The sequence below is a fragment of the Gracilimonas sp. genome (assembly GCF_035704785.1).
Lineage (GTDB): Bacteria > Bacteroidota > Rhodothermia > Balneolales > Balneolaceae > Gracilimonas.
The window spans coordinates 1-51,654 of the sequence record NZ_DASSWP010000065.1 but is presented as its reverse complement, the minus strand read 5'-3'; the positions used below and the strand labels follow the sequence as shown (position 1 = coordinate 51,654).

The following is a 51,654-nucleotide window of genomic DNA, read 5'->3' as shown; positions in this document are numbered from 1 at the left end:
TCGATGATCCCGCTACACCCGATACCAATGAATTTGATCATGAAGGATGGTGGGGCTTTAAAGGACTTCCTGTTTTTAGAGAAGAAGAAGGGACACTGATCAAGCCAATACGCGAACACATCTTTGCGGTAACAAGAAGGTGGATGGATCCAAATGGAGACGGTGATCCTTCGGACGGTATTGACGGCTGGCGACTTGATGTAGCTGAAGAAGTGGGTAAGGAATTCTGGAAGGAGTGGCATGGTCTGGTGAAAAACATTAATCCAGAGGCTATTACAGTAGCGGAGATCTGGACAGAAAAGGCAAAAGAATTTATTTCAGGCGATATGTTTACTTCAGTTATGAACTATCGATTTGCCTATGCCGCTAAAGATTTTCTGATCGATGATAAAATTGATACTGAGGAATTTGTGAGCAGGTTAGAACAGATCGAAGAAGACTATCCTGAAGGAGCCGGACATGTGCTTCAAAACCTGATGGACAGCCATGATACGGCACGACTGGCTTCATTTACGGTAAACCCCGGAATCGAATATGAAGGTGAGAGTCATCCAGTGGATGGATTTAAAGTACGAAAGCCAAATGAGCAGGAACGACAAATTCAAAAGCTGGTAGCTTTGTTCCAGTTTACCTGGAAGGGTGCGCCGATGATCTACTACGGAACTGAAACCGGAATGTGGGGTGCGGATGATCCCGATGATCGTAAACCTATGGTATGGAAAGATCTGGAGTATGAGCCCGAAACACATCATCCATTTGGTGAAGAGCGGCCTGTAGACGATAATAATTTCGATACTGATCTTTTTGAATTCTATCAAAAACTGGCGTATCTCAGAAATTCGGAACCGGCTTTGAAGCTAGGTACGGCAAAGTTTCTGGATCACAACGAAAACCAAAAACTGGTTCTTTTTCAACGAGATTACATGGGGGAAAAGATATGGGTATTGCTGAACCGATCTGCGGAAGAGCAAATAATAGATCTAACGGAGTGGAGCCGAAATGAGTCTGTTCAGAACATGCTTACCGGAGAAACCATGGACTCAGCTGAGATCAAAATTGATCCCATATCCGGCCTTATTTTGAAGTAGAATCTTATCTATCTTTAACCAAAAAATATGCGCTTAGAGCAAAAGCAATTTGTTCCATTTATGATAGCCGTTGCGGTGATCACCATGATCGTGATCGTTCTGTCTTCCTTCAATTTCACCAACAAACAACATCAGCGGTTTGTAGAGAATGTAGCTGAGTCCGATTCTCTGACCATCATGAAAATGCGTGTGATAGGTAAAGAAGATTCTGTCCGTATTACTGATCTAAAAGGGCAGCCATCCATCTTGGTATTTTGGGCCAGCTGGTCAGACAAATCGCTTTCTATGCTTAATGAGATACAGCTTTTGCAAAGCGAAATTGATTCCTTAGTTGTGATTGCAGCGATGGTAAAAGATGCGGAAGAATCGTTAGCAGAGGGAAGGGATTATCCGGAATTTATATATACAGATGGAGCACATTTTTTCAACTATCTGAAGGTGCCCGGTTTCCCAAGCTATATCTTATTTGATGAGGAATCGAATGTATTGACTTCAAATATCGGATATGAAAAAGGAGTGGGCTACGATTCATTAAAAGTCTATCTGCATGAATAGCACCATGAAAATGATCCTGAACGGGGGTATCATGAAAGAAAGCGAGGCCATGATCTCTCCACATAACCGTGGAATGATGTATGGTGATGGCTGCTTCGAGACTTTGAGAAGCTATTCAGGGAGTTTTTTAGGATGGGATACCCACTTCGAAAGACTAAAGGCAGGATTGGAATACCTTGAGATCAAACCCGATCTTAATTCTGATGAACTTAAGCAGCATATCCTGAAACTAATTGATGTTAATGGGTTGTCGGTAGAAGATGCCATGATTCGCATTCAGTGCTGGCGAAAAGGGGACAGGGGGTATAAAACAAATTCCTCCCAAATGGAATGGATGATACAGACTTCAGCAGTCACACCTGACAATACACCAATGAAACTAACCCTGGCTGAAATCCGCTGTATTCCTTCTGAAGCGCTCGATCGTAAGTATAAGCTCAGTAACGGGCTGAACTACATCAAAGCCGCTCAAGAGGCCAAAGCAGCCCTGTGCGATGATGCCTTGATGCTCACGGTTCATGACAAGATTAGTGAAACCACTTCTGCCAATATTTTTTGGGTGAAAGAAAATGAAGTTTACACCCCGAATGTTGATTGCGATTTATTACCGGGCGTTACTAGAGGAATAGTTATGGAAGTGATTAGATCATTTGGCCTCGAACTTCAAACTGGAGAATTTGACCTCAATGAGGTCCGTGAAGCTGAGGCTGTATTTATTACCAATTCACTGGTAGAGATCAAAGAAATTTTATCGCTGGATGACATTATCTTTGAAATAGAACACCCCCTGGTGATAAAGATCAAAGAAAGCTTTGAACAATATAAAGTGCAGGAATTGAAGACATGAGCAGGTTTAATTCCATTGAGGATGTATGGCTGTTTTTAGATTCCATCCCAATGTTTCAAAAGGTCGGAAGTTCGGCTGCTAATTTTAGCTTGAATAATATTCGTGCTTTTTGTGAAGCTTTAGGAAATCCTCAAGATGTATATCCTTCTATTCATGTTGCAGGAACCAATGGAAAAGGAACAACCTGCTATTTACTGGAAAAGATCTACTCTGATGCGGGCTATAAAACCGGGTTGTTTACATCACCCCATTTGCTAAAGTACAATGAAAGAGTAAGGGTAGATCAAAAGGAAATACCGGATCAGGATATACTTCGGTTTTTTAAAAGGGCTGAAAAATTGTTCGATGCAATTAAGCTCAGCTATTTTGAGATCAGTACCGCACTCGCTTTTTGGTTTTTTGCAGACCGGGAGGTAGATATTGCTGTAATTGAAACGGGTTTAGGGGGCAGGCTGGACTCAACGAATATCATAAATCCGGAGGTGTCAGTGATCACCAGTATAGGTCTTGATCATCAAAATATTCTTGGAAATACTATTGAAGAGATCGCTGAGGAAAAAGCAGGTATTATAAAATCGAACAGACCTGTAATTATTGGAAATATAACCGGTAAACCAAAAGATGTAATTGAGCAAAAAGCTAATACGGAACACAGCAAGCTATATTCTTCCGTTCATTTGAATCCGGACTGGAAAAATGGAATTATCACGCTCAAAGATGGGGCGATTGAAGTGAAAACTTTATTTAAAGAAGCAGTAAATAAGTGGAATGTTGCATGCTCATGGTTAGTATCAGATGTTTTAAATGAACAATTTCCTACAAAAGAATCACAGCGAATAAATTCGATCGCAAAGTTTAAAGGGGCTCCCGGAAGATTCGAAAAATTACACCCTGAATATGAGTGGTATTTTAGTGGTTCTCATAATACCCAGGCATTGGAATCATCGTTACAAGCTATACAGGCTATTAAATCCATCTCAGATACCGTATTGGTCTTTTCTGCCATGAAGGAAAAATTGAATGAGGATATGCTAGATTGTTTGACCGGTTTCAAAAAAGCATATTTCGTTGAACAAGAAGGGGAAAGAGCTGCTAAATTCAGTGATGTGAAACATAAGCTGGACGTTGAATTGATGGATGAACCTCAAAAAGAAAATATTTTGAATGAATTGAAGACAGAGTTAGTAATTTTTATGGGAAGTTTTTACTTTTATCCTATAGTTAAGCGGTGGACAGCAAACGTATCATAAAAGCACCGCACATTTATCCTTACCTGATTGAATATCCAGTATCGTTACCAAAACAGGGTAACATGATGTTCACCCCAAAATTCAGTAAGAATCATATATTCATAACAGCCACATTTTATGTCAGATAATGAAACCGCCGGAATCTCGGCCGGGGAGTTGGAATCCTTAGAGGGAAAGAAGCTTCACGAATTACAGACCATTGCTAAATCTATTGGAATCAAACGCGTTACCGGAGTACGTAAAGTTCAGTTAGTTGAACAAATACGCGAAAGAGTTGAATCAGGAAAAAGCTCTGATAACTCTGATGATAAAGAAGACAATCAGAGAAATGATTCGACCCAGAAAGATTCTGAGCTAAAGAATTATGGCGGGCAAGATCATATCGTTTCCTATAAAAAGAAGGACGAGGAAAAGGATAATTCGAAGAAGAAGCATCAGCACAAACACAATAATAATAATCGCCGTAAGGGGCATGAGCATAATAAGCTGCCTGAGTCTGATGCAAATAGTCTGGAAGAGCGTATAAAGGAATTAGAGCCTGATCTGGGGCCTTATTTATTCAATGAGGGAACCCTCGAAATTTTACCTGATGGATATGGATTTTTACGCTCCGTAAATTATAATTACAAAGCCAGTCCGGATGATATTTATGTATCGCCTTCTCAGATAAAGAGATTCAGATTAAAGCAGGGAGATTGTGTTATAGGGGTGATCCGCCCTCCAAAAGTCGGAGAGCGTTATTTTGCGTTGCTCAGAATTGAAGGAGTAAACGGCCGTATCCCACATGATATGGATAACCGGCAGGGATTTGATGATCTATTGCCCGTGCACCCTGATGAACGTTACCGATTGGAGTTTGATCCTAAGGAACATTCAACCCGGTTGATCGACCTTTTTGCACCTATTGGGAAAGGTCAGCGTGGTTTGATCGTAGCCCAGCCCAAAACCGGTAAAACTACGATCCTGAGAAACATTGCAAACGCAGTTGCTGCAAATCATCCTAAAACAAAGATATTGATCGTACTGATCGATGAGCGCCCGGAAGAGGTTACAGAGATGGAACGCTCCGTTAAAAATGCGGAAGTAGTTGCCTCTACCTTCGATGAAAAACCGGAGAACCATATTGGCCTTGCTGAGATCGTTTTTGAAAAGGCCAAGCGTTTGGTTGAAAGTGGTCATGATGTATTGATGCTTATGGATTCCATAACCAGACTTGCACGCGCCTATAATGTCGTGGCTTCTAACAAAGGAAGAACCATGTCCGGAGGGGTCGATTCCGAAGCCCTTAAAGCACCTCGACAACTATTCAGTTCAGCCCGAAATATCGAGAATGGCGGATCCCTAACCATTTTGGCTACTGCTCTGATCGATACCGGCTCGCGTATGGATGACGTGATCTTTGAGGAATTTAAGGGTACAGGTAATATGGAAATTTATCTGGATCGTCGAATCTCAGAACGCAGGGTATATCCGGCTATTGATATCTTCAGAAGCGGAACCCGCCGTGAAGAACTGTTGGTTTCTGAAGCCGAGCGTGAAAAAGTAGTACTGCTGCGCCGCTATCTTACGAATATGAGTCCTTTTGAAGCCATGGACTTCCTGCTCGAAAAAATTAAAGGCACAAAAAACAACGAAGAGTTTCTCATCTCGATGAATAAATAAGGACGGGTTTCTTCCTTCCTTCTTTCTTTAGTTGAATTACACTTTACCCCGTATTACATTCTCTGAATTGTAGATATGCAGAGATAAATATTTTAGGTATGGGGAAAGATATTTTTAAGAATGAAGAAGCCCGTAACAGACAGGAAGAGTGGTATCAGCGTTTTTTAGTTAAGGCTGACTGCAAGGTTCACTTCGAAACTATTCCTACTTCTTTTGGAGAGTCTCAGATATTAATTACGGGAGATATTTCTAAACCCCCTCTGATATGTCTTCACGCTATGTTGACAGGTTCAGCACACTTGCTTTCCGAACTAAAGTATCTTACTAAGTCCTATCATTTAATACTTCCTGATATTCCCGGACATTCAGTTCGCGGCATTCCAAACCGACTTTCTTATCAAGACAACTCATATATACATTGGTTTTCCGAAATTATAGAAGAATTAGAAGTCAATGAAATTGACCTGTTTGGGATAAGTTTAGGAGGATTTATAGCGCATCGTTTTACGGCTGAGTATCCTAAAAAAGTCAAAAAATTAGCGTTGGTAGTTCCGGCAGGTATTGTTCAAGGATCGGTTTTCAAAGGACTAGCAAAAATGGCTATTCCAATGATCAAATACAGGATGAACCCAACTGAAGAGCATTTGAAAGCATTGACTGACTTTTTATTAACGAACTGGGATGAGGACTGGGGATATTTTCTTGGAGATTCCATGAAAGATTATTTTACACCAAAAAGCATTCCTCCCGTCTCATCGGATGAAACGCTTAAAAAACTGACAATGCCATGTCTTGTTATGGGGGCAGATCAGGATATTTCTTTTCCGGGTAAACCATTAATTGAAAGGGTAAAGGCTCATCTCCCTTTGGTGGAAACCGAGCTATTAAAAGATACCCGCCACTGCCCGCCAACTACGGATGAATTTAGAAAATGGTTATCCAACCAGATACAAATGTTCTTCGGCTGACCAATTAACTGATACGACAGCCAAGCAGTATTTTTTCTCCTCGTGACGAAGGTCCACCTTCGTCATGCAGTCCCGGAAGCTCCAGCTTCCAGTTCCGGTGGTAGTATGATCAGGGAATCTTCCTACCAAACAGCATATCCATAAAATCCTGTCTCACTTCCGGACTCGCATCCCGATAGGTCCCGAAATCGATATGTTGATCAGGTCGGGTTGTATCAATCTCAATTCCCCACAGAGGAGAAAGGGTAGTGGGCAGCATGGAATAGCGGGCGTCTCCGATCACGTTTTCATGATCAGGGTGTTTGATGAGGAAGTCATCCGATAACTTCGAAAACCGTTCAATGTCGTCATATAAAATGGTGCCTTTGAAGTTGTTGAATTCATCCCGCCAATCGAGAAGAGGGGCAGTTTCACCCTTATAAATGATCGGCTCCGAAAACGGGAATAAACGAATTCCATAAGTATATAAGGTATCCAGACTTTCATAGCGAACGCTCCAAACCAGCTGATTGGCAATGGTCGGTTTGACGATCAGTTTGGTGATGGTATGACCTCTTGATGAAGCGATCTCTTCGGCGATCCGAGTCGATTTTTGTTGCTGAAAAAATCCAAAGCTAAGGTACAAAATCATCCATGCGATGGCGAGCCAAGCATAATTCCTCTTTCTTTTGAAGAAAGCGATACCGGTCAGAATGATGATCCCCAGCGAAAAAACCGGGTCAAAAACCGAGATGATATCCAGTGAGAAACGCTGATCGGTAAAGGGCCAGAAAAGCTGCACACCGTAACTGGTGAAATAGTCCATAATTCCTGCCGTAGCGTAACCGGCCAGGCTGTAAAAGTAGGTTTCCTTTAAGGTCAGATACTTTTTTACCAACCACCAGATAACAAGGGTGGCGACCAATGCACCAAATGGGATAAAGAATATGGAGTGCGTGAACTGCCGGTGCATCTCCAGGTTAAGCAGCGGATCGGAAGCATCGGATATGAACACATCGAGGTCGGCGAGCATGGCTGAGGCCAGTCCTGTAAGAACCGCCGCCCGAAAGGTTCTTTTATTCGCAAACGACTGCGAGGCGGTAGCACCAATAAGACCGTGGGTGACGGGGTCCATTTATTATTTTAGCTCAACGGATTTAATGAATTATTCAGTAAGTTTTGATCCTTGGGATGATCGACTGAATTTTTTCATCGCTTCTTTTCTCTGTTTCTGATACCAATCCAATAACTCTTCGCGAGACAATTCTTTGGTTTTCTCATAGTTTTTATCACGAATAGTTCGAATTGTCTTTACTATATCTAACTCTTTATTCTTCATAATTGGTCACCTCACGTGGTGAGTAAATATCAATGGATTTCAGCCCGTTTTCAATATTAACGGCATTGAACAGGCGAATCTTATCATAATGAACAATATGGCGAAAATTCCAGCTAACCAAAACATCCACAGTGGCCAACGAGGCTAAAGCTATATGCAAGGCGTCATCGCGAAATTTTGGAGTTAAAATCTTACTGTTTAAGTACTCCTCTGACAACTCCAGGGCATCTTCAGTAATTTCCAAAATCTCAGGTTCATAATCCATGAGCATCGTTAATGTGTCTTGAACCCGTTGTGGTGCTTTATTTATTTGCGCTGGGCCGTTAGGTTTGTCCTCGTCACGGTGCTCTGCTCCGTGATGCCTTGTTGAGGCTCAGCCTCAACCTGCAAGGAACCTAATACAAAATAATTTGTAAGGAATATCTCCCAAATGGCTCTAACTGAATAAAAGCCAAGAATTATGGGCATCGAGAAGCTAATGGAGGCGGCACAGTTAGTGGAAAAATCGTCGGCCTGTTTTTGGACTTATCTTTGGTTGTTATGTCAAAAAATTGTTTACAGAAAAGACTTCACAAAACAATTTGCAACTAATACTCTCTTTTGAAGTTTTCACACAGGCTGAGAGCGGCGGAACGAGGGTTAGCATCACTCACTCTTGTTGCTTAAATGCTAGGACGGTAACATCATGAAGCACGGGAATATATCCACCTGAAAAACCCACCCACCAACAAACCCCCAAACAAAGAAAGTAAGCCCAGCATCACGTACATAACAACACGATTAGCCAGTTCTAGTTTTTTAAATCCAATCGGATCAAAGATCACAAACAGGGATAAGATCAGCAGTGTAGGGATTCCCACAGTTACAGCGTTGAATATAAAAGGGTGCCTCTCCGGAAAGGACTTCAAAAGATTGTTCATTTAGCTATTCATTTTTAGTCTATTCTTTGCTTAAAATATAATGCTCCGCCAAATCACCTGTTACACGATTCCCGTCAACATGCCATTAGTTATAGGATAACTTTTAAATAGAAACCTGCAGGGAAAGTATAAAATTCCTTCCCGGTGCTGAAACTCCTGAACTGTAGGGACGATAACGCTGATCCGTGATATTCTCGAGTCCGGCACTTATCGTATATGATTCCCGGAAGGTATATAAAGCTTTAAAATTCAACGTGTACCAGGAAGGGGCGTAGGTATTTCCATTCTCAGCCAGCGCGTAGATCTCTGTTTTATCTTGTTCACTTACAGAAAGCTCGGAATGGGATTTTTCTCCCTGATAATACGAGTTCAACTCTAAGTTCAACTGCTCTTTCTGATACGTCAATCTAGTTACCCCAAACCAGGGAGCGGCATGTCGTGAAGGACTTGTTGAACCGTCATTCAGTTCTTCTTCTCCCTTTTGGAAATTGAAGTCTGAACTGAGTTTTACATCCTGATTCAGATTAAACTCCATACCCGCCTGAATTCCATAGACGTCGGCTGTAGCAGCGTTTTGTAAAGCTTGCACACGACTTTGAACTCCATCATACATCAAGCTATCCGCTCCGTTCAAGGTGAAGTTCCTTCGCACAATAGCGTTTTCCAGAATGGTATAATAGCCCGTTACATCCATTTTCAATCTATCTCCGAAGGTATGAGCTACGCCAAGATCGGCGTTGTAGGCATACTCAGGGCTTAGATCCGGATTTGGTACAACCACCGTGCCGGGCGAAGAATCAAAGATCTTTCCTATGTCATCCACATTCGGAGCCCTGAAAGCAGTAGAAAGGTTGGCGTTTATGACCCAGCTTTCTGAAGGGCGATACACTGTTCCCAAGCTGCCGGTCAGCGAGCCGTTAGAGATATTGGCTTCCTCAAATGGGAAAGGGTAGAAGTCGGTATTAAAATCTGCTGAAATAAGGATATGATTATATCTGATACCACCCTGAAGAGTGATTTTATCCGACAGCTCGAATTCACCATTGATATAGGCTGCTAATGACTGCCAGGTTGCATCAGGGTACCTTGAGGGACCCGGTTGTGTTGTTCTTGTGATGATCTCCTCACTGACTCCACTTGAGTTAACCTCATTAAGTACGTATTCAAACCCATAATAAAAGGTGTTACTCTCGCTGACGATCTTCAGGAAATCGACATTAGCTGAATATGCATCAACCTTTTCTATTCTTCTTTCTCTGTTGGGACTATTGAAGTCACGGCTGATTCTGCTCTCTTCAAAAAACTGATGGGCCAGGCTGATGCTCAGGTTATCAAATAATCCGGTTTCCCCGATGTAATCAGTTTTTAAATGATTCATGATCCATTTTTGTGGGCCGTATTTCCATTCCCCATAGCGCGGAAGATCATCAATAGTTCTGTTATGTCTGTCATATCGGCCATAAGGAGAAGTTTCGGAGTAGTGTAATCCGTAGTTAAGATTCCAGTTGGTATTTGGCTTGAACCGAATTTTTTGCATGGCATTGATCTGCGAATAAGCAGTAGGTTTCTGAAGCAACGGATCATTTTGTAAGATTACCTCATCGGAATTTGCCTGGGGTTGAACGTAAAAAGACTTTACGTAGTCCTCCGGACCATTCTCACCCTGACGCAGATGCCCATAATCATAAGAGCTGAGACTACTGACAAAAGCCCATTTTTCCGCACCAACGTTAAGATCAAAATGTCCGGTTTGTTCATTATTGGCAGAGGAATATCGAATGGCGGCATTTCCGTTGAATTGAACATTATCATCGTCAGAAAACTCCGGTGTTAACGTTTGGAAACTCATCACCCCGCCAATGGCATCACTTCCGTAAATAACGGATCCCGGACCGAAGAGAATCTCGGTGCTTTCAGTAGCATATGGGTCAAGGGAAATGACGTTTTGAATATTTCCCCCTCTGAAAATGGCGGTATTCATCCTAACTCCATCTATTGTATATAAAAGCCGATTTGTAGCAAAACCTCGGATCATGGGACTTCCACCACCTTGTTGACTTTTCTGAATGAAAACCTTGCCTGAAATATTCAACAGATCTGCAGCGGTTTGTGGGTTTTGAAGCCGAACTGCTTCGGTACTCACGGTTGAGATCTTTGAGGGTACGTTTTCTGAATTTTGGTTCCACCTTGTAGCTGATATAACCATATCGTTCATGTCGAAGGCAATGGGCTCCAGTAAGATCTCAAAAGCCAGTTTTTCAAGTTCGGAATAACTCTTAGTGATCGCTTTGTATCCAAGAATGCGTATTTCAATTGCTTCAGAATCTTTAAAACGGCTAATACCTGCCTCTCCATTCTCATCAGTAGTAGTATAAACAGAAGGGCTTGAGCTGCTAACAGTTACAACAGGGATAGGTTCTTTTGTAACTGCATCTTTAACCACTAGTATCTGTGACAGAGCAAGTGAAGGAATTATTGCCAATAAAAGAAGCAGCAGGTATTTTTTCATTACTGTCGGAAGCGTATTTAGCGGATGAAAATTTTGGTTGGCGATGATATTAAAATTGCAGAATGTTATTCATCAGTGAATGAAAAATATATAGGCAATATATGCAATGGTAAGCATAAGTTACTGTATTTCTCTCAGTATGAACTTCTTGTCTTTATCCTGTTCCAGTTTTCCTGCTTTAGCATGAATAGAATGATAGAAAAGGAGTAAAGCTTTCTCTTTTAAAGCCTGTCGCAATATCAAGGTCTTTGCTTTTTTTGATTGAACGGGATCAATATCTAACTGCCTCATAGCATAATGGTTGAGATGATGTTCAGAGGGAATTAGATCACCTAAAAAATAAGCGGTGTCTCCGCTGTCCTGAATTTTGACTATTTGGTGGCCGGGTGTATGTCCACCGGTACGAATCAGCTCAATACCGGGCAGTAACTCAAAAGACGTATCAGTAAGCATCACAAGTTTATCGTCTCCGGCCAGTTTGTACATTTCGTCGAGATTATATCCTGCACCGGGAGTTTTGATATTTTCATTCATTTGCTCAAGTGCAAAATACCATTCCTTTTTTTGCACAAAATAGTTGGCGTATGGCATAGTAGGTTGTGTGGAAGCAGTATGATCCACAAAAGTAGAACCGGCTGAATGATCAAAATGCAGGTGGCTGAGCACTACGTGGGTGATATCAGCAGGATTAAGGCCAAAAATATCAAGGTTTGTAAGCAAATTTGAGGTATCTGTATAGCGGCTTTTGTGATCCAGTCCCCAGCCCAAGCCCGTATCAAGTAACACATTGTGTTTCCCATCACGAATTAAGATCGGGTTGATCCCAATTGGAGTTGAAGAGGATTTGATACTAGTTTCCTGCTTTGGGGCGGTAATTTCAGAGCTACTGGTTTTTTGGATTACACCATCTTCAAAGATCTCAAAAATTCCCTCGCTAAGTTGTTCAATCTCAAATCGACCTACATTCATATACTCTTATTTAATGGTGATTTCTGTGGGTAAGATCATCCAGTTTTGGCCGGCAGGTTGTTCCATTAGCATGCGGATGGTTTTGACTTCTTCGGTTTGTTCAAATGGAATCCAGCTATACATGTAGGCCTGAATTTTCGCCTGTGAACCGGCCATCAATGCTTCAAAAAGACCCTTTTGTTTGGGGTAATTTTCGATACGGTATTCTTCGATCCCCGCCATTTCTGCTGCCATGGCAACGGCGTCTTCGAGAGAGCCAAGTTCATCTACAAGACCAACTTCCCTGGCATCAGCACCTGTCCATACGCGTCCCTGAGCAATATCATTTACTTCATTCCTGCTCATGCCACGGTTATCAGAAACCCGTCCTATAAAAGCCTCATATCCATTTTCTATATTTTGTTGAATAATGCGTTCTTCTGCAGGTGTAAATGGATCGGTAAGATCAAACAGATCTGCATATTCATGGGACTTTATTACGTCAAAATCGAGACCGATTTTTTCTTCGGTAAGCTCTTGTACATTGAAAAGCAGGTTGAAAATACCGATGGATCCGGTAATGGTATTTGGCCCTGCCATAACGCTATCTGCTCCCATGGCTATATAATATCCTCCTGATGCTGCTACAGCTCCCATATAGGCAATCACCGGTTTTTCATTGGAAGCCTCGCGAATGGAATTCCAGATCAAGTCAGAGGTGCTGGCAGAACCACCCGGACTGTTTATATGCACTACAATGGCTTTTATAGTTGATCGGTCTAGAGCTTCATCCAACTGCTTTTGAATACTCGAGGCGGTGATCAACCCGGAATTACCAAACGGAGATTGACTCCCCAATTCCGGCATTATGGGGCCACTCGCATAAATCACAGCTACCCGATCCTGAGAAGAGGGCATATTCACACCGGCTAAGGATGAGGGAATCTCACCATAATTTTGAAAACTGATGGTTTCAAGTTTATTATCTTCTTCAATACCCAGTTTTGTTTTTAGAATTCGCTCCACATCACTTTCGAAAGCAAGAACGTCAATTAATCCGTTTTCATGAGCGAACTGAAGTCGGTTTACTGGATCGGAATTAAGCATATCATTTACTTCATCCATTGATTTCCCGGATTTTTCAGCAACGGCGGTTATGAAGGTTTCAGTGGCCAAAGCCATGATTTCCTCCATTTGCTCACGGCTTTCAGGTGAAGCGGAAGTTTGCAAAAATGGCTCCACGGCAGACTTATATTTTCCTACCCGAAAGATTTCCGGTTCTACGCCAATTTTGTCCAGCATATCGGAATAGAATGTCATTTGGGATACAAATCCATTAAACTCAAAATTAGTATTTGGTGGACTGAAGACACTGTCGGCAAGCGAAGCGAGATAATAAGACTGTTCATTCATTCCAATATCGTCGGTACTGAAATACAAAAATTTTCCGCTCTCTTTATACTTTTCCAGATATTGATAAGCAGATTGCAGGTTTGCCCAAGATTCGCTAAGTATATTAGCTTTTACCCAGACTCCTTTGATACGTTCATCAGCTGCTGCTTTTTCCAGATTCTCCTTTAATGTAACTAACGATAATTTATTCCCTGCAAGTGGGTTGAAATAGGTCTCAACAGGACTTGAAACGACATAAGCAGGGATAGTCCCGGTCATTTCTATAGTGAGCACACTATTCTCTTGTACTTCGGGAAGAGGTTCGGATGAGCTGGCTGAGATCACAATAAAGAATGTGATGATTAATAAAACAAAAGTGGTAAAAATGCCTAAGCAGGAGGCTAGAAACGATTTAAAAAAAGTCATGATTGATAATTATTTACGGTACTTTCTTGGTGAACTTGGAATGAATCCAAAGTGGGATTCTGTTTGCAGAACTTAGTAAAAGTTCATCATCATTCCACTTGAAATCAGAAAGAAGAATATGCCAAATTTTGATGCTATTGTGATCGGTTCGGGCCATAACGGGTTAGTTACCGCTTGCTACCTTGCCAAAAATGACTATAAGGTTTTGGTACTTGAGAGGGATTCTACCATTGGCGGCGCTGTGCGAACCGAGACCATGTTCAAGTCCGAAGAGAATCCTAATGGATTTCGGATGGATGTGGGTTCTTCCGTTCACATCATGATCCATCAAACCGGGATCATCGAAGAGCTTGAGTTGAAGAAATACGGACTGGAGTATATCGATATGGACCCGATCATGTCGTATCCCGTGCATACAGGAAAAGGAGTGATCCATTTCTGGAAAGATGTGGAGCGTACGCTGGAATCTATTTCAAAGGTGGCTCCCGAAGACGTCAAGAATTATCAGGAGTTCATCGATTTTTGGGGTAAGATCAACAAGAGCGTGCTGAAGGCATTTATGACCAAACCCTCAGCCGGGAATATTTTTGCTGAGATGACCAAGGCTCAGATCAGGGATGGCTCTATGTTTAAAAAAGGAGAGCAGCAATCGGGGCTTCAAAAAATACTTTCCAGTTATGGGAAAGTGGTAGATGATGCCTTTGAGAGCCCATACATGAAAGCGGCCATCTTATGGTTTGCGGCACAATCCGGCCCATTACCGGATCATTCGGCTACGGGAGATTTTGCCGGCTGGCAGTCGATGCTGCACGAGAGTGGAGCCAAACATCCCAAAGGGGGAAGCGGTATGCTCACTCAGGCCATGAAAAACATGATAGAGGCGTATGGCGGTAAGGTCCTTGCAGATCATCCCATTAAAAAAATACTGATTGAGAATGGGAAAGCCTTTGGGGTTCAGACTGAAAATGGAGAAGAATTCCGGGCTAAAACCATCGTCTCAAATGCGCATGTTCAAACCACGATGATGAAGATGGTAGGGCGTGATCATCTGGATGATTCCATGTTCAGTAAGGTCGAAAACATTAATGTAGGAAATGGATTTGGGATGGTGATCCGCTGTGCGGTTGAAGAACTACCAGAGTATACAGCGGCTCCGGATGATCCTGATATTCATAATGGAATTCAGCTACTGGCACCCTCTGTTCAGTACATGAATAATGCGATCGGTGATTACACAAAGAAACTTCCGCCTGAAAAGCCGGCTGTATTATGTATGACCTTTTCTAAGATAGACCCTCAGGTTGCTAAGGATGGGAAGCATACCTTATTTGCATGGGCGCAGTGGCATCCATATGAATTGGCCAATGGATTGAAGTGGGATGATATCCGGGAGCGTGAGGCGCAAAAAATCTATGATGTAGTCACGGATTATGCCCCGAATATGAAGGACAAACTCATTGACTGGTATATTCAGTCACCATTGGATATTGAGCGCAAACACGGCCTTTTAAAAGGAAATGTGATGCATGTGGAAATGAGTTTTGATCAAATGTTCATGTTTCGGCCTATTCCTGAGATGAGCCAATACGAAACTCCAATTAAAAATTTATATTTGGCCAGTGCTTCTTGCCATCCGGGTGGAGGAGTGTTCGGTGCTGCGGGTTATAATGCAGCTCAGGTCATCCTGAAAAAAAATAGAAAAAGAATCTTTTCATTTAGCTGAGGTAAACGTTGAGTTCGACTCTGTATGTTCATCTTTCAAAAATAGGCAGTAATCTCGAGGCTGTTAATGACAGAATAGGGAAGAAGGTGCAGCGAATGGCTGTGGTAAAGGATGAGGCTTATGGCCACGGAGCATTATCGGTTGCTGATTATTTGAAAGACAGAGTAGAGTGGTTTTGCACAGCGAGTTTAGATGAAGCTATTAGGCTGCGGGAACACGGGGTCAAAAATCCAATTCTTGTTTTTGAAATTCCTCCTATTGGTAAAGAGTCTTTATATAAAAAGCATAACATAACAGCTAGTATTTCAGACCTGTCTGTATTTGAACGACTTGAAATCGGAACAAAAGCCCATATTCATTTTGATACGGGAATGTTCCGCCTGGGTATGTTACCGGAGGATGTTTCTGAAGTAATTCAGAAGGTGAATATTACAGAGTTAGATTACACTGGAATATATACTCACTTTGCGAATTCTGATGTAAAGGATCATCCAAGAGTTACCAAACAGCTTGATATTTTTAACGATATAAGAGCTCAGTTTTCCACTGAATTAATGACCCATACAGCCAATAGCGGAGCTATTTTCTATTATCATGATAAGGGAGTCTTGTTTGATGCAGTTCGTCCGGGTGTTTGCTTATATGGGTATGCCCCGGGGGAAGTTGAGATTCCTGATCTGGAACCGGCTATAGAATGGAAATCTAATCTGGTTCAGGTGAAGAAGCTAAAGAAAGGTGATCTGGTGGGATATGGAAGTAGGTGGGAAGCACCGGAAGCCGGATACTTAGGTGTTATACCTGTGGGATACGGTGATGGGGTTTTCAGAAACTTGAGTAATGCTTTTCAGGTGAAAATTGGTAATGAATTATATCCGCAGGTGGGCACCATAAGCATGGATTATTTAACGGTTTATTTGGGAAGAGAAGAAATACCACAAGGAAAAGAGGTAACTATTCTGAAAAACGGAATGTTGTCTGCAAAGGAATGGGCAAAAAAAATGGGGACGATACCGTACGAAATAACCACGGCAATCTCCCCAAAAGTAAAAAGGATGTATCTTTAATTACTGAGAATAGCTGCTAATTCTACATCGAAACGTAAAGTATCATTTCGGAGACTGGAATTAGGTGAGTCTCCATAACCAAGGTCCGGTGGTATTATCAACACTCTTTTCTCACCCTCTTTCATTCCAATTAAGCCTTCTCTAAAACCTTCAATGAGGTTATCTAAGGAATTGAAAGTAGTCGGTGACTGATTTCCATTTCGATAAGAACTGTCAAAGATCTCTCCGGTATCAACTTTTCTCCCTGTATAGTATACCCGAACCGCATCTCTTATTTCGACCTCAAATGCTCCACTGCCTTCTTCCACTATGTAATATACCAAACCGGACTCTGATTCAACCATGGTTGTATTTTCGATATCAAAAGGTTCCGGTGCATCGGAGTAATCGACTTCAAAAGGATTACTTTCATCACAAGATGAAATTGAAACGGTGAGAAGGAAAAGAATAAAAACAGAAAATATATTTTTTAATAGTGTCATTATTTGATTCAAAAACTCTAAATTTTTTGTATTGACTAACGGATAAACTCATTTATCCGGCTTATTATTGTAGATAAAAGATACAGGTTAAAGAGGTTAAAACCATAACCTGAACTAAATTTCATCAAACCTTATTTTTCGCTTTCAGATACACCAGTGATAGCTTCATCAAGCTCTTTTTTCCGTTTCCGGTTTGCGTATCTGCTTATCCAAATTGACAACTCATATAATACCGTTAACGGCAGTGCGATAAGAATCTGGGAGATAGGGTCGGGAGGAGTGAGCAGAGCTGCTACCACTAAGCATAAAACCAATGCGTGTCTTCTATACTTCTTAAGCAATTCCGGAGTAAGCAGGCCTATCTTCGACAATGAATAGCTGACCACCGGAATTTGAAAGATGATTCCACATGCTACCACCCACATAGCAACGGAGCTGAAATATTCATTGATGTCAAAATCATTGCGAATAATATCTGAGATCTGGAACTGGGCAAAGAACTGAAGCGCAAAGGGAACCAATATCAGATATCCAAAAGTTACACCCAGCAAAAAGAAAAAAGTGATAAAAAAGGAAGTGAAATAGGACTTTTTCTTTTCCTTTCTTTCCAGTGCAGGTTCAATAAATGACCACATTTGATAGATAAAGAAAGGAGAGCCGATCAAAAAGCCCATCACAAAAAGGGTGCCCCAATAGGTGAAAAATTGCCCGGGCAAACGCCGGCTCTGGAGCTCAAAATTTACGGCATCAACCTGTAACAGATCATACATAAAGAAGTCAGACCGGGTTGGGCCTAATATGACATCCTCCACAAAGAAATCGGCAAAGAAGAAGGCGATTATCATGCCCACCAAGACTCCGACAAGTCCTTTAATGATTCTCCACCTCAATTCTTCAAGGTGTTCGAGGAAAGACATAGTATCTGTTCTATCGGCCGGTTTCTTAGCCTCTGGTGGTTTGCCTTCCATGATTTGGCGTTGTTCCAATGCTGATTCTCCGGATTAGGCTGTTACAAAATCATACAGAGGAAAACGATCACACAGATCACGAACTTCCTGCTCTACTTTCTTGTGATTTTCCTGATCCTCAGGCTTTTGAAGCACTCTGTCGATAAGAACTGCAATTTGCTCAAATTCAGCTTCTTTAAGTCCACGGGTAGTCATGGCAGGAGAACCTATCCGTATTCCGGAAGTCACAAAAGGACTTTCGGTATCAAAAGGCACCATGTTCTTATTTACTGTGATAGCTGCTTTCTCTAAAGCATCCTCAGCAATCTTACCATTCAGTCCTTTATTTCGAAGATCGATAAGGATGAGATGATTGTCGGTACCGTTGCTCACCAGGTTATAACCCAATTCAATGAATTTATCTGCCATAGCCTTGGCATTTTTCTGTGTCTGGGTTTGATAGGTTTTAAAATCGTCTTCCAAAGCTTCCTTAAAAGATACAGCCTTAGCCGCTATTACGTGCATCAACGGGCCACCCTGTGTTCCCGGAAAGACAGCTGAATCGAAAACTTCACCCCAGTTTTTTGTTCTACCTGATTTTGCTGCAGTCACTCCAATGGTATTTTCCCCATCTTTACCAACCAGGATCATTCCGCCTCGAGGGCCACGCAACGTTTTGTGGGTAGTGGTGGTAACTACGTGGGCATGGGGAAGGGGGTCTTTCAAATTCTTGGTGGCGATGAGCCCGGCAGTATGAGCCATATCCATCCAAAGCAGCGCCCCAACTTCATCAGCAATACTGCGAAACGCTTCATAGTCGTAGTCGCGCGGATAGGCGGAGGCTCCAATGGATATCATCGTAGGCTTAACTTTTTTCGCGCGCTCACGGATCTTATTCATATCCAGGCGGCCGTTATCTTTTTCAACACCATAAAACTCAGCATTATAATTGATCCCAGAAAAATTCACCGGAGAACCGTGTGTGAGATGACCGCCATGAGAAAGATCGAAACCCAAAAGAGTATCTCCAGGTTTCATGCAAGCGAGATAAACAGCAGCATTAGCTGTAGCTCCGGAATGAGGCTGCACATTCACCCAATCTGCCCCGAATAGTTTTTTAGCACGGTCACGGGCATGGTCTTCCACTACATCAACAAATTCACAACCGCCGTAATAACGCTTTCCGGGATATCCCTCAGCATATTTATTAGTGAGGACACTTCCCATAGCTGAGATCACCGCTTTGGATGCAAAATTTTCAGAAGCGATCAGTTCCAGGTTATAATTTTGGCGATCGGTTTCTTTTTCAAGCAGTTCAAAAATTTCAGAGTCTTGTTCCTGAAGCGATTTCATCGGCAACTTTTATTTTTGTTGTGTTAATGATTCAATTTTGTTGATCCGGCGTTCATGGCGTCCGCCTTCAAATTCTGTGGTCAACCAAATATCAAGAATTTCTTTGATCTGAGATTCATCCAATTCTCTTCCCGGAAGGCATAAAATATTCGCATTGTTATGGAGACGGGTCATTTCAGCGGAATGCTTTGAGTAAACAAGTCCTGCCCGTACTTTTGGATATTTATTGGCGGTCATGCAAACGCCTTGCCCGCTTCCGCAAATAAGTATTCCAAGTTCATATTCTCCATCATTTATCCTTTTTGCAACTTCAACGGCAAAATCAGCATAATCCACGGAATCTTCAGAATGAGTGCCAAAATCAACAATGTCATGACCGAGATCTTTTAACAATTTAATGGAGGTCTCTTTAGCGGGATATCCGGCGTGGTCGCTGGCTATAGGGATGATCATGAGTAGTTGATTTTTAATAAAATTAGAGAATGAATATCCTCATTTTTTTAATGAGATTAAAGAACTTAAATAGCTCTATTTATAGTTGAACACTTTCTTTTTAAAAGTATTTTAAATATCTGAATTAGTTAGCTCAAATTGCTGTTTAGATAAATACTTTAAGGAACAACAAATCATTAGGTTGACTAAATATGTATGCCGGATCACTATTGGAATCATTGGAAAATTGACTGATACCAGTCCGTTAAAAATCAAATTCAAGAGAAGAACAAAAAAGATAATTGGTACGCTACAATGAAATTGTTTTTAAAAATACTTACCGGTTTTTTGGTGACCCTCATAATTTTGGTAATTGGAGTTAATATTTACTTTAATGACGAACGGTTGCGAAACACGGTAGTTCCCAAGCTTACTGAAAACCTTGGAACAGAAGTAGAAGTTTCAGAAATGTCATTGAGTTTGTTCAGGTCATTTCCGAATGCCGGAGTAAGTATGGAAGGGGTAAGAATCCCGGATCAGGACGGCGAGACAATCGTAAAATTAGACGAGCTGTTATTATCGGTTAAAATAATCCCACTAATAAGTGGAGATGTAAATATTACAGAACTGTCTCTGAATTCTCCGGAGATCTATTATACCATTTATGAAGACAGCACATCAAATATTGATTTTCTGTTAGCTGATGATCCGGAAGATCCCGCTACGGATGAGGAAGGAATATCACTGGCTATTCCTAACTTAAGTATCACAAACGGCAAGCTGCACTATTACGATCATGACTCGAAAACGGAGATCCTTGCCAACGGATTAAATGCACAGCTATCTCTGAAATATGCAGATCTGATTGAAACCGACCTAACTTCTGAACTCAATTCGTTAACGGTGAACATAGACGGAGAAAATTATCTGAATGATCTTGCTTTACAGTTAGATCAAATTTCTACTCTTGATCTAGAGAATGAACAATTGGTTATACAGGAAGGAAGTCTTGCAATTCGGGGTTTAATGTTAGATCTGGAAGGGCAGGTCGATTCCTGGAGCAACGAGGCAATGAATATCAATTTAGCGACCTCAAGTTCAACAGATGATTTTGGGGATTTACTGACTTTGGTTCCCCCGGAGTTTGAAGAATATGTAACGGGACTTGAAACGAAAGGTGAATTAAATATTAAAGGAACTATTTCAGGACGATATTCAGAGAGTCAGATCCCGGATTATAATTTTACTGTCACAGTAGAGGATGGTTATATCAAAAATAACGAACTGCCCCAGGCTATAGAGGATATACAACTTTCGTTTATTGCAGATAACAACAAAATTTCACTGCAGACCTTTGAAGCCAAAGCCGCTCAAAATACTATATCTGTTACCGGAACTTTATTTGATCCACTGGAGGACAACCCGGCATACGATCTGAATATTGATAGCGATATTAACCTTTCAACCATCGAAAGTTTTTATGCGATCAGTGATTTTGATATTGAGCGGATGGCCGGTACACTCATTGTCGACGTAAATGCAAAAGGACAGGTTGAAGATTCCGAAAATTCGGAGCTTGATGGCACTATCATTTTTTCTGATGGACTGATTCAGTATGCCGGCGTTTCACAGCCAATCGAGAACATTGATATAGATATGAGCGCCACGAATAAGATGATCAATATTCAGAGTGCAAGTCTTAGTGCGGCAGGAAACAGCCTCAGATTTACCGGTTCAGTAGATGACCCGCTGGATAAAGCTTTACGAAGTATAGACGTCACCGGAGAGGTAAACGTTGATCTGGCAACTGTCAAAGAATTCTATCCTATCGATGAAGACACATTGATGATGAGAGGTGATCTTCAATCAAATATTGTACTAAAAGGGAATTTGGAGCCTTTTGATTTTCAGAATCTATTGCAGTCGAGCACACTTAGTTTAACCAATGGTTATTTTGCACATCCATCGGTTGCCGAACCCATTGAAGACATTACTTTTGAGGGAACCGTTTCCGGGAATACCCTTGTGATCTCCCAAGCTAATTTTAAAACCGGGAATAACGAACTCTCTGTGACGGGAAATATTCAAGAGTACCTTTCTGACAATCCAATACTAAATCTAACAATGGATGGAAATGCCCAGTTAGGTGATGTAAGCAGATATTATGAGTTGAAGCCTTGGATCAATGAATTGGCTGGGAATGCGGTGATGAATTTAAAAGCTCAAGGCCCGGCCGGTGATCCGCTGAAAATTGATTTTAATGGAGAGCTAAATTTAAGTGATGTAACTGCAAGGGGAGATTCACTTCCGCTACCGGTAACGGATCTGGGGGGGGAGCTTACAGTATCTCCCGAAACCATGGACCTGACAGATTTCACAATGAAATTTGGTTCCTCAGATATACAGCTTGCAGGTGAAATGAGTAATTATCTCAGTTTTATTAAAGAAAACGTTTCACAGAGCGAGCTTCCAAGTGTTACCGGAAACTATAGCGGCACCTTGCTGAACATGGATGAGATGATTGATTGGGATGAAGAAACTGATCCCAATGAACCCATTCCCATTGAATTGCCGGAGATCAATGCAAATGTTGGGGCTGAGATCTCAAAACTTATTATTTTAGGGATCGATTTGACAGATGTTAGCGGTTCCGGTGAAATGACCCCTGAAAAGCTCGTTCTCCGCGATGCTAAAGCAACTATGTTTGAAGGGAGCGCGACCGGAAATATGATCTGGGATATTCCAACTCCCACCGACACAAGAATCAATTTCTCCGGTACACTTGACAGCCTTGCTGCCAAAGCTTTCTTCCGGGATACGGGATTTTTAGGTGAGAACAGTACCATTCATAAATATGTAGAAGGTGCTTTCAGTGCAGATGTAAATTATGTTTCTGATCTGAATCCGGCTCTATCTCCGGTACTTTCAACAATTGATGCAGAAGGCTCATTTGGAATGACCAAAGCCCGATTAGTCAATCATCCGATACAGATGAAGGTCGCTAATTTCCTTAATGTAAAAGAACTGGAAACACTCGCTCTGGATGAATGGAGGTCAGAATTTACCATTACAAATGAAGTGTTGACCTTTAAAGAACTGAATTTAACCAGTGATAAGATCGGTCTTGAAATGAGTGGCACACATCACCTTGGGAATGATGAAATTGATTATGAGGCTGTAATTGCACTTCCCGGTACGTTTAAAAAAGGACTATCCAGCGTAATTGGCGAACAGGCCGTAAACGCACTGACACAAGAAAATGGGACGATTTCTGTACCTTTGGTGATCACAGGAAACTATTCAAATCCAACGGTTCGCCCGAATGAAACCGTGATCAAAAAGATCGTAGAAGATTATCTGAAAGAAAAAGGCGGGAATATTCTTAAAGACATATTTGACGGTAATTAAAATACTAATTCGATATTTGGGTGCAATTTAAGAATGAGTAATTATAGAGAAGAACTAAACACAGCAAAAAAAGCAGCAGCAGAAGCTTCAAAAATTATTAATGAATATGCTGAGGAATCTTCGTTTGATGTAGTTTTGAAAGGAAAAAATGACCTGGTGACGGATGCTGACTTGGCATCAGAAAAGAAGATCATTGAAATACTAAAAGGGGCATTTCCCAATGACCAGATCTTAGCGGAAGAGTCTACCCACATAACAGAATTGCCTGATAAGCGTATCTGGATCATCGATCCAATTGATGGGACTACCAACTTTGCGCACAATTTTCCCGCATATTGTGTGTCTATTGCTTTGTGGGAAGAAAAAGAACCTAAGGTTGCGTTAGTTCTGGAAGTAGCTCATCAGGAATTATTTACGGCGGTTAAAGGAGAAGGGGCCTTTTTAAATGGTAAACCTATTAAAATTTCAGAAACCAAAGATCCCTCATCGTCATTGATCGGAACCGGATTTCCATACCGTGATCTGCATTTGGTAGACAATTACTTAAAACTTTTCAAAAGAATGATGGATAAAACGCATGGAGTCCGACGCCCGGGAACTGCTGCGTGGGATCTCTGCAATGTGGCATGTGGAAGGTTCGAGGGATTCTATGAATATGGGCTCAGTGCCTGGGATGTTGCAGCCGGATCACTGATAATCAAAGAGGCCGGAGGAGTTGTTTCGGATTGGAAAGGAGGAGACAACTGGCTGTTTGGAAAAAGAATTATAGCCGGAAATAAGCCGGTTCATGATTTTCTAAAAAATGAGATCAGTGAATGCTTTGAAGAAAAATATTTGGTGCACTAAATCAGGTTTAAAAATTTATTTTATATTGTATTACATAAAATTTTTTAGCGTAATTTTGTAGAATAACTAACGGATTTGATAATGAATATCTTTCTCAGAAGATCGGCTATAAGTGATCTGGATCTTCTGCTTACTCTTGAAAAAAAAGCTTTCCCTGCCTACCAACAAAGCTCTAGGCGAGTTTTAAATTTAAGTCTCAAAAGTACCTTTCAGCAGGTTTGGATCGCTGAGGCTGAGCATAATGGTGCTTATATAACTGTCGGATGCCTGATTCTTTACCTGTACAAAAGATCGGTTCGGATCTTTTCCATCGCTGTGGATCCCGAATTTCAGGGAACGGGCATTGGCAAAGAACTTATAGATAAAACTGAGTTTATTGCCAAAGAGAGAGGTGCTGAACGTATTACACTGGAAGCGAGTGTTGATAATAAAAAACTCATCTCATGGTATAATAAGTTTGGTTTTGAGTCCGCCGGACCGATAAAGGATTATTATGAAGAGGGAAGAGATGCTTTGAGGATGGTGAAAGAACTTTCTGAAGCCGAAAGCAAAACAAGGATCTCTAATATTATAGTAGTTGACGAACCCAAGGACTGGAATTTAGCCTTGGATAATGTGGAGATCGTCTCATCTAAAGATTATACCTCAAACAAAGAATTATTCTCTGAACGGGCATTACGGGTATTCAATTTGTGTAATTCCTACCGCTATCAAACCATGGGATACTATGTATCGTTATTAGCTTCTGCCAGGGAACATCGGGCCATTCCTAACGTAACAACCATCAGGGATTTTAAGGACCTAAGTGTTATCCGCTCTATTGCGGATGATATCGATGAAGTGATCCAAAAGTCACTCCAGAAATGTGCCGAGGATAAACTTGAGTTGAATGTGTATTTCGGACAGGTTGTTAATCCGGATTACAAAGTTTTAGGACAGAAGCTCTATCAAATGTTTGAAGCGCCGATGTTTACAGTACGCTTTATTAAAGGGAAAAGGTGGGATATAAAACGGTTGGTTCCATTGAGCCTGAGTAAGGTTGATCTAACCGATTTCGAAACTGTGCAAGACTTTGCACAGCAATATTTTAAAACAAAGAGATTCCATAGGCCTAAACTAAAAAGCTACAAATATTATTTAGGAATCCTCATTGATCCTAAAGAAGAAAACCCGCCTTCAGACCAAAGGGCGATGAAAAAGCTGGAGGAAGCTGCTGACGATCTTGATGTGTACACTGAATACATTACAAAGGAAGATTATAATCGCTTGTCCGAATTTGATGCTCTTTTTATCCGTGAAACTACGAATGTCAATAATTATACCTATCAGTTTTCGCGCAAAGCCTATGCTGAAGGTCTGGCTGTAATTGATGACCCCTGGTCAATTTTAAGATGTTCAAATAAGATCTATTTGCATGAGCGTTTAAAGACTAACAATATACCTGCTCCGGAGACTAATGTGTTCTACAAAGGATTGGTTAAGGATAAAGATCTTGAAAATCTAAAGTATCCAATAATCTTAAAACAACCTGACAGTGCTTTTTCTTTAGGAGTAACTAAAGTAATTAGCTGCAGTGAAATGCGCGAATCACTTGACAGACTATTTAAAAATTCAGACCTGATCATCGGGCAGGAGTTTTTACCCTCCGATTATGATTGGCGTATTGGGATGCTTGATAATCAGCCACTATTTGCTTGTAAGTATTTTATGGCTAAAGGGCATTGGCAGATCTATAATTGGAAAGGCCCTAAAAAAGACCAGACCGGAAATTCTGCAACGCTTTCTATTGACGAAGTCCCCGCAAAAGTTCTGAAGTCTGCAACCAAAGCAGCAGCATTGATGGGAGATGGCCTGTACGGTGTTGATCTAAAAATGCTGGATGATAAGGTGTACGTGATCGAGGTGAACGACAATCCGAATATTGATGCAGGAATAGAGGATAAGATTTTGGGTAAAGAACTATATAAAAAGATCATTCAGTCTTTTATTACGCGTATTGAGATGTCCCGTAATATTGAAAGATTTGTGAGTATTGAACCGGATTGACCCTGGGGTTTAAATCTGATCAAGCCCTGCTTCAAGATCCTCTAATAGATCTTCTGCGTTTTCAATACCAACAGAGTATCTGATCAAGCTTTCAGATATTCCCAATTGCTTACGCTGAGCTTCAGAGAGTTCCACATGACTGGTAGTGCGGGGAGGACCTGCTAACGTACTTACAGAGCCAAGACTAGCGGCGAGATGAACAAACTTCATGTTATGCAGCAGTTTTTTAACCGATTCATAGCCACCTTTCAGTTCAAAGCTTAAAATACCCCCAAACCCGGACATTTGTTTTTTGGCAATATCATGCCCTTTATGACTTTCCAGTCCCGGATAAAAAACCTGATCTACTTTTGGGTGCTTCTCTAAATAACGGGCAATTTTAAGAGCACTTTCATTTTGCCTTTGTACTCTGAGCTCCAGAGTTTTCATCCCTCTAATAACAGTGTAAGCTGCTTCAGCAGATAAACTTGCTCCCATTATCTCACGATATTGAAAGACCTTTTTTATTAGTTCACTTCTGCCGCATAAAAGGCCACACATAACATCGGAATGACCTCCCAAAAATTTGGTAGCACTGTGAACAACGAGATCAACACCAAGTGAAAGAGGGTTTTGATTTATGGGAGAAGCAAATGTATTATCTGAAACTGTAATAGCCCCAACCTTTTTGGCAGCTTTAGCAATTCTTTGCAGGTCTATGACTTTTAGTGTTGGATTTGTAGGGCTTTCCAGGTACACCAGTTGGCAACCTTTACTGATCTCTTTTCCAAGCTGCTCGTGGTCTTCCGTCTCACAAAGTGTAACATCAATGTTGAACTTTGGAAGGTGTTCCAGGAATATTTTACTCGTTCCACCATACGAATCTTTGATCGATACTACGCGATCACCGGGTTTCAACAGAGCAAAAAGTGTGTTACTGATGGCAGCCATTCCGGTTGAGAACGAGATGGAATCCTCACCGCCTTCCAAAATACGGATCTTGTTCTCTAAAACTTTTACGGTAGGATTTGTATTCCTGCTATAGATATGGCCTTTCTTGTTTCCTTTTGCAACTTCGTACCATTCATCCAGATCATCATATGCATAAGTGACGGTATTGAATATTGGGACTGAAGGGCTTTCCTCATGAAAGTTGTCAGTTTCACCTGCCCATACGGAAGTTGTTCCTTTTTTCTGTTTAGAGAAGTCCATATTCCAGCAATGTTTTTAAAGTTAAATATTGCCAGCTAAGATGGAGAAAGAAGACTGATTTTCAAAGCAAAAGTGATCAGTTTAAATATCATCTTTTGGGAGTGTGTTCAAAAAACACATCCATATTTTTAAGCGGTGTGGGGGAAAGGTAGTATTTGAATGGTTCTCCAAACTCGAAACCGGCCAGATGTCCAAAATATCTTGCACGAGCCTCAAGCTGTTTGAAATAATTTTCAGAAGAGATGTACGTCTCAGGCTCGTTCCCGGGATCGCTAATATTGAACTGTGTTTCGAATGCAAGCATTGCATTTCGTTTGGTATCCCAATGTTCAGAAATATCAAAAACGAAATCCGGTTCAAAAGGCCGGTCCTGCATATAATGAAGAATATGTGCAGGTCGCCATGTATCTTGCGCTTCTCCGGATTCATTTTGGGTTGTGATCTTCTTTAAGCCTGAGTAAAAGAGTGCATCCAGTACAAGTTTTGTTCCTTTTGCATGGTCGGGATGACGATCGAAGGGAGCCCCTGTAATGCAAATATGAGGTTGAGTTAACCGTATCTGCTCGATGATCTTAAACTGATTATCTCTGGTGTTAAGAAGGAGTGAATCACCAAGATCTAAATTAGCCCGGTATGAGATTGATAAGAGCTCAGAAGCTTTTTTAACTTCAGTAGCCCTGGTTTCCTCTGTACCACGAGTACCCATTTCACCTTTGGTCAGGTCAATGATGCCAACTTTTTTATCTTGTGCAGTAAGGGCGGCAATGGTTCCTCCGCAATTTAATTCTGCATCATCCGGATGGGAAGCAAAAACGAGTACATCTAATTTCATAAGTCTGAATTTTATTCGAAGGTACTGAATTGTTAGCGTGTAAATGAAAAAGTAAAATAAGAAGGATTATTTAAAATTAAGTGTAACGAAATCTAATTACTTTCGTATGGCATCAAGCTACCACATCAAAAAAATCATATGAGAATAATAAACAGTTTTACTGAGGGCTTTAAAATTGCTCTTGGCGCTCTTAGGACAAACAAAATTCGATCCATACTAACGGCTCTCTGTATTATCATTGGGATCACCATGGTAACCATTGTAGACTCGGTAACTACGGGTATGGATATTACCTTCGAAAAAAGCATGGCAATGATGGGGCAAAATGTGGTTTATGTTGAAAAATGGCCATGGGGAATGGGAGGAGGTGAATATAAATGGTGGGAGTACCGGAACCGTAAAGAGATGGATATAGATTATGTGGAAAAAATTCGGGATTACAGCAGATATGCCAGCAATGTAACAGCAGCCGCCAACCGGGGTACCTCGATCAGGTACCAGGAAAAGATAGCAGAAGGTGTGGGTTTGACAGGTGCTACTGCTAATTATCTTTCGATACAGGGATTAAATATTGCTGACGGGCGAATGTTTGTTCAAGAGGAGATCCATTCGGGGTCAAAAGTTGCCGTTATAGGAAACACTTTGAAGGAAGCATTGTTTGAAATTGAAAATCCTTTAGGTAAACAAATTCGTTTGGGAGGGCAGAGATTTACTGTTGTGGGGGTTCTTGAAAAACAGGGCAAGTTTATGGGCCTGGAAGACACAGATAACCGGATCATAATTCCAATATCTGCTTATGGTCAAATCTATGGTCTACGGAGCGGTTTACAAATCGGTGTTCAATTCCCTGATCAGGCCTCATTTCGTCAGGGAGAGTATGAGTTGGAAGGGATCATGAGGCGTATTCGTCAACTTGATGCCACAGAAGAAAACGACTTTGCACTTAATAAACCGGAGGCTTTTAAGAAACAGCTTGAAGGAATGAAAGCAGGAATCTATGCTGTAGGCTTTATCCTTAGCGGGCTTTCACTTTTGATTGGTGGTATAGGGGTAATGAATATAATGTTTGTTTCGGTGAGAGAGCGTACCAAAGAGATCGGGATCAGAAAAGCAGTAGGGGCTAAATCCTGGGAGATTCTAACTCAGTTTTTATTAGAAGCCATTTCGATCTGTTTACTGGGGGGAGTTATTGGCGTAGCACTTGCAGGTGGGTTGACTATACTGATAAATCAGGTATTTGTAGCGGTTATGAATGTAAGCGTAGTAATTTTAGGTTTTAGTATCTGTACCATAGTAGGGGTTATATTTGGATTTATCCCTGCATACCGGGCTGCTAAATCTGATCCAATTGAATCACTGAGGTTTGAATAATTATGCACATTAAAGAAACAACACAACAAGCCTACGATTCGCTTAAAGCAAATAAGCTTCGCTCTTTTTTAACCCTTCTTGCTCTTGTAATTGGGGTGTTCTCAGTCATTGTCTCAACAACTGCGGTAGCTGTTCTTGATAATTTCTTTAAGAACACGATGAGCATGATGGGCAGTGATGTGATCCTTGTGACAAGAACACCGGCGGTACAGATGGGGTCTTTGAGTGACGATGTACGTAACAGAAAATACATTGACTTTGAGACCGCTGAACGGTTAGATGACTTGATGGATTTAGGTGAATCTATGAGTCCTGACGAAGGGTTTGGAGTAACACAGATCTCTTTCGGAGAAGAAGAGACTGAACCAAATGTAGGGGTGAGGGGCAGTAATGAAAATTATTTACTGAATAATTCTTATGAGCTTGAGGATGGCCGAAATTTCACCAGGGATGATGTTCAATATGGCAGGAATGTTGTAATCCTTGGAAAAGATGTACAGAACGATCTTTTTAAGAACCAATATCCTATCGGTAAAGAAATACGATTTGGCGGTAAGCCTTATACTGTGATAGGAATACTGGAGTCAAAAGGGCAGATTTTTGGACAATCGTTCGATAACTTCGTGCTCATTCCCTATACAACGGCAATAAACGCATATGGAGCCAACAGAAATATAAGTATTCAGGTACGTGCTCCTGAAATTAATTTTATTGAAGAAACGGTTGAAGAAATAACAGGGATTCTGCGGGTAATAAGAAAGGTGAGTCCCGGGGAAGATAATAGTTTTGAGATCTCAACAAATGAAAGTCTTTCCGGAACTTTTGACGCCTTTACAGGCGCCCTTTATATTGGTGGTTTTGCAATTGGTTTCATCACGTTGCTCGGTGCGGGTATTGGCGTAATGAATATTATGCTGGTATCTATTTCGGAACGCACAAGGGAAATTGGTGTCAGAAAAGCGGTTGGTGCTACCCGGAAAGCAATAGTAAGCCAGTTCCTGATGGAAGCTATTTTTATTTGTCAGATTGGAGGTGTTATTGGTATGATCCTGGGCATAGGCGTAGGTAATTTGATGGCAGTATGGATCGAAACTGAAGCTGTGATACCCTTATGGTCAGTTATAGGTGGATTCGTTGGAATGTTAGTGATAGGAATTGTATTTGGGGTATATCCGGCATTCAAAGCATCAAAACTTGATCCAATAGAAAGTTTACGCTACGAATAACTTTTTGCAATGTAATCATTTAAGCATCCACTGCAATTTGTTATATTGAATAAAAAACACAGGGCATTATGAACGAAGAGATCATTCAAAACTTAAACGAACGTTTAGATATCGCTATAGAAAGAGGGAGGGAGATCCTTGAAAATGAGGAACTTCATCTCCGTTTGGAAGAATTAAGAGCAAAGTCTGAATCTTCAATTCGTAAACACCCTATAAAATCTGTAGCAATAGGTTTGGCCGTTGGTTTTATAGTGGCAAAAATTTTTACTTTAGAAGATTGAACTCCCAATGGATGATCTAGGCAAACGTATTAAAAATGTAACGCACGAGCTTAAAGATTATATAGAAACTAAGCTTGAACTAACTTTATTGAATGTAGGTGATAAGGTTACCTATTGGATCAGTAAGTCTATACAGAACTTGATCGGGTATACGATTCTTACCATTGGATTGATTTTTGCTATGACTGCATTAGCTATTTACCTGGGCGAGGTTTTGAATGAACGCTGGGCCGGTTACGCAATAGTAGCATCATCTTTTATAATTTTTGGGTTGATATTTGTGATCGTTAGTCCCAAATCAATTTCCCGAAGAATACAAAACCAAATTATTGCAGAACTGCTTGATTCAATGGATGATGATGGCGATAAATTGAAAGAATTACCTCCCGAGAAAACTTCGAAAAAAGAACTTAAGTAAAATGGCTGAAGTAAAAATATCTGATTTAGAAAAGAAGAAACAAAAACTTGAAGAGGAATTGGTTCGTATTCAAGGTGGTATTGACAAGTCTATAGATGAGGTAAAAGAGGGGGTTTCCTCGAATATGGATCCTAAGAACATCATCAGAAAATACCCATTGCCTGTAGTGGGTGCTTCACTGGTAGTAGGATTTTTATTAGGCAAGAACCGAAAGAATACCGAAAGAATATCATCCAAGAATCATAACACGTATGGGGTTTCCGATTCTGGAATAACCAGAGAGCTAAAACGTGTTCTTGCCAAAAAAGGCCTCAGCCTTCTTTTGGATTATCTGGATGATAAAGTCGCTTCGTTAAAAGAAAAGAAACGCCCATCCGGTGACTGATTTTACAATTATTTAGCTCTTATCTGTAAAAGGATATAAAAATCAAAAATAGGGCAACTATTCTGCAACTATTTTCGTCCGTTACCGTGTACCAACCTGTAAATAGAAAAACTGAATTTTAATTATGAAAAGATTTATCTCAACTACACTTCTAATTGCTCTTCTGTTAGTTACGAACAATTTATTAGCTCAGGAAAGGCGAACAATTACTATTCAAGAAGCTATAGAAATAGCTTTAGAGAATAACTATCAGCTCAAGCAAGCTAAAAATAACCTTGAGCTTTCAGAGTATAATATTAAAAGTGAATATGCTGACTTTCTTCCTTCCGTGAGTGGGGGTTTTAATGGTTCAAGAAGAACGGGACGGCAGTTTGTACCGGATGTGGTAGATTTTAGAGACGTTACTTCGCAATCAATTTCCGGTAACCTGAGTGCAAGCATTCCGATCTTTAATGGATTTGAAAATATCTATTCATTAAAGGCAAGCGAGCAGTCAAAGTTATCAGATGAAGAGAGCTTACAACGTGCCAAAGAACAGGTGATCTTCAATACCGCATCCAATTATTTAGGGGTTTTGCTTGATAGGGAATTGCTGGAGATACGAAAGGAGAACCTGGAAAACTCACAAATGCAGCTTGAACAAGTTCAGGCCCAGGTTGAAGTTGGTTCAAGGCCTACTGTTGATCTGTACAATCAGGAGGCCCAGGTAGCTAATCAGGAGTTGTTACTGACACAGCAAGAAAATGCGCTCAAATTCAGTGAAATATTATTGATCAGGCAGCTTCAAATTGATCCTTTGGGAGAATATGAGTTTATAGTGCCTGATATTGAATCAAATATAAACAGAGAGATAGTTGAGCGATATTCATTGAGTGAACTCATTGATCAGGCATTACTGAATCGCTCAGATCTAAAAAGTTCTATGGCAGATATACGTACGCTTGAGTATCAGTTAAAGATCACTAAAAATAATCTTTTACCTTCTATTTCAGGAAGCGCAGGTTTGTCTACCTCCTACAGTGATCAGTATACGGTTTTGGGTGAGAATATAAGCTTCGGGGATCAGTTTTTTGATCAAAGAATTAACAGATCTGTAGGTTTTTCAGTAAATATTCCCATTTTTCAGAACTGGAATCGTATGTACAATATTCAGTCATCTAAGGTACAGCTTAAAAATGCAGAGTTAAATTTAGACAACTCAAGGCTACAGGTCATTCAGGAAGTAACACAGGCTTATAACGATTATACCTCCTATGTACAACAATTGGAAGCTTCTGAAAAGTCACTGATTGCAAGTGAGCGTGCTTTTGAGACTCAGCAGGCACGCTACAATGTGGGTTCAAGCACTTTGATCGAGCTTAGTCAGGCCCAGGCGAACTATGTTGAAGCTCAGTCAAATTATACTCAGGCAACTTATAACCTGATATTCCAGGAAAAATTACTTGATTACTACTTAGGGAAATTAAGTGGCAGCAGTATTGAGTTTTAAAAACAATTTATATCACAAAAAAGGATAGGATAATGGCAAAACAAAAATCATCTTCAAAAAAGACATTGTACTGGGTTGGAGGAGTTTTAGGACTAATTATAGTTATAGGGCTTACGCTTCGATTTACAGGTGTGATCGGACAATCTGAAACAGGTAAAGAAGTTGAGACTTCAACCGCTAAGCTTAAGACCATTACCCAGTTAGTTTCAGCTTCCGGAAAAGTACAACCGGAAATTGAGGTTGTTATTCGTCCCGATGTATCCGGAGAGATCATTGAATTGGCTGTGAAAGAAGGAGACTTTGTACGAGAGGGTGATTTGATGGTGCGTATAAAACCTGATATATACCAGGCTCAGATTGATAACCTCAATGCTGTTTTGCTTACTCAAAAAGCCAGATTAGAACAAACCCGTGCAGCGTTGATCCTTGCAAAAGCAGCCTATGAGCGAGATAAGACATTATTTGAGAAAGACTTGATCTCAGAAATGGAATACATCCAGACAAAGTCTGAATTCGATTCTCAAACAGCCAGCTTTAAAGCTTCTGAATACCAGATTCAAAGTGCTGAAGCTCAGTTGCGACAGGCTAAAGAAGAACTTGAACAAACCGTAATACGGGCACCACAAAACGGAACGGTAACCGGTTTGACTGTAGAAGAAGGGGAAAGAGTTTTGGGTAATGCCCAGATGGCCGGAACTGAAATGATGAGAGTATCTTTATTGGATAGAATGGAAGTACTAGTTGAGGTAAATGAAAATGATATCGTGAATGTTGATTTTGCTGATACGGCACGTATTGATGTGGATGCATATCCCGAGCGAAGGTTTACAGGTATTGTCACGGAAATTGCTAATTCTGCCAGGGTAACTGGAAGCGGCACTAATGAACAGGTCACCAATTATCAGGTGAAGGTGCGCATCATTACTCCTCATAATATGGACAGCAGCTCTGATGAAATGGTGCGTAAAGAGACTTCGGAAGACCCGGAAGAAATGTTTGTACCGAATTTCAGGCCCGGAATGTCTGCTACTGTTGATGTGGAAACACAAACGGCATCAAATGTAGTTTCTGTGCCTATACAAGCCGTGACGGTAAGAGATTTTGCCAAAGACGAATCCAATGAAGATGAAGAAGCAGACTCAGCTGATATTGTTTTGGCAAGCAGTCAGGACAGTGATCTGATGATTAAAGAAGAAGATATTAGGAAAGTGGTATTTGTCGTTGAGGAAGGGAAAGCTGTACGGAGAGAAGTTGAAACCGGTATCAGTGATAATTCACATATACAGATCTTGTCCGGATTGGAAGCAGGTGAAGAAGTGGTAATAGGCAGTTACCGAACCCTTTCAAATCTTCTAAATGACGGTGATTTGGTAACAGTAAAAAGTAAAATTTCTCCACTAAACTAAATAATTTTATGTCTAGAAAGCCTGTAATACAGATAACAGATCTTACCAAGGTGTACCAAATGGGGCAAACTGAAGTGCATGCCCTTGCCGGGGTCAGTTTTGATATTCTGGAAAATGAGTATATAGCCATCATGGGGCCATCCGGTTCCGGTAAATCAACTCTGATGAATATGATCGGCTGCCTTGATACTCCAACATCCGGAGAATATATCCTGAACAATAACAGAGTCAGCAAGATGGATGATGCAGAGCTGGCTGAAATAAGAAATCGGGAAATTGGTTTTGTGTTTCAAACTTTCAATTTGTTACCAAGAACATCCTGCCTGGCGAATGCCGAACTTCCTTTGATCTATGCAGGCATGAAGTCGGCAGATCGTAAAAAGCGTGCAACTGAAGTACTTACAAAAGTCGGACTTGGAGATCGGGTTGACCACAAGCCGAATGAGCTTTCGGGCGGTCAGCGTCAGCGTGTGGCCATTGCCCGGGCTTTAGTGAATAACCCCTCCATTTTACTGGCTGATGAGCCTACGGGAAACCTGGATACCAAAACAGGGGAAGAGATCATGTTATTGTTTGAAGAGCTTTACCAACAGGGTAATACCATTATCGTGGTAACTCATGAGCAGGAAATTGCCGATCATGCACGACGCATTATCCGGCTTAGGGATGGAATCATTGAAACTGATGAAATTGTTGATTCCCCAGTTTTGGCTGACCATAACATTGCTGATTAGAATGTTCAATAAGAAAATTTAGATATAAAAAAAGGCGCTCATTTGAGCGCCTTTTTTTTTGTTCTTAAATCGATAGATGGAATTTATCTAAAGCTTATACCAATACCGGCATTTGCTGTGAAATAATTAGCAAGCGTTGCCTCACCATAGATAGCTAAAACTCCTAAACGCAGTCTAAAACCTGCCAGGGTATGAAAAGAACTTTCGCTATCCATTGAAAAAGAAATAGGATCAGAGAGGACAATGTAATCCTCTCCTGGAGTTATTGGATTGTAAGAAGGTACGGGATAGTCTCCATCCACACTTAGATCAAAAGTAGCTTTTTGGTAGCCAACACCACCATACACACTGATCAAAGGCAACGATTTACCGACTAAAGCATTTACAACAAATGTTTCGGTTGTAGTTACTACTTCTTGAGAGTTAAAGTCTGGAGTCGGATTGGAAGTGAGGTTAGGATCGTTAGGATCTCTTGTACCGGTTTCTTCCAAAGCTAAACCGGCATCAACACCGATCTTGTTATATCCAAGCATCAGAGAAATGTCTACAGGTAATAATTTACCTCCGGGCAGCCATTGAGAAAGCTCATGCTTTATAGCACCTCCAAATATACTGAAGCTTCCATAATCTCCAATCTTTGTTTCGGGGAAATAACGCAAGGTAAGATCCGTTTTTTTGACCAAACCTATGCTTGCTTGTACAATAGGGGCGGGCACAAATGAAAATCCGCTTCCCCCGGGCATAGTGAATTCACCAATTTTATTTGGGTTATTTGCGTCGGGATCATCATATATTTCCAATAGCGGGCCACTGCCTTTTGAACCTGCGATGGTAGAAGTTACAGGATCATTGCCATTGGCTACTACAATTTTATCAAGTCCAAGAGTAGAGATGTCAAATGACTGGTCTGAACCGGGCACTATTGCAATAGAAGGTCTTATTTGAAGGCTGAATCCCAGTGTTTTTTTGGGTGCAGCGCTTTCAGTCCATCCTGCATTTAGTCCGGTTCCGAAACCTGTTGGAAATGGTTTTAAATATTCTTTCGTCAAAATAGTAGCGTCATCGGCACCGGCTCTAAGAAAGGCTCCAATATCGCCAAGTTGTGCATAGGCTGTACTTACGGTAGCCATGCTTATTATCAGTAAGGTAAAAGCAGTCTTCATAGTTTTATAGTAGATGTTATTCATTAGTTCTCCTTGATATCTGTTAAGTGATGGATGTAATATCAGTATAATTTTGGAGAGAGGGAACACTTTCTTTGAAGTATTAAATTCTCCTTTACTTAAGTGAATCCAGCATATTCAGGTATGAATTGTATCTGCTGGCTGCGATCTCTCCACGTTCAAAAGCTTCTGCTACACCACACTTTGGTTCATGCTCGTGCGTACAATTGCTGAACTGGCAATTTTCTCTGGGCTCCAGCATTTCAGGAAAGAATAAGGAGAGCTCCCACGGTTCAATGTTCACAAGCCCAAACTCCCTGATTCCCGGAGTATCTGCTATAAAGCCTCCAAAACTAAGAGGTATAAGCCGTGCAAAAGTAGTGGTGTGTTTACCTTTGCTTGAGAAATCAGAAATTTCATTTACCTTAAAATCGAAATTTGGGTCTAAAGCATTGATCAAGCTTGTTTTTCCCACCCCGGAGGGCCCAATGAATGCAGTGGTTTTATCCGTTAGAAGTTCTTTTAGTTTTTTGAGAGATTGATGATCCTCAATGCTGGTGGTTAAAAACGCATACCCAAGGCTCGTATAAAGCTCCCTGAGTTCTTCTGCAAAAGCCTTTCCGCCACTCTTTGCAAGGTCCAGTTTATTGATAATTACAACAGCATGGACTTCATAGGCCTCACAGGTTACAAGAAAGCGATCTATAAACCCTTCTTTCAGTTTGGGTTGTTTTATCGATTGTACTACACAGGCCTGATCTAAATTGGAAACCAAGATCTGTTCGCCTCTTTTACCATGTGTGGCCTGCCGGGTTATGTAGTTTTCCCGCACATGGATCTTTTCAATATTTCCGGTTCCATCATCATTTATGGTAAGGTCAACCTTATCACCAACAGCCAGAGGATTGGTAACTTCTTTCCCTTCTAGCCTAAAGCGGCCGGGCAGTCTGGACTCAATTATTTCATCACCGGTATCAACAAGATACCAGCTGCCGGTTGATTGTATTACTCTTCCTTGTTGCATGCGCCAAAAATAAGGAAGAGTAAGGGATTAACAAGAGAAGATTTTAACTACCGATGAAAATTAATTTATACCCGGCCTAAGAATAAATTTATCAATTCATAAAAAAGCCACTTGCAAAGAAAGTGGCTTTTTAAAACATTGATGGTTAAAAAATTTATGTAATAAGCTTTTTAGTTAGCATCTTTGCTTGTCACATTAACATCTTCTGCAGGAATTTTACCATTACTTCCACTTACAGCGGCTTTATGTGATTCACTGACTTTGAAAAATTCTTTCGGATCTTGTACCGGTTCTTTTTCAAGTATGATGTCCAATAACGGTTCCATGCGATCCAAATACTCAACTTTGAGATTGCCTATCACATCTTCTTCAATTTCGGCAACATCTTTCTCATTTTTCTGAGGAAGCAATACCTGTTTAATGCCTGCACGTTTTGCAGCAAGCACTTTTTCTTTGATTCCACCCACAGGAAGAACTAAACCACGAAGAGTGATCTCTCCTGTCAGGGCAATAGTGCCTTTAACCTTTCGCTGTGTAAAGATGGAAGCAATGGCTGTCATAAGTGAAACCCCGGCAGATGGTCCATCTTTAGGAACGGCACCGGCCGGAACGTGGACGTGAAGGTCCCAATATTTAAAAGCTTCTTCAGGAATACCAATTTCATCAGAATGGGCTTTTAGGTATGATATTGCCAGCATGGCTGACTCTTTCATCACATCACCTAATTGTCCGGTGATATTCAATTTACCGGAGCCTTTCGAGACACTTGCTTCAATGAACAAGATGTCGCCTCCGTAAGGTGTCCAGGCTAGGCCTGTGGCTACACCGGGAACGGTTGTTCGCTCAGCAGCATCGCTAAAGAATTTGCGTTTGCCCAGATACTCCTCAACATCATCAGCATCTACAGCGAATTCTTCAATTTCATCAGATGCAATTTTGGCCGCTACTCCCCGGCAAACACCGGCAACCTGTCGTTCCAGGTTACGAACTCCGGACTCACGGGTATATTGATCTATAATCCGTTCAATAGCCTCATTAGTAAATGATATCTGTTTCTCGCTTAATCCATTTTCTTCGATCTGTTTAGGGATCAGATATTTCTTGGCGATCTGTGTTTTCTCTTCAAGTGTATATCCGCTGATATTAATGATTTCCATCCGGTCACGAAGTGGGGCAGGGATCGTATCCAGTGAGTTGGCAGTCGCAATGAACATCACTTTTGAAAGATCATATTCAAGCTCAAGGTAGTTGTCGGTGAATGTATTATTCTGTTCCGGATCTAAAACCTCAAGCAGGGCAGAAGTAGGATCTCCACGATAGTCGGCTCCCACTTTGTCAATTTCATCCAGCATGATTACGGGATTTCCTTTACCGGCTTTTTTCATGGAACGAATAATTCGCCCTGGTAAAGCACCAATGTATGTTCTTCGGTGTCCGCGAACCTCAGCTTCATCTCGAATTCCACCTAGGCTAAATCGCTCAAATTCGCGATTTAAAGCACGGGCAATTGATTTACCAAGAGATGTTTTACCAACACCGGGAGGGCCATAAAAACAAAGAATAGGAGCCTTCATATCTTTCTTTAGCTTCAATACGGCCAGATATTCTACAATTCTCTTTTTAACTTTTTCCAAGCCGTAATGATCTTCATCTAATACTTTTCGGGCATACTTCAGATCCAGTTTATCTTCGGAAAATTCTTCCCAGGGAAGATCTAAGATCCATTCCACATAACTATAGATGATCCCATAGTTTGGAGAAGCATTAGGTGTCATCTCCAGTCTTTGTAATTCTTTCTGAACGGTTTCTTTGGCGTCTTCCGGTAATTTTTTCTTTGCAAGCCGCTCCCGGAGTTTTTCAATATCCTGCTGTTCAGCATCTTCGCCAAGCTCTTCCTGAATGGCTTTCATTTGCTGGCGAAGGTAAAATTCACGTTGCTGATCGTCGATATCTGATTTTACCTTAGTGCGGATCTTTTCGCTCATATCCAGCACCTGAACTTCTTTCTCCAGAAATTCCATGACCTTGTCTAGATTATCAGAAAACTTACGTATCTCTAACAAAGACTGTTTATCTGAAACAGAGACATTGAGATTAGAGGAAATAAAATTCAATAAAAAAGTAGGGCTGTTTATGTTGTTCACAGCAATAGAAGCCTCCGAAGGAATATTCGGTGACATGTTAATGATCTTGCTTGCTGTCTCTTTGATGTTGCGGACAGAAGCATCCAACTCAAGCCCTTCGATGTCCATTTCTTTTGGGTAAGCTTCTACATCTGCCTTGAAGTAAGGATCACTTTGTGTGAAATTCATTACTTTGAAATTGGATTTGCCCTGAATTACAATGCTCTTACTGCCGTCAGGCATTTTAATGAGCTTCAGAATTTGAGCAACAGTACCGGTGGTATGTAAGTCCTTGTATTCAGGTTCTTCAATGTCTTCATTTTTCTGAGTAACAACTCCAATTATCTTGTTGCCTTCATAGGCCTCTTTAACAAGAGCAAGTGAACGGTCTCTTCCAACAGTTATAGGAACTACTACACCGGGAAATAATACGGTGTTTTTTAATGGTAGGATCGGGAGGTTATCAGGTATTTCAGCTTGTGTAAGCTCTTTTTCTTCCTCTTCAGACATTAATGGAATAGCCTGTTCAAAGTCGTCAAAGTTGTCATCGGACTGGTCCAGATCCTGAAATAAATCAAAACGTTGTCTCATAAAATAATTATCTGCGAATTTTTTTGTTTTAACTTAATAGAGGCAAATACGAAGCCATTTAACTTATCTTATACAAACCGTCATAATCACCCGCTGCCTGTCAGTAAAGTAGGGCAAAGTGTCAGGCATTAAAAGTGAAATTGAAGGGCAGCAACACCGGCGCCTGTAATTGTTGGTTGTTCGACTAATGAGGTGGGGGTAAAGATCGCTGCCAGAGAAAGGTCCCATTTTCTTGTTTCAATACCGGTGCCAATGCTTATAAAATCAGGGCGTTGTGCTTCAAATTGAACACCACCTCTCAAAGGAAGAAATGAAAACGGGCGCAGCTCCATTCCAAAAGAAGATATCAGCTTAGTTGAGTTAAATGCATTATTGGTAAGCCCAATGCTTACATCCCCCATTAGTTTAAAGCGGTTGATCTCCAGTAATGCACCCCCGTGCAGTGCTATGGGCAAGAGAGTGGCAAAAGTACTCCGGTTATTCGGAGTGCCAATAAAGGGGTTGTCTTCTCCAAATTTTTGAATGAAATCTATGTATTGACCTTTTCCTCCCACAAAAGCTTCATCAGCAGTTTGAGAAGGGGCTAAAACTCCTGTGGTTGTATCACTGGGAAAGGAGAGTGATATCTCATCGTTATTATAAGAAATAAAGCCAATGTCGGTCATTGAAAATGATAACCTCAGAGAACGTTTTGTTGGTTGCTGGTTACGACGAACTGCCGATAGGTCACTTCCTAAAGTGATCAGATAGGTAACCCCAATATCCAAACCCGCTCCAATTCCGTTCACATTAAAAGGATTTGATGAAAAAGACTGTGCATTGGCATCATTTATTGGAGTTCCGTTCAAATAGGCTATGGTTGAAGCTCCAAATTCTCCCGTTGCGTTATAACTAAACTTTTGAATTCGGTTTATGGTGTTTGTTTGTGTGTCCTGCTCATAAACGTTATTCCATTCTGCATTTTGATAGCCTGTTCCAATTACCAGTTTAGGGGCAATACCGATTATGAAATTGTCAATGCGGGGAGTGAGCCTTGTTAAAAACTGAAAAGACTCTGCGTACCCAAATGAGATCTCGTGCAGACTTTGATAGCGATGCGTCAATGAACGATCCAGAATATCAGTATCATCTGTTATGTTCTTAAATGAATCTGTATACCAGCCTTGACCCACCCTGATACTTGAAGATGTTCTGGTTCTAAGTGCAACAGAGAAAGCTTTGTTCTCCCTGATCCATTTCATGCCAATCAGTGTTGCATCAAATCTAAGCCTGTTATCCGACTGAGTAGTTTTTCCGGGATAATTATGCTCGAGAATTTCTGTTCTCTGCATTTCTGAAATGCCGGTATTTCCCGGTTTGTAGATGTTAATATAATTTTTGGCATTATTTAACTGATCCCCGGGGCTATTGTAATTTAAAACAGCATCCAAGTATGCACCTGTTATTCCAACGCCGAAAGAAAATGTACCTTCCTGCTCCTGAATCATAAGATTGGCCGGATTATAAAAATTAGCATTATAATCGGTGATGTAGGTACTTCCACCGCCACCAAGGGCTAAATTTCTTGGAGTAAATACCGGCTGAGCATAGCTTAATGCCGGAACTGTACAGAATAAGAGCAGAGAGAATATAAACTGCCGCATGTAAATGTCCTTCAAAACCTTTTATCTAATCTATTATCTGCAATGGGGCTGCTCGTAGCATGAGCTTTTTCTGGCCTCTGTTCTTAAAAAATACAACAACTTTGGCATCTGTTCCTAATCCGGTCCTTGAAATGATCTTGCCGGGACCAAATTTGTTATGTATTACTTTGGTTCCAACCTGAAAGGGATCTTCTCCATCTTCATAGTCATATTGAATGGTAGCAGAAGGTGATTTATAGGTCTTTTTTGTCTGAGATTGTTTCCAGTCGTAATCAACTTCATAATTTGATGAATCGGAGGATTTACTTTCGAAACGATCTTTCTTTTGGGTTATAGTTGCCCCGGTTTCTGTTTGCACAACTCCGGCATCCACTTCATCTAAAAAACGGGACCGGGCTTGCCGGGTTTCTTCACCAAATTTGAAACGGCTTCGACAATGACTGAAGTATAAACGTTGTTCCGCCCGGGTAATTGCCACATAGAATAGACGGCGTTCTTCTTCTATATCAACATCAAAATTATCTCTTGCGCCCATAGGGAAGAGGTTCTCTTCAAGTCCGACAATAAATACCACTGGAAATTCGAGGCCTTTGGACGCATGCACGGTCATAAGGGTAATGGCGGGTTTATCTTCATCAAACTTGTCGGCATCGGTAATAAGGCTGATCTCCTGAAGGAACGCGCTAAGCGAAGGTTTTGATTTTCCTTTAGAGTAATAGGAGATCGCATTTTGTAATTCTATCACATTATCACGTCTCATCATTGATTCATGAGAATTTTCTTCCACCAATGCCCTCATATAGCCGGACTGTTCCAGCATTGATTTTGTGACATTTACTAATGATTCCCCATTTTCCAGATCTTGTCGAAGCCGGTCGATCATATTCACAAATTCACGTACCCGTGCTTTTGCCGGCTTATAAACATCCAGTTCTTCTACATGCTGAATCACGCTCCACATGGACCTGCCTTCACCCCGTGCTTTCTTCAAGAGATCCTGAATGGATTTATTTCCTATCCCTCTTGATGGTTCATTTATTATCCTTAACAAATTCGTTTCATCATGAGGATTCACGAGTAACGTCAGGTATGCAAGTACATCTTTAATTTCTTTACGCTGATAGAAGGAGAGTCCGCCTACCAATTGATAAGTCAGGTCTTTACGGCGCAGAGCTTCCTCAAATACCCGAGATTGGTAGTTTGTACGATACAGAATGGCAAAGTCATTGTTTTGATAACCCTGACTCATTTTTAAATTCTGAATGTGGCTGGCTACCCGATTAGCCTCATCCCGCTCATCAAAATTTTCCAGTACCGTAATTCTCTCGCCATAGTCCTGCTCAGTCCACAGGGTTTTATTCAGCTGTTTAGTGTTTTGTTTAATGATGGAATCTGCACACTGAAGGATAGCTTTGGTAGACCGATAATTTTGCTCTAAAGGAACCTGGGTAGCATTTTCATAATCCTCTTTGAAATTCAGGATGTTGGAAATGTCAGCTCCGCGAAAAGAGTAAATACTTTGTGCATCATCCCCCACTACACAAATATTCTGGTATTTGTCGGCCAGCATTTTGGTCACTTTATACTGGGCGTGATTGGTATCCTGATACTCATCTATAAGGATATACTTGAAGCGGTCCTGATACTTCTCAAGTAAGTCAGGGTGTAGTTCAAAAAGCTCGATCGGCTTTACCAGCAGATCGTCAAAGTCCATGGCGTTGCTCTGTTTCAATCGCTTGTTGTAGACCTTATACACCCGAGCTGTGATATCATCCAGGGTACTGCTTACAAACTTTTCCTGATAGGTATCGGCAGCGATGAGCTGATTTTTGGAATCACTGATCTTGTTGTGGATGGTTTTGGGCTTAATCTCCTTGGGATCAAAATTCAATTCCTGCAAGATCTGTTTAACAACCGTCTGCGAATCATTGGAATCATAGATCGTGAAATCAGCTCCGTATCCGATCTTGTCGGCTTCAAACCGCAGGATCTTTGAGAAGATGGAGTGGAAGGTGCCCATCCATAGCTTTTTTCCCTTATCACCGATCAGATTTTGAATCCGATCTTTCATCTCCCTTGCGGCTTTGTTTGTAAAGGTAAGGGCTAAAATTTGCTCAGGAGCAGCTTTATACTGCTGAAGAAGGTAAGCGATTCGATAGGTGAGTACCCGGGTTTTTCCGGAGCCGGCACCGGCTACAATAAGCAGTGGACCATCGGTGTGGGTTACTGCTTTTTTCTGCTGTTCATTCAGCGTGGAAAGAAAGTCCGGCCGGCCTTTGGGTTCTTCAGATGGAAGTGAGAATGTTTTCATAGTAAAGTTAGTCGTCTTCCTTAGCGCTCTTCAAAGTCTTTTAATTATTCTTGTGTGACTCACATCCCTCTGGTTCAGACCTAAAGGTCTAAACCGGTCTCCCTTCCAAGGGAGATTTCTCACTTGCTATAACCTAAATCATAACAAACTCGGGTAATTTAATTAGTATCTGAATTTTTTAAAGAAAATTCCCTCTTAGAAGAGGGACCGGAAATGAGCTTGCTCATTTACAGGGGGATGTGAGTCAGATAAAATCATTCCTTAAAATCTTTCAACTGCTCTCTAAGTTTCTTTAAGCTGTCTTCGGTATCCGCTTTCTTTTTCTTTTCCAGCTCAACCACATTATCCGGGGCATTATTTACAAAGCCTTCGTTTGAAAGTTTTCCGTTAATCCCTTTTAAGAATCCTTCTAATCGATCAATTTCTTTTTGGATACGCTCCCGTTCTTTCTCAAAATCCACCAAACCTTCCAATGGGATATATATTTCATTTCCACCTACTATTGAGGAAGAATAGACTTTTGGTTTCTCAATTTCAGTACCAACCGATAAAGATTTAATACTTTCCAGTTTTTCTAAAACGATTCGATTAGCTAAAATTTCATCCGCTACCGATTGCTCTTTTGTCTTAATGAGGACATCCAATCCCTCCTTGGGAGATACATTCACTTCCGAGCGAATATTTCGGAGTGAAGAAACCATTTCCTGCAAAGTACCAAAAAGCTTGATGTCGTCTTCATTCAATTTAGAATCATCTACTTCCGGCCATTGGGAAACCAATAATGCTTCTTCAGTAGAACGCTCCTGAATATGTTGCCAGATCTCTTCACTGATGAACGGCATGAAAGGATGGAGGAGCTTCATCAGCTGCTCAAAGAAACCAAGTGCGGTATTTAGTTTTTCTTTGGGGATATTCTGCCCGTATTCCTCCGGCTTGGACAGCTCGATGTACCAGTCGCAGAAATCATCCCAAATGAGCGAGTACACTTTCTTAAGGGCATCATTCAGCTTGTAATTATCGAAGTCTTCATTTACTCCGGCAATGGTTTGTTGAATTCGTGCGGCCATCCAGCGGTCGGAGAGATCGTCTTTGTTGATCTCAGAAGTTGGTTCGTATTTCACACCTTCTTCCATATTCATAGTAAGGAAGCGGAAGGCATTCCAGATCTTATTGGAGAAATTCCGGCCTTGTTCGCAAAGCTTTTCATCGAAAGGGAGATCGTTGCCGGCGGGAGTGGCGAACAGCATTCCCATTCGAATTCCATCAGCTCCGTATTTTTGAATAAGTTCAAGCGGATCGGGAGAATTCCCAAGACTTTTGCTCATCTTACGACCTTTCTTATCGCGTACAATACCGGTGTAGTACACATTATCGAACGGTTTATCGTCCATGTACTCGTATCCGGCAATGATCATTCGTGCCACCCAAAAGAACATGATCTCCGGTGCGGTCACCAGATCCTTGGTAGGGTAGTAGTAGTTTAATTCTTTGTTGGCTTTTCCGGTTCGGATGTACTCGGGATCAAACACCGAAATAGGCCACAGCCAGGAGGAGAACCAGGTATCCAGCACATCCTCATCCTGTTTTAAATTCTCAAATTTTGAATTTTGAATTTTGAATTTTTCCTGTGCTTCGGCTTCGGTTTTTGCTACAACAAAGTCTCCGTCTTCATTATACCAGGCTGGAATTCTATGCCCCCACCAAAGCTGACGAGAGATACACCAGTCACGCACATTTTCCATCCAGTGACGGTAGGTATTTTTGAATTTTTTAGGGTGAAACTCTACGGTGTCATCCATCACGTTTTCAAGGGCGGGCTGTGCAAGCTCTTTCATGGAAACCCACCACTGCAATGACAAGCGCGGCTCGATCACTGCATCAGTTCGCTCGGAGTAACCGACCTTATTTCTATAATCTTCGGTTTTGAGCAGCAGATCAGCTTCTTCCAGATCTTTGGTAATTTGCTTTCGCACATCAAAACGATCCATGCCGATGTAAAGCTCGCCTTCTTCACTTACCGTGCCATCTTCATTAAGCATGTTGATGGTCGGAAGGTCATGCTTCTGACCGATATTATAATCATTCTCATCGTGGGCCGGAGTGATCTTCAAACATCCGGTTCCGAATTCCATATCCACATAATCATCTTCGATGATAGGTACTTCGCGGTTTACCAATGGCACGATCACTTTTTTGCCTTTCAAATGCGTATATCGTTCATCATCAGGATTTATACATACGGCCGTGTCACCCAACAAAGTCTCAGGGCGGGTAGTGGCGATGGTCACAAAATCATCTTCACCAAAGATCCTGTACTTGATGTGGTAGAGTTTCGAATTTACTTCCTTATGAATCACCTCTTCATCACTCAAAGCGGTTTTAGCAACCGGATCCCAATTTATCATTCGCGCACCGCGATAGATCTTTCCTTTCTCAAATAGATCAATGAACACATCGATCACGCTTTCAGAATACTCGGGATCCATTGTGAAGTTGGTACGATCCCAATCGCAGCTTGCACCTAATTTCTTGAGCTGTTCCAGGATGATACCTCCGTGTTCGTGCGTCCAATCCCAGGCATGTTCAAGAAACTCATCTCGCCCAAGATCACTTTTCTTAATTCCTTTTTCTCGCAGTCGTCTTACCACTTTGGCTTCCGTTGCGATGGAAGCATGATCGGTTCCGGGGACCCAGCAGGCGTTGTAGCCCTGCATTCTGGCTCGACGGACCAATACATCCTGTATGGTGTTGTTGAGCATGTGTCCCATGTGCAACACACCGGTCACATTAGGAGGAGGAATGACTACCGTAAATGATTCTCGTTCATCCGGAGTGGAGTGGAAGTAGTTGTTCTCCATCCAGTGGGCATACCATTTGTCCTCAACTTTAGAGGCGTCGTATTGTGCGGGAATTTCTTTGCTCAAATCAACAATGTTTTAACCACGGAGGGCACGGAGGTGCACAGAGTGGTAGAATTACTAATTAATTATTCTTTTAATACCATTTTTCATCAACGAGACGTTGAAGTTTAGAAGTAACCCAAGTGGGAAATTTCCTAGTTTTAGATAGCTAAGGACTTGGGCAAAATGAACCTTATTAAGACTTTCAACTGATTTCAGTTCAAGAACCAGTCTGTTTTCAACTAATAGATCTATCTTGTAACCACAATCAAGTTGAACATCTTCAAATTTAATAGGGATTGGTTTTTCCTTTTCTACCAATAGCCCTTCCTTCTTCAAAACATAAAATAAACACTCTTGATAAGCAGACTCCAGCAAACCGGGACCAAGTTCTTTGTGAACCCGAATGGCTGAACCAATCACTTTGTCAGTAAGCTCATCTAAGAGTATCATGAGAAATTTTTAAAATCACGGAGGATTCAAAGGAATACAGAGTATAATGTAATTGTAATTCTCTCTGTGTTCCTCAGTGAACTCTGTGGTTAATTATTTCACTCGTTTCAGGAGTACGCCGAAGTGGCCATCGCAGCCGTGTTTGTGAGGGAAAGTCTGGTAGGATTTTCCATCTTCAGCTAACACTTCTTCCGGGAGATAATCATCCAGCGGTTCCAGCTCAAAGTTGTCCATTTTGGAAAGGAACTTCTCGATCTGTTCCATATTCTCTTCAGGCTCTAACGAGCAAGTGCTGTAAACCAAACGGCCTCCTCGCTTCACCATGTTGGATGCTTCTTCCAATAATTCTTCCTGAAGGGCAACGGCGTTTTTCAGTCCTTCTTCATCTCGTCTCCAACGGAGGTCGGCACGCTTACTGAGAACACCGGTTCCTGTACAAGGGGCATCAAGAAGAACAGCATCGGCCAAGCCAAGGGAAACTTCCAAAACATCTCCGCCTTTGATCCGGATATTTTCTGCACCGTAATTCAGTGCATTTTCAGCAAGCATTTTTAGTCTTTCTGAGGAAATATCAACAGAAGTGATCTCACCTTCGCCCTGCATCAGATCCGACATCATGATCGATTTTGTTCCGGGTGCGGCACAAAGGTCGAATACTTTTTCTCCCGGCTGTGGGTCAAGAATGGTAGGGGCGAATCCTGCGGCAATATCCTGAACAAGGCAAACACCTTTTGCAAGCAATCCTTTTTCAATAAAGGGCTGAACGGATGCAACTTTATAATAATAAGGCAGCCAGTCGCTTGCCTCAAAATCTATATCCATTTTCTCCATGCGAAGCTCAAAATTCTCAGGCTTGGTACGAAGACTGTTCACACGTACATAATAGTGTGGCCGGGAATTGTTAGCCTGCATTAGCTGAAATGCTTCCCGTTCTCCAAATCTTTCTCTCCAACGCGCTACCATCCATTCCGGATGTGAAAATGTGGTAGCAACTAATTTGTTTCGATCTTTGAATCCGGGTTTAGGAAGTTTTTCACGATCACGCTGCAGGTTACGCATGATGGCATTCACAAGATCTCCGGTTTTGGAGCCTAATTTCATCTTGGCAATTTCTACCGCTTCATTGATGGCAGCATAGTCGGGAGTACTGTCCATGAATAACATGTCATATATGGCAAGGCGAAGTATATTCTTAAGTTCCGGTTTCATTTCTGCTACAGAAACACTGGAAAATTCATCGATCAGGAAATCGAGATAACTTCGCTTCCGTAATATATTCTGCACGTATTCTCTGACCTGAGCACGTTCACGAGGTTCTAACTCATTAGCATGTGCATAATCGAGCACCTGCTTTTCATCAAATTCTATAAGAATGTCTACACTTACCGAGCGTTCTGATAATTCAGTTTCCAAAGGAGTACGGGTTTTTAAAATTTTAATTACCGGCTATAAAAAAAGGTGATTGTTGTCACCTTGCTGTTACGGATGATGCAATAAAACAAGCCACGTTTTTAGGCGTGGCTCAAGAACCCTTAAAGATAAAATTTTAACGGGGGAGTTGCTAATGTAAGTATGAGCTTAAATTATATTTTTAATAAGTGATCTCCTTGCCCTTAGGATATTCGATTTCATAGCCGAGACGAAGGGTTTTTGTTTCACCGGGATCCAGTTGCAGATTCCAGGTGACGATCCCTGAATCGTTATCCAATATTCCGCCGGAAAGTTGATTTGAGTCTACCTCAATATTCTCATCTTGTGAAAGAGGTATCTGATCTTTCAGGGTAATTTGGATGGGATTGGATTTGGTATTTCTGATGCTTATCTCCCAGGAATGACTTTCGCGAACTTTATTGCCAAAGAAATTTCGTTCTTCAAATTCACGCAATTTCTCTCTTTCAATTACAATACTTTCATCTAATCCGAGAGAAACCTGAAGGCTGTCATCAAAAGAAAGGGGATCTATGTTTGTAGCACCTACATAAGTATTCTCAAAATAGATAGAGGCTTTTCCGGGGATCAGGTCAAGTTCTTCCCACTCCATGATCTTGCCCGTGAGATAGGCTTGTTCTGAAAACTTCGGTACGGATGAATAGTTGTAATTAGCGGGAACTTCTTCTCTTCTGAATTCAAGCGTGTGTTCCTTTCCGTCAGAGGGCACGGAATAGGGGATTTCAATTCTATAGCTGAAACTTGTTTGCCCCTGAATATTTTGAGCAGGGGGCGGAAGATTCATGGGAGCATCCAGAGACATTTCTGATTCCATCTCAATTCTATCCGAGTATCCGGTCACAACCACTTCATTCAGCCCTCTTTCTTTTAAAGCAGCCGGACGTGGGGCCTTGAATCCCACAAATACTGGATTGATTTCAGGTAAAGTGGAATTAAGTGTGGGATTTGCTGAACTGATGGTGACATTAGTTTCCTTCCAGTCTATGCCGGTATTTTGGTATATATTAGCTTTATAACTTATAGAAAGAGGTGCTGAAATATCAGTTCCCCGTATATCATAACTGGGATTCCATCCTGCGTTAAACACTAAATACTGCAGCTCTAAATTTATTGACTGACTCCGTTCTGAATTGATCTCCGCTATAACTTCAGAAAACCTTTTGTTTTGATCATTTCCATATTCTCTAAGTTGTGCAAGCACCTTATTTAATTCTGTTCTGTATGTATTAACTTTTTCGCTCAAAGAGATCTTTTCGCGTTCCAGCTTTGAAACCCTTGATCGATAAAGATCCAAAAGCTGTGAAAGTTCAGCCGCGGTCATTTCCTGATTGCTGATAATCTTTTCCGTACTTTCAAGTAACCGAAGTTCTCGTTCCAAAACCGAGAGATCAGAACTCAGGAAAGTTATCCGTTTTTGCAAGGTATCACGCCGGGATTGCAGCTCTTTCACAATGACTGGAGTTTCTTTTACTGCGAAATAATTTATTCTTCTGGTTAAAGAAAGAATGGTGAAGGCTTTGTCGCCCCGAAGTTGTAAGCTATTCTCCAATAGGGAAGGTGAGAGGCTTTCAAAAACAACGATATTTTTTCCGGGTTTTAGATCTACAGTAGATGTACGCTGAATTTGTGCTTGTTGCCTGTAAATTGTGACATCTTCTATTACCGACTGGGTTTTAAGTGAATCTGATGAAATAGATGTCAGATTTAAAGAGGTGATGACAATAGCTAAAATTAAGTTCATCTGAGTTCGGATTAGTTAGAGTGTTAACTGATAGTATGCACATTGATGTTAATAAAAAAAGCTACATATTAATGTGATAATAACTGATAAATCTGTTGGGTTATTATTTCCTTTTCATTTTGATAGCGCTAATAATCTTTCTTAAACAAATAGATTAGGTATCAATGTCATAAATCATGATATATGTGGTTGCCTCTCTTTATGTATCTCCCTATCTTTGACAGCCTTTGCAGTAGTGCATTAATAAAGCTACTAATCATCATAGCAAAAACTAATAAAATCGCGATTTAGCACATGAATAAAGGAAAGATAGCACAGGTAATTGGACCTGTAGTTGACGTTGATTTTTCAGACAGTAAAACTCCCGCTGTTCTCAATGCCCTTGAAATTGAGATGACAGACGGTTCAACCCTAACGCTTGAGGTTGCGCAACACCTTGGTGAAGACCGTGTGCGTACCATCGCGATGGATTCTACCGACGGACTTGTACGCGGTATGGATGTAACCGATACCGGAAAAGCTATCTCAATGCCGGTTGGTGAAGATATCAGAGGACGGCTATTTAATGTAGTAGGCGCTTCCATTGACGGTATCGATGCTCCGGAAGGAAAAGAGACTTATCCCATTCACCGCGATGCACCTGCTTTTGATCAATTGGCAACATCCAGTGAGATGCTCGAGACAGGAATAAAAGTTGTTGACCTGCTTTGCCCATATGCTAAGGGTGGTAAGATCGGAT

General features: G+C 41.2%; 41 protein-coding genes and 1 pseudogene. 20 read left to right on the top strand and 22 right to left on the bottom strand.

The annotated features are described in order from the left end of the window. From VFM80_RS03695 to VFM80_RS03670, 6 genes are all read left to right on the top strand, one after another. Window positions 1-1,088: alpha-amylase family glycosyl hydrolase (locus VFM80_RS03695; protein WP_395069673.1), on the top strand; the 1,088-nt coding region annotated here is incomplete at its 5' end. Between the two features lie 27 nt (window positions 1,089-1,115). Next, on the top strand, window positions 1,116-1,643 hold the full coding sequence (locus tag VFM80_RS03690; RefSeq protein ID WP_395069671.1) for a TlpA family protein disulfide reductase: 528 nt from the start codon (window positions 1,116-1,118) through the stop codon (window positions 1,641-1,643). Then, window positions 1,636-2,490 (top strand): aminotransferase class IV, encoded by an 855-nt coding sequence (locus tag VFM80_RS03685; RefSeq protein WP_395069669.1) that lies wholly within the window; start codon window positions 1,636-1,638, stop codon window positions 2,488-2,490. Before VFM80_RS03690 ends, VFM80_RS03685 begins: the two co-directional genes overlap by 8 nt. Then, window positions 2,487-3,740 (top strand): bifunctional folylpolyglutamate synthase/dihydrofolate synthase, encoded by a 1,254-nt coding sequence (locus VFM80_RS03680; protein WP_395069667.1) that lies wholly within the window; start codon window positions 2,487-2,489, stop codon window positions 3,738-3,740. The genes VFM80_RS03685 and VFM80_RS03680 overlap by 4 nt, the downstream gene beginning before the upstream one ends. A 117-nt stretch (window positions 3,741-3,857) precedes the next feature. After that, window positions 3,858-5,402, top strand: coding sequence for a transcription termination factor Rho (gene rho, locus VFM80_RS03675; protein ID WP_395069665.1), 1,545 nt, complete (start codon window positions 3,858-3,860; stop codon window positions 5,400-5,402). 98 nt (window positions 5,403-5,500) lie between these two features. Further along, window positions 5,501-6,370, top strand: a complete 870-nt coding sequence (locus tag VFM80_RS03670) for an alpha/beta fold hydrolase (protein ID WP_395069663.1) — start codon at window positions 5,501-5,503, stop codon at window positions 6,368-6,370. 109 nt (window positions 6,371-6,479) lie between these two features. Here VFM80_RS03670 and VFM80_RS03665 read toward each other — a convergent pair whose 3' ends face one another. From VFM80_RS03665 to sppA, 7 genes are all read right to left on the bottom strand, one after another. Then, window positions 6,480-7,484 (bottom strand): metal-dependent hydrolase, encoded by a 1,005-nt coding sequence (locus VFM80_RS03665; protein ID WP_395069661.1) that lies wholly within the window; start codon window positions 7,482-7,484, stop codon window positions 6,480-6,482. A gap of 30 nt (window positions 7,485-7,514) precedes the next feature. Further along, entirely contained in the window at window positions 7,515-7,688 is a 174-nt protein-coding gene (locus tag VFM80_RS03660) for a hypothetical protein (protein ID WP_395069660.1), read from the bottom strand. Further along, complete coding sequence (locus VFM80_RS03655) at window positions 7,678-7,953, bottom strand: hypothetical protein (RefSeq protein ID WP_395069658.1); 276 nt, start codon at window positions 7,951-7,953, stop codon at window positions 7,678-7,680. The genes VFM80_RS03660 and VFM80_RS03655 overlap by 11 nt, the downstream gene beginning before the upstream one ends. A gap of 418 nt (window positions 7,954-8,371) precedes the next feature. Continuing rightward, window positions 8,372-8,608, bottom strand: coding sequence for a hypothetical protein (locus tag VFM80_RS03650; protein WP_395069656.1), 237 nt, complete (start codon window positions 8,606-8,608; stop codon window positions 8,372-8,374). A gap of 103 nt (window positions 8,609-8,711) precedes the next feature. Then, window positions 8,712-11,117: a TonB-dependent receptor plug domain-containing protein gene (locus tag VFM80_RS03645; protein WP_395069654.1), complete on the bottom strand. Its 2,406-nt coding sequence runs from the start codon at window positions 11,115-11,117 to the stop codon at window positions 8,712-8,714. A gap of 120 nt (window positions 11,118-11,237) precedes the next feature. Next, window positions 11,238-12,086 (bottom strand): MBL fold metallo-hydrolase, encoded by an 849-nt coding sequence (locus VFM80_RS03640; RefSeq protein ID WP_395069652.1) that lies wholly within the window; start codon window positions 12,084-12,086, stop codon window positions 11,238-11,240. Between the two features lie 6 nt (window positions 12,087-12,092). Next, window positions 12,093-13,883 carry a signal peptide peptidase SppA gene (gene sppA / locus VFM80_RS03635; RefSeq protein ID WP_395069650.1) on the bottom strand — a complete coding sequence of 597 codons (1,791 nt, stop codon included), beginning with the start codon at window positions 13,881-13,883 and terminating at the stop codon, window positions 12,093-12,095. A 118-nt stretch (window positions 13,884-14,001) separates the two neighbouring features. Here sppA and VFM80_RS03630 point away from each other — a divergent pair, with 118 nt between their 5' ends. Further along, window positions 14,002-15,606: a phytoene desaturase family protein gene (locus tag VFM80_RS03630; protein ID WP_395069648.1), complete on the top strand. Its 1,605-nt coding sequence runs from the start codon at window positions 14,002-14,004 to the stop codon at window positions 15,604-15,606. Between the two features lie 8 nt (window positions 15,607-15,614). Continuing rightward, window positions 15,615-16,670: an alanine racemase gene (gene alr / locus VFM80_RS03625; RefSeq protein ID WP_395069646.1), complete on the top strand. Its 1,056-nt coding sequence runs from the start codon at window positions 15,615-15,617 to the stop codon at window positions 16,668-16,670. Here alr and VFM80_RS03620 read toward each other — a convergent pair. The 4 genes from VFM80_RS03620 to rpiB form a co-directional block, all read right to left on the bottom strand. After that, window positions 16,667-17,152 carry an FKBP-type peptidyl-prolyl cis-trans isomerase gene (locus tag VFM80_RS03620; RefSeq protein WP_395069644.1) on the bottom strand — a complete coding sequence of 162 codons (486 nt, stop codon included), beginning with the start codon at window positions 17,150-17,152 and terminating at the stop codon, window positions 16,667-16,669. The genes alr and VFM80_RS03620 overlap by 4 nt on opposite strands. A gap of 131 nt (window positions 17,153-17,283) precedes the next feature. Then, window positions 17,284-18,120, bottom strand: a complete 837-nt coding sequence (gene tatC / locus VFM80_RS03615; protein WP_395069642.1) for a twin-arginine translocase subunit TatC — start codon at window positions 18,118-18,120, stop codon at window positions 17,284-17,286. 33 nt (window positions 18,121-18,153) lie between these two features. Then, the gene (gene glyA, locus VFM80_RS03610) at window positions 18,154-19,452 is read right to left on the bottom strand and encodes a serine hydroxymethyltransferase (RefSeq protein ID WP_395069640.1); all 1,299 of its coding nucleotides are present in this window, start codon (window positions 19,450-19,452) and stop codon (window positions 18,154-18,156) included. Between the two features lie 9 nt (window positions 19,453-19,461). Continuing rightward, the gene (gene rpiB / locus VFM80_RS03605) at window positions 19,462-19,905 is read right to left on the bottom strand and encodes a ribose 5-phosphate isomerase B (RefSeq protein WP_395069638.1); all 444 of its coding nucleotides are present in this window, start codon (window positions 19,903-19,905) and stop codon (window positions 19,462-19,464) included. A 294-nt stretch (window positions 19,906-20,199) separates the two neighbouring features. Here rpiB and VFM80_RS03600 point away from each other — a divergent pair, with 294 nt between their 5' ends. The 3 genes from VFM80_RS03600 (at window position 20,200) to VFM80_RS03590 (ending at window position 26,184) form a co-directional block, all read left to right on the top strand. Next, complete coding sequence (locus VFM80_RS03600; RefSeq protein ID WP_395069636.1) at window positions 20,200-23,292, top strand: AsmA-like C-terminal region-containing protein; 3,093 nt, start codon at window positions 20,200-20,202, stop codon at window positions 23,290-23,292. 33 nt (window positions 23,293-23,325) lie between these two features. Beyond that, window positions 23,326-24,138, top strand: coding sequence for an inositol monophosphatase family protein (locus VFM80_RS03595; protein WP_395069634.1), 813 nt, complete (start codon window positions 23,326-23,328; stop codon window positions 24,136-24,138). Between the two features lie 81 nt (window positions 24,139-24,219). After that, window positions 24,220-26,184, top strand: a complete 1,965-nt coding sequence (locus tag VFM80_RS03590; RefSeq protein ID WP_395069632.1) for a GNAT family N-acetyltransferase — start codon at window positions 24,220-24,222, stop codon at window positions 26,182-26,184. A 9-nt stretch (window positions 26,185-26,193) separates the two neighbouring features. Here the strand turns inward: VFM80_RS03590 and VFM80_RS03585 are convergent, their stop codons facing one another. Both VFM80_RS03585 and bshB1 read right to left on the bottom strand, forming a co-directional pair. Then, the gene (locus VFM80_RS03585) at window positions 26,194-27,375 is read right to left on the bottom strand and encodes a cystathionine gamma-synthase family protein (RefSeq protein WP_395069630.1); all 1,182 of its coding nucleotides are present in this window, start codon (window positions 27,373-27,375) and stop codon (window positions 26,194-26,196) included. A gap of 88 nt (window positions 27,376-27,463) precedes the next feature. Then, window positions 27,464-28,207, bottom strand: coding sequence for a bacillithiol biosynthesis deacetylase BshB1 (gene bshB1 / locus VFM80_RS03580; protein ID WP_395069629.1), 744 nt, complete (start codon window positions 28,205-28,207; stop codon window positions 27,464-27,466). A 138-nt stretch (window positions 28,208-28,345) separates the two neighbouring features. Here bshB1 and VFM80_RS03575 point away from each other — a divergent pair, with 138 nt between their 5' ends. The 8 genes from VFM80_RS03575 to VFM80_RS03540 all read left to right on the top strand — a co-directional run bounded on the left by VFM80_RS03575 (window position 28,346) and on the right by VFM80_RS03540 (window position 35,517). Then, on the top strand, window positions 28,346-29,578 hold the full coding sequence (locus tag VFM80_RS03575; RefSeq protein WP_395069627.1) for an ABC transporter permease: 1,233 nt from the start codon (window positions 28,346-28,348) through the stop codon (window positions 29,576-29,578). A 2-nt stretch (window positions 29,579-29,580) separates the two neighbouring features. Beyond that, the gene (locus VFM80_RS03570) at window positions 29,581-30,804 is read left to right on the top strand and encodes an ABC transporter permease (RefSeq protein WP_395069625.1); all 1,224 of its coding nucleotides are present in this window, start codon (window positions 29,581-29,583) and stop codon (window positions 30,802-30,804) included. A gap of 68 nt (window positions 30,805-30,872) precedes the next feature. Next, window positions 30,873-31,085 (top strand): hypothetical protein, encoded by a 213-nt coding sequence (locus tag VFM80_RS03565; RefSeq protein ID WP_395069623.1) that lies wholly within the window; start codon window positions 30,873-30,875, stop codon window positions 31,083-31,085. A gap of 7 nt (window positions 31,086-31,092) precedes the next feature. Then, on the top strand, window positions 31,093-31,503 hold the full coding sequence (locus tag VFM80_RS03560) for a phage holin family protein (protein ID WP_395069622.1): 411 nt from the start codon (window positions 31,093-31,095) through the stop codon (window positions 31,501-31,503). Between the two features lies 1 nt (window position 31,504). After that, on the top strand, window positions 31,505-31,888 hold the full coding sequence (locus tag VFM80_RS03555) for a hypothetical protein (RefSeq protein ID WP_395069620.1): 384 nt from the start codon (window positions 31,505-31,507) through the stop codon (window positions 31,886-31,888). A gap of 124 nt (window positions 31,889-32,012) precedes the next feature. Beyond that, complete coding sequence (locus tag VFM80_RS03550) at window positions 32,013-33,377, top strand: TolC family protein (RefSeq protein ID WP_395069618.1); 1,365 nt, start codon at window positions 32,013-32,015, stop codon at window positions 33,375-33,377. A 32-nt stretch (window positions 33,378-33,409) separates the two neighbouring features. Next, window positions 33,410-34,783, top strand: coding sequence for an efflux RND transporter periplasmic adaptor subunit (locus VFM80_RS03545; RefSeq protein WP_395069617.1), 1,374 nt, complete (start codon window positions 33,410-33,412; stop codon window positions 34,781-34,783). A gap of 8 nt (window positions 34,784-34,791) precedes the next feature. Continuing rightward, window positions 34,792-35,517, top strand: coding sequence for an ABC transporter ATP-binding protein (locus VFM80_RS03540; protein WP_395069615.1), 726 nt, complete (start codon window positions 34,792-34,794; stop codon window positions 35,515-35,517). A gap of 83 nt (window positions 35,518-35,600) precedes the next feature. Here VFM80_RS03540 and VFM80_RS03535 read toward each other — a convergent pair whose 3' ends face one another. The 9 genes from VFM80_RS03535 to VFM80_RS03495 all read right to left on the bottom strand — a co-directional run bounded on the left by VFM80_RS03535 (window position 35,601) and on the right by VFM80_RS03495 (window position 50,915). After that, window positions 35,601-36,704 (bottom strand): DUF6588 family protein, encoded by a 1,104-nt coding sequence (locus VFM80_RS03535; protein WP_395069613.1) that lies wholly within the window; start codon window positions 36,702-36,704, stop codon window positions 35,601-35,603. Window positions 36,705-36,795: 91 nt separating this feature from the next. Beyond that, window positions 36,796-37,704: a ribosome small subunit-dependent GTPase A gene (gene rsgA / locus VFM80_RS03530; RefSeq protein ID WP_395069611.1), complete on the bottom strand. Its 909-nt coding sequence runs from the start codon at window positions 37,702-37,704 to the stop codon at window positions 36,796-36,798. 170 nt (window positions 37,705-37,874) lie between these two features. Further along, a complete protein-coding gene (lon, locus tag VFM80_RS03525; RefSeq protein ID WP_395069609.1) occupies window positions 37,875-40,418 on the bottom strand; it encodes an endopeptidase La in 2,544 nt (847 codons plus the stop codon). A gap of 128 nt (window positions 40,419-40,546) precedes the next feature. Beyond that, window positions 40,547-42,076, bottom strand: coding sequence for a DUF5723 family protein (locus VFM80_RS03520; RefSeq protein WP_395069607.1), 1,530 nt, complete (start codon window positions 42,074-42,076; stop codon window positions 40,547-40,549). A 10-nt stretch (window positions 42,077-42,086) separates the two neighbouring features. Next, window positions 42,087-44,372, bottom strand: a complete 2,286-nt coding sequence (locus VFM80_RS03515; protein WP_395069605.1) for an ATP-dependent helicase — start codon at window positions 44,370-44,372, stop codon at window positions 42,087-42,089. Between the two features lie 254 nt (window positions 44,373-44,626). Then, complete coding sequence (locus VFM80_RS03510) at window positions 44,627-47,296, bottom strand: valine--tRNA ligase (RefSeq protein ID WP_395069603.1); 2,670 nt, start codon at window positions 47,294-47,296, stop codon at window positions 44,627-44,629. Window positions 47,297-47,350: 54 nt separating this feature from the next. Continuing rightward, window positions 47,351-47,725, bottom strand: coding sequence for a GxxExxY protein (locus VFM80_RS03505; RefSeq protein ID WP_395069601.1), 375 nt, complete (start codon window positions 47,723-47,725; stop codon window positions 47,351-47,353). Window positions 47,726-47,818: 93 nt separating this feature from the next. Further along, window positions 47,819-49,138 carry a 16S rRNA (cytosine(967)-C(5))-methyltransferase RsmB gene (gene rsmB / locus VFM80_RS03500; RefSeq protein WP_395069599.1) on the bottom strand — a complete coding sequence of 440 codons (1,320 nt, stop codon included), beginning with the start codon at window positions 49,136-49,138 and terminating at the stop codon, window positions 47,819-47,821. 178 nt (window positions 49,139-49,316) lie between these two features. After that, window positions 49,317-50,915 (bottom strand): mucoidy inhibitor MuiA family protein, encoded by a 1,599-nt coding sequence (locus VFM80_RS03495; protein ID WP_395069597.1) that lies wholly within the window; start codon window positions 50,913-50,915, stop codon window positions 49,317-49,319. Between the two features lie 294 nt (window positions 50,916-51,209). On the opposite strand from VFM80_RS03495, the pseudogene VFM80_RS03490 reads away from it, so the two are divergent. Next, window positions 51,210-51,654, top strand: a pseudogene (locus VFM80_RS03490) (F0F1 ATP synthase subunit beta); the annotation flags it as partial.

Bases quoted from the DNA above. Each gene is read 5' to 3' on its own strand.
- VFM80_RS03690 (WP_395069671.1), top strand. From the start codon at position 1,116: ATGCGCTTAGAGCAAAAGCAATTTGTTCCATTTATGATAGCCGTTGCG.
- VFM80_RS03685 (WP_395069669.1), top strand. From the start codon at position 1,636: ATGAATAGCACCATGAAAATGATCCTGAACGGGGGTATCATGAAAGAA.
- VFM80_RS03680 (WP_395069667.1), top strand. From the start codon at position 2,487: ATGAGCAGGTTTAATTCCATTGAGGATGTATGGCTGTTTTTAGATTCC.
- rho (WP_395069665.1), top strand. From the start codon at position 3,858: ATGTCAGATAATGAAACCGCCGGAATCTCGGCCGGGGAGTTGGAATCC.
- VFM80_RS03670 (WP_395069663.1), top strand. From the start codon at position 5,501: ATGGGGAAAGATATTTTTAAGAATGAAGAAGCCCGTAACAGACAGGAA.
- VFM80_RS03665 (WP_395069661.1), bottom strand. From the start codon at position 7,484: ATGGACCCCGTCACCCACGGTCTTATTGGTGCTACCGCCTCGCAGTCG.
- VFM80_RS03660 (WP_395069660.1), bottom strand. From the start codon at position 7,688: ATGAAGAATAAAGAGTTAGATATAGTAAAGACAATTCGAACTATTCGT.
- VFM80_RS03655 (WP_395069658.1), bottom strand. From the start codon at position 7,953: ATGGATTATGAACCTGAGATTTTGGAAATTACTGAAGATGCCCTGGAG.
- VFM80_RS03650 (WP_395069656.1), bottom strand. From the start codon at position 8,608: ATGAACAATCTTTTGAAGTCCTTTCCGGAGAGGCACCCTTTTATATTC.
- VFM80_RS03645 (WP_395069654.1), bottom strand. From the start codon at position 11,117: ATGAAAAAATACCTGCTGCTTCTTTTATTGGCAATAATTCCTTCACTT.
- VFM80_RS03640 (WP_395069652.1), bottom strand. From the start codon at position 12,086: ATGAATGTAGGTCGATTTGAGATTGAACAACTTAGCGAGGGAATTTTT.
- sppA (WP_395069650.1), bottom strand. From the start codon at position 13,883: ATGACTTTTTTTAAATCGTTTCTAGCCTCCTGCTTAGGCATTTTTACC.
- VFM80_RS03630 (WP_395069648.1), top strand. From the start codon at position 14,002: ATGCCAAATTTTGATGCTATTGTGATCGGTTCGGGCCATAACGGGTTA.
- VFM80_RS03620 (WP_395069644.1), bottom strand. From the start codon at position 17,152: ATGACACTATTAAAAAATATATTTTCTGTTTTTATTCTTTTCCTTCTC.
- tatC (WP_395069642.1), bottom strand. From the start codon at position 18,120: ATGGAAGGCAAACCACCAGAGGCTAAGAAACCGGCCGATAGAACAGAT.
- glyA (WP_395069640.1), bottom strand. From the start codon at position 19,452: ATGAAATCGCTTCAGGAACAAGACTCTGAAATTTTTGAACTGCTTGAA.
- rpiB (WP_395069638.1), bottom strand. From the start codon at position 19,905: ATGATCATCCCTATAGCCAGCGACCACGCCGGATATCCCGCTAAAGAG.
- VFM80_RS03600 (WP_395069636.1), top strand. From the start codon at position 20,200: ATGAAATTGTTTTTAAAAATACTTACCGGTTTTTTGGTGACCCTCATA.
- VFM80_RS03595 (WP_395069634.1), top strand. From the start codon at position 23,326: ATGAGTAATTATAGAGAAGAACTAAACACAGCAAAAAAAGCAGCAGCA.
- VFM80_RS03590 (WP_395069632.1), top strand. From the start codon at position 24,220: ATGAATATCTTTCTCAGAAGATCGGCTATAAGTGATCTGGATCTTCTG.
- VFM80_RS03585 (WP_395069630.1), bottom strand. From the start codon at position 27,375: ATGGACTTCTCTAAACAGAAAAAAGGAACAACTTCCGTATGGGCAGGT.
- bshB1 (WP_395069629.1), bottom strand. From the start codon at position 28,207: ATGAAATTAGATGTACTCGTTTTTGCTTCCCATCCGGATGATGCAGAA.
- VFM80_RS03575 (WP_395069627.1), top strand. From the start codon at position 28,346: ATGAGAATAATAAACAGTTTTACTGAGGGCTTTAAAATTGCTCTTGGC.
- VFM80_RS03570 (WP_395069625.1), top strand. From the start codon at position 29,581: ATGCACATTAAAGAAACAACACAACAAGCCTACGATTCGCTTAAAGCA.
- VFM80_RS03565 (WP_395069623.1), top strand. From the start codon at position 30,873: ATGAACGAAGAGATCATTCAAAACTTAAACGAACGTTTAGATATCGCT.
- VFM80_RS03560 (WP_395069622.1), top strand. From the start codon at position 31,093: ATGGATGATCTAGGCAAACGTATTAAAAATGTAACGCACGAGCTTAAA.
- VFM80_RS03555 (WP_395069620.1), top strand. From the start codon at position 31,505: ATGGCTGAAGTAAAAATATCTGATTTAGAAAAGAAGAAACAAAAACTT.
- VFM80_RS03550 (WP_395069618.1), top strand. From the start codon at position 32,013: ATGAAAAGATTTATCTCAACTACACTTCTAATTGCTCTTCTGTTAGTT.
- VFM80_RS03545 (WP_395069617.1), top strand. From the start codon at position 33,410: ATGGCAAAACAAAAATCATCTTCAAAAAAGACATTGTACTGGGTTGGA.
- VFM80_RS03540 (WP_395069615.1), top strand. From the start codon at position 34,792: ATGTCTAGAAAGCCTGTAATACAGATAACAGATCTTACCAAGGTGTAC.
- VFM80_RS03535 (WP_395069613.1), bottom strand. From the start codon at position 36,704: ATGAATAACATCTACTATAAAACTATGAAGACTGCTTTTACCTTACTG.
- rsgA (WP_395069611.1), bottom strand. From the start codon at position 37,704: ATGCAACAAGGAAGAGTAATACAATCAACCGGCAGCTGGTATCTTGTT.
- lon (WP_395069609.1), bottom strand. From the start codon at position 40,418: ATGAGACAACGTTTTGATTTATTTCAGGATCTGGACCAGTCCGATGAC.
- VFM80_RS03515 (WP_395069605.1), bottom strand. From the start codon at position 44,372: ATGAAAACATTCTCACTTCCATCTGAAGAACCCAAAGGCCGGCCGGAC.
- VFM80_RS03505 (WP_395069601.1), bottom strand. From the start codon at position 47,725: ATGATACTCTTAGATGAGCTTACTGACAAAGTGATTGGTTCAGCCATT.
- VFM80_RS03495 (WP_395069597.1), bottom strand. From the start codon at position 50,915: ATGAACTTAATTTTAGCTATTGTCATCACCTCTTTAAATCTGACATCT.